Annotated in this window: 39 protein-coding genes and 1 other RNA gene; 20 read left to right on the top strand and 20 right to left on the bottom strand. The window is 33.4% G+C overall.

What is annotated here, in order from left to right:
* Positions 1–335, top strand: a 335-nt coding sequence (locus Z053_RS29370; protein WP_035096901.1) for an outer membrane beta-barrel protein, incomplete at its 5' end; no start/stop codon positions are given.
* A 50-nt stretch (positions 336–385) separates the two neighbouring features.
* Here the strand turns inward: Z053_RS29370 and Z053_RS0125910 are convergent.
* Positions 386–1,000, bottom strand: coding sequence for a DUF1684 domain-containing protein (locus tag Z053_RS0125910; RefSeq protein WP_081748342.1), 615 nt, complete (start codon positions 998–1,000; stop codon positions 386–388).
* 134 nt (positions 1,001–1,134) lie between these two features.
* Here Z053_RS0125910 and Z053_RS0125905 point away from each other — a divergent pair, with 134 nt between their 5' ends.
* Together Z053_RS0125905 and Z053_RS0125900 are read left to right on the top strand one after the other, a co-directional pair.
* Positions 1,135–2,349 (top strand): MFS transporter, encoded by a 1,215-nt coding sequence (locus Z053_RS0125905; RefSeq protein ID WP_025667866.1) that lies wholly within the window; start codon positions 1,135–1,137, stop codon positions 2,347–2,349.
* 25 nt (positions 2,350–2,374) lie between these two features.
* Positions 2,375–3,130: a DJ-1/PfpI family protein gene (locus tag Z053_RS0125900; protein WP_035096899.1), complete on the top strand. Its 756-nt coding sequence runs from the start codon at positions 2,375–2,377 to the stop codon at positions 3,128–3,130.
* Between the two features lie 299 nt (positions 3,131–3,429).
* Here the strand turns inward: Z053_RS0125900 and Z053_RS0125895 are convergent, their stop codons facing one another.
* The 3 genes from Z053_RS0125895 to Z053_RS0125885 form a co-directional block, all read right to left on the bottom strand.
* Positions 3,430–4,851: a hypothetical protein gene (locus Z053_RS0125895; RefSeq protein ID WP_152538400.1), complete on the bottom strand. Its 1,422-nt coding sequence runs from the start codon at positions 4,849–4,851 to the stop codon at positions 3,430–3,432.
* A gap of 55 nt (positions 4,852–4,906) precedes the next feature.
* A complete protein-coding gene (gene sigZ / locus Z053_RS0125890; RefSeq protein ID WP_025667863.1) occupies positions 4,907–5,440 on the bottom strand; it encodes an RNA polymerase sigma factor SigZ in 534 nt (177 codons plus the stop codon).
* Between the two features lie 391 nt (positions 5,441–5,831).
* Positions 5,832–6,296, bottom strand: a complete 465-nt coding sequence (locus Z053_RS0125885) for an Lrp/AsnC family transcriptional regulator (RefSeq protein ID WP_025667862.1) — start codon at positions 6,294–6,296, stop codon at positions 5,832–5,834.
* A 250-nt stretch (positions 6,297–6,546) separates the two neighbouring features.
* On the opposite strand from Z053_RS0125885, the gene Z053_RS0125880 reads away from it, so the two are divergent.
* Positions 6,547–6,930 carry a hypothetical protein gene (locus Z053_RS0125880; RefSeq protein ID WP_025667861.1) on the top strand — a complete coding sequence of 128 codons (384 nt, stop codon included), beginning with the start codon at positions 6,547–6,549 and terminating at the stop codon, positions 6,928–6,930.
* Between the two features lie 41 nt (positions 6,931–6,971).
* Here Z053_RS0125880 and Z053_RS0125875 read toward each other — a convergent pair whose 3' ends face one another.
* The 3 genes from Z053_RS0125875 to Z053_RS0125865 all read right to left on the bottom strand — a co-directional run bounded on the left by Z053_RS0125875 (position 6,972) and on the right by Z053_RS0125865 (position 13,364).
* On the bottom strand, positions 6,972–8,519 hold the full coding sequence (locus Z053_RS0125875) for an alanine/glycine:cation symporter family protein (RefSeq protein ID WP_035096897.1): 1,548 nt from the start codon (positions 8,517–8,519) through the stop codon (positions 6,972–6,974).
* Between the two features lie 93 nt (positions 8,520–8,612).
* Complete coding sequence (locus Z053_RS0125870; RefSeq protein WP_025667859.1) at positions 8,613–9,731, bottom strand: hypothetical protein; 1,119 nt, start codon at positions 9,729–9,731, stop codon at positions 8,613–8,615.
* Positions 9,732–9,929: 198 nt separating this feature from the next.
* Positions 9,930–13,364, bottom strand: coding sequence for a methylmalonyl-CoA mutase family protein (locus Z053_RS0125865; protein ID WP_025667858.1), 3,435 nt, complete (start codon positions 13,362–13,364; stop codon positions 9,930–9,932).
* Positions 13,365–13,647: 283 nt separating this feature from the next.
* On the opposite strand from Z053_RS0125865, the gene purU reads away from it, so the two are divergent.
* Positions 13,648–14,502: a formyltetrahydrofolate deformylase gene (gene purU, locus Z053_RS0125860; protein WP_025667857.1), complete on the top strand. Its 855-nt coding sequence runs from the start codon at positions 13,648–13,650 to the stop codon at positions 14,500–14,502.
* Positions 14,503–14,569: 67 nt separating this feature from the next.
* Here the strand turns inward: purU and Z053_RS31690 are convergent, their stop codons facing one another.
* Positions 14,570–16,033 (bottom strand): ankyrin repeat domain-containing protein, encoded by a 1,464-nt coding sequence (locus Z053_RS31690; RefSeq protein WP_025667856.1) that lies wholly within the window; start codon positions 16,031–16,033, stop codon positions 14,570–14,572.
* 192 nt (positions 16,034–16,225) lie between these two features.
* The gene (locus Z053_RS0125850) at positions 16,226–17,182 is read right to left on the bottom strand and encodes an MBL fold metallo-hydrolase (protein ID WP_025667855.1); all 957 of its coding nucleotides are present in this window, start codon (positions 17,180–17,182) and stop codon (positions 16,226–16,228) included.
* Between the two features lie 129 nt (positions 17,183–17,311).
* On the opposite strand from Z053_RS0125850, the gene Z053_RS0125845 reads away from it, so the two are divergent.
* Complete coding sequence (locus tag Z053_RS0125845) at positions 17,312–18,025, top strand: DUF4197 domain-containing protein (protein ID WP_025667854.1); 714 nt, start codon at positions 17,312–17,314, stop codon at positions 18,023–18,025.
* A gap of 138 nt (positions 18,026–18,163) precedes the next feature.
* A complete protein-coding gene (locus Z053_RS32230; protein ID WP_152538399.1) occupies positions 18,164–18,340 on the top strand; it encodes a Lacal_2735 family protein in 177 nt (58 codons plus the stop codon).
* A gap of 118 nt (positions 18,341–18,458) precedes the next feature.
* Here Z053_RS32230 and Z053_RS0125835 read toward each other — a convergent pair whose 3' ends face one another.
* The 3 genes from Z053_RS0125835 to Z053_RS0125825 all read right to left on the bottom strand — a co-directional run bounded on the left by Z053_RS0125835 (position 18,459) and on the right by Z053_RS0125825 (position 21,604).
* Positions 18,459–19,244 (bottom strand): ABC transporter substrate-binding protein, encoded by a 786-nt coding sequence (locus tag Z053_RS0125835; protein ID WP_025667853.1) that lies wholly within the window; start codon positions 19,242–19,244, stop codon positions 18,459–18,461.
* Between the two features lie 310 nt (positions 19,245–19,554).
* Positions 19,555–20,367, bottom strand: coding sequence for an orotidine-5'-phosphate decarboxylase (gene pyrF / locus Z053_RS0125830; protein WP_025667851.1), 813 nt, complete (start codon positions 20,365–20,367; stop codon positions 19,555–19,557).
* A 28-nt stretch (positions 20,368–20,395) separates the two neighbouring features.
* On the bottom strand, positions 20,396–21,604 hold the full coding sequence (locus Z053_RS0125825) for an NAD(P)-dependent oxidoreductase (protein WP_025667850.1): 1,209 nt from the start codon (positions 21,602–21,604) through the stop codon (positions 20,396–20,398).
* Positions 21,605–21,753: 149 nt separating this feature from the next.
* On the opposite strand from Z053_RS0125825, the gene ssrA reads away from it, so the two are divergent.
* Positions 21,754–22,153, top strand: a transfer-messenger RNA (tmRNA) gene (gene ssrA, locus Z053_RS30910).
* Between the two features lie 478 nt (positions 22,154–22,631).
* Here ssrA and Z053_RS0125820 read toward each other — a convergent pair.
* Positions 22,632–22,952, bottom strand: coding sequence for a hypothetical protein (locus Z053_RS0125820; RefSeq protein ID WP_025667849.1), 321 nt, complete (start codon positions 22,950–22,952; stop codon positions 22,632–22,634).
* A gap of 561 nt (positions 22,953–23,513) precedes the next feature.
* Between Z053_RS0125820 and Z053_RS0125810 the strand changes: the two genes are divergently transcribed.
* The 10 genes from Z053_RS0125810 (at position 23,514) to Z053_RS30535 (ending at position 34,451) form a co-directional block, all read left to right on the top strand.
* Positions 23,514–24,404 (top strand): hypothetical protein, encoded by an 891-nt coding sequence (locus Z053_RS0125810; RefSeq protein ID WP_025667848.1) that lies wholly within the window; start codon positions 23,514–23,516, stop codon positions 24,402–24,404.
* A 12-nt stretch (positions 24,405–24,416) separates the two neighbouring features.
* A complete protein-coding gene (locus Z053_RS0125805; protein WP_025667847.1) occupies positions 24,417–25,160 on the top strand; it encodes a hypothetical protein in 744 nt (247 codons plus the stop codon).
* Positions 25,161–25,535: 375 nt separating this feature from the next.
* Positions 25,536–26,978, top strand: coding sequence for a glycosyltransferase (locus Z053_RS0125800; protein WP_025667846.1), 1,443 nt, complete (start codon positions 25,536–25,538; stop codon positions 26,976–26,978).
* 303 nt (positions 26,979–27,281) lie between these two features.
* Positions 27,282–29,534, top strand: coding sequence for a S9 family peptidase (locus tag Z053_RS0125795; RefSeq protein WP_025667845.1), 2,253 nt, complete (start codon positions 27,282–27,284; stop codon positions 29,532–29,534).
* Between the two features lie 153 nt (positions 29,535–29,687).
* Positions 29,688–30,317, top strand: a complete 630-nt coding sequence (locus tag Z053_RS0125790) for a Crp/Fnr family transcriptional regulator (protein ID WP_025667844.1) — start codon at positions 29,688–29,690, stop codon at positions 30,315–30,317.
* 107 nt (positions 30,318–30,424) lie between these two features.
* The gene (locus tag Z053_RS0125785; protein ID WP_025667843.1) at positions 30,425–31,258 is read left to right on the top strand and encodes an alpha/beta fold hydrolase; all 834 of its coding nucleotides are present in this window, start codon (positions 30,425–30,427) and stop codon (positions 31,256–31,258) included.
* A gap of 175 nt (positions 31,259–31,433) precedes the next feature.
* Positions 31,434–31,727, top strand: coding sequence for a putative quinol monooxygenase (locus Z053_RS0125780; RefSeq protein WP_035096894.1), 294 nt, complete (start codon positions 31,434–31,436; stop codon positions 31,725–31,727).
* 3 nt (positions 31,728–31,730) lie between these two features.
* Positions 31,731–32,642, top strand: coding sequence for a VOC family protein (locus tag Z053_RS0125775; RefSeq protein WP_025667841.1), 912 nt, complete (start codon positions 31,731–31,733; stop codon positions 32,640–32,642).
* 219 nt (positions 32,643–32,861) lie between these two features.
* Positions 32,862–33,485 carry a Crp/Fnr family transcriptional regulator gene (locus Z053_RS0125770; RefSeq protein WP_025667840.1) on the top strand — a complete coding sequence of 208 codons (624 nt, stop codon included), beginning with the start codon at positions 32,862–32,864 and terminating at the stop codon, positions 33,483–33,485.
* A 72-nt stretch (positions 33,486–33,557) separates the two neighbouring features.
* Positions 33,558–34,451 (top strand): hypothetical protein, encoded by an 894-nt coding sequence (locus Z053_RS30535; protein WP_025667839.1) that lies wholly within the window; start codon positions 33,558–33,560, stop codon positions 34,449–34,451.
* Positions 34,452–34,533: 82 nt separating this feature from the next.
* Here the strand turns inward: Z053_RS30535 and Z053_RS0125760 are convergent, their stop codons facing one another.
* Positions 34,534–35,820: a S28 family serine protease gene (locus tag Z053_RS0125760; protein WP_025667838.1), complete on the bottom strand. Its 1,287-nt coding sequence runs from the start codon at positions 35,818–35,820 to the stop codon at positions 34,534–34,536.
* A 143-nt stretch (positions 35,821–35,963) separates the two neighbouring features.
* On the opposite strand from Z053_RS0125760, the gene lhpI reads away from it, so the two are divergent.
* Together lhpI and Z053_RS0125750 are read left to right on the top strand one after the other, a co-directional pair.
* Positions 35,964–36,923 carry a bifunctional Delta(1)-pyrroline-2-carboxylate/Delta(1)-piperideine-2-carboxylate reductase gene (gene lhpI / locus Z053_RS0125755; RefSeq protein ID WP_025667837.1) on the top strand — a complete coding sequence of 320 codons (960 nt, stop codon included), beginning with the start codon at positions 35,964–35,966 and terminating at the stop codon, positions 36,921–36,923.
* Positions 36,916–37,980, top strand: a complete 1,065-nt coding sequence (locus Z053_RS0125750; RefSeq protein WP_025667835.1) for a proline racemase family protein — start codon at positions 36,916–36,918, stop codon at positions 37,978–37,980. Before lhpI ends, Z053_RS0125750 begins: the two co-directional genes overlap by 8 nt.
* 93 nt (positions 37,981–38,073) lie before the next feature.
* Here the strand turns inward: Z053_RS0125750 and Z053_RS0125745 are convergent, their stop codons facing one another.
* The 6 genes from Z053_RS0125745 to Z053_RS0125715 all read right to left on the bottom strand — a co-directional run bounded on the left by Z053_RS0125745 (position 38,074) and on the right by Z053_RS0125715 (position 48,396).
* Positions 38,074–39,294: a M24 family metallopeptidase gene (locus Z053_RS0125745; RefSeq protein WP_035096892.1), complete on the bottom strand. Its 1,221-nt coding sequence runs from the start codon at positions 39,292–39,294 to the stop codon at positions 38,074–38,076.
* A gap of 23 nt (positions 39,295–39,317) precedes the next feature.
* Positions 39,318–40,610 (bottom strand): aminopeptidase P family protein, encoded by a 1,293-nt coding sequence (locus Z053_RS0125740; RefSeq protein WP_025667833.1) that lies wholly within the window; start codon positions 40,608–40,610, stop codon positions 39,318–39,320.
* A 279-nt stretch (positions 40,611–40,889) separates the two neighbouring features.
* Positions 40,890–42,473 carry an aldehyde dehydrogenase (NADP(+)) gene (locus Z053_RS0125730; protein WP_025667832.1) on the bottom strand — a complete coding sequence of 528 codons (1,584 nt, stop codon included), beginning with the start codon at positions 42,471–42,473 and terminating at the stop codon, positions 40,890–40,892.
* Between the two features lie 83 nt (positions 42,474–42,556).
* Positions 42,557–43,486 (bottom strand): dihydrodipicolinate synthase family protein, encoded by a 930-nt coding sequence (locus tag Z053_RS0125725; protein WP_025667831.1) that lies wholly within the window; start codon positions 43,484–43,486, stop codon positions 42,557–42,559.
* Positions 43,487–43,745: 259 nt separating this feature from the next.
* The gene (locus Z053_RS0125720; RefSeq protein ID WP_025667830.1) at positions 43,746–45,182 is read right to left on the bottom strand and encodes a SusD/RagB family nutrient-binding outer membrane lipoprotein; all 1,437 of its coding nucleotides are present in this window, start codon (positions 45,180–45,182) and stop codon (positions 43,746–43,748) included.
* Between the two features lie 4 nt (positions 45,183–45,186).
* Positions 45,187–48,396: a SusC/RagA family TonB-linked outer membrane protein gene (locus tag Z053_RS0125715; protein WP_025667828.1), complete on the bottom strand. Its 3,210-nt coding sequence runs from the start codon at positions 48,394–48,396 to the stop codon at positions 45,187–45,189.
* Positions 48,397–49,535: the final 1,139 nt, after the last annotated feature.

The raw sequence follows: 49,535 nt of genomic DNA, 5'->3' as shown, positions 1-49,535 counted from the left end.
TATCTACAGAACCACAAGAAAACGGAGATGCCTCTGGGTTTTACGGAGTAGCACTATATCCTCAATACAAAACATCTGAAAAATTCGCTATAGGAATAAGAGGAGAATATTTCTCGGTTTATAATGGCGGATTAACAGATGTAATTGGACTAGACACACAAGGTGATGGAGATGTTATTACAGCTACCCTTACAGGAAATTATACGATTGGAGAGTTAACGCTTAAACCAGAATTAAGAATCGATACTACTTCTGAAGATTTCTTTTTAGATAATGATAGAGAAGCTACAAAAAGTCTTTCTTCTTTTGTACTAGGAGCAGTATACAAATTTTAATATATCTATTTTATAAAGTAAAAGCGTTCTGAGTGATCAGAACGCTTTTTTTATTTATTCTCTGGATATTTCTTATATGCCTTAACACCAACAGGAATTTTCACATCGAGATGATTTGCTTCTGGAGGTATTGGACAAGAATACCTATCGTTATACGCACAATATGGATTATACGAAGTATTAAAATCAATAATAATATAGTCTCCTTCAGGGATTTTTAGATCTATAAAACGTCCTCCTGCATAACTTGATTCTCCATTAGTTAAGTCTGTAAAAGGGAGAAATAAATAATCTTCAAATTCTGGCTGAGTTTTTAATCCTTGATTTTGATATACTTGTAATACATACGATTTTTTCTGTAGTTTAAAATGAACCTCTCCATATTTGACATATATAGGCTCTCTCCCTGTTGTGGTTTTCATCACAAAAGGTGTTTCATATGGTGTACGAACGAATTTTGCTCGGATACAAAAAGAAGTATCAATTTCAAAAAAATCAACCGTTTTAAAACGTTCTAAATCTTTTGGGGTTAATGGTGAAGTTTCTTCAGAAGCAAAATCTTTGTTAAGTTCTTCTTGAAAAGACAATATTCTTTCTATTGCTATAGAATCCTGAGCAACTAAATTTCCAATAAAAAACACAAATAAAATTGATATCCTAAACACTTCCCCTTTGTTTTTTTGCAAAAGTACAATTTACAATTAGTTAACTAATTAATTTTAATAAAATTATGCTTAAATAATAGATAAAAAACTACTTTTATCTATTAATTGGAAGTCTAATACAAATCACAAATACATTGCTAAAACTTTTACTTCATTATTTCAACTCTTTTTCTGGGCTATCAAAAGAGGTGTGGTGGTTAGCTCTGATCACTCTAATCAATAGAGCTGGGGCAATGGTCATCCCCTTTTTATCACTATACTTAACCGATGACTTAAATTTTTCGTTACAGCAAGTAGGTTGGATTATGACCAGTTATGGATTAGGTTCTTTTTTAGGTGCCTGGTTAGGAGGCAAACTAAGTGATCAAATTGGTTACTATAAGGTTATACTTATTTCTTTGTTATTAACGGGTGTCTCATTTATAACTATTCAATATTTTACTAGTTTCTGGAGTATTTGCGTCGGTTTCTTTGTACTAATTGCAATTGCAGATATGGCTAGACCTGCTTTTTTTGTAGCATTAAGTGCCTATAGCAAACCAGAAAACAAAACCAGATCATTAACTTTTATTCGACTTGCAATTAACCTAGGCTTCTCTGCCGGCCCTGCAATTGGTGGACTAATCATAGCATCTATAGGATATTATGGTTTATTTTGGGTAGACGGGATTACTTGTATTATAGCCGGATTAGTGATGATACAAACGTTACATCCCAAAAAAGCAAAAATACAAGACAAAGAAGTTGTTGTCGAAAATCCGGTAAGCGCTCATAAGGATGGTGTTTATGTCTTGTTTTTAATAGCATTGGCTTTATTTGGATTTATATTTGTTCAGTATTTTTCTACAATTCCATTATATTATAAAGAAATACACCAACTATCAGAACAAAAAATCGGATTATTACTTGCTTTAAATGGTGCTTTGATATTTTTCTTTGAAATGCCATTAATAGCATATCTGGAAAAGACAAAATTATCTAAAATAGGGAATGTTATTGGCGGATTTGTCCTAACAGGCATAAGCTTTCTACTGTTATTAGTTACTCCGTGGGCAGGAGTTTTGGTTATCGGAATGATTATCGCCACACTTGGGGAGATGGTCGCATTTCCATTTGGAAATGCTTTTGCTCTAGACAGATCAAAAAAAGGAAAACAGGGAGCCTACATGGGATTGTATAGCATGTCTTTTTCTTTAGCTCATATTTTTGGTCATAATTCTGGGATGCAATTCATAAATAATTTTGGATTTGAAAACACCTGGGTTTTTATGGCCCTGATTGCTACTTTAGGAACATTTTTATTATATATCGTAAAACGAAAACTTAATCAGGAAAAAGTACCTGGTTAACCAATTTTTTATAAAACCTATACCAATGAAAAATTTCTTTTTTACCTTTTGTATTATACTAATTTATAGTTGTACCCAAGTACAGCAAGAGAAACAACCTGATACTATAAAAACAGAAGCAATAGAAGAGAAAAAGAGCTTTCCTAAATTAGAGCCTAATCGATATAATGTTGCTTTCCTTATTATGGATGGCACCTATAATACGGAATTTACGGCACCGTTTGATATTTTTCAACACACTCAATATCGTAAAAACATAAAACAAATGAATGTTTTTACTGTTGCAAATACAGACTACCCAATAACTACATTTGAAGGTGTAAAAATTATACCTGATTATAATTATGTAAAAGATTCTTTGCCTCAAATAGATATTTTGGTAGTTCCTAGTGCCGAGCATCATTTAGACACCGACTTAGATGATAAAGTGATGATTGATTTTGTAAAACAAGTTGATAAAACTGCTTTATTTATGACCTCGCATTGTGATGGAGCATTTGTTCTTGCTAAAGCCGGAGTTCTTGATAATGTAGTATCTACTACTTTTCCTAGTGATATAGATCAAATGCGAAGTACATTTCCTAATCTGGATATTAGAAAAGAAGTTTTATTTGTGCATGACAAAAAGTACATAACTTCTGCCGGAGGCGCCAAAAGTTTTGAAGCTGCGTTATATTTATGTGAACACTTATATGGTGAAGAAATTGCAAGGTCACTTGCAAAAGGATTAGTCATTGATTGGAACCTGAAAAAGGTACCTCATCTGGTAATCAATAAATAAAAATAATAAAAGCGACCTTATTCAGATCGCTTTCAGTATTTAGGGTAAATTACGTACTCTCTTTAGCTTCAAGATTCGGGGTCTTTAGACTAATGTCCTCACACTTAATTTATCCCTGATGTATTCCAAACTAATATTTTAAATCCGTATCGTCATACAGTTTAAAATGTTAATTCTGGACGACACATCAAGTATTTTTTACTATTGTAAATATAATGTAAAAAAATCATATACACCAAAAAAATGACGACAAAAAACATATAAATTCGATGAAATACACAAAATTTTATGATTTCAATTTATTTTGAAAAGAAGTATTTAGAATTTCCGAGGTGTTTTTTTATTAATTTATTATACTTTTCAGACATTTTTAAGGCCAATGTCCCTTCTATGGTGTACAATGCGTTTAGATCTTTATATCCGTTTTTCAACATTTGCTCTAAATAAAACAAAGCTGTTTCATTATCTTGATCCTGAGCGCTTAATGAAATCACTTTTCGATACGATTCGAAATCTTTTTTATCGACTAGTGTACTTAATATATTAAGGAATAAATTTTCCTCCAGATTTTCTTCTTCTTTAAGAAGTTGGTTTTTATAACTATCAACCAGATACTTCACATACCCTTTCATTCTATAGGCCATATAACGAGCAAGTTTTTCTTTACCCAAAATCAAGGTATCTAATTCTGACATTTGATACTTCCACCATCCTAGATTTTCAAATTCTTTTACTTCAATATCTTCTTCCATAGAAAGTAAATATACTTCTCTAAGAAAATTTTCCTTGTTCAGGTATTTTGTTTCCAGTCGTTTCTGTTGCTTATACTCTTTGGTTTTTCTAATTTCTTTCTGTTTTTCTTTTAGATCGTTAGTATTAAAAAAGGTTCCATATTTGAGTCGTATACCTTTTACTTCATCAAACGCATTTAAAAACTTACCTTGATCCAGATATAATTCTACTTCTTTCATTTCTTTCTGAAATAAGTTCTTAACCCAAATAGAGTCTTTAGGCATCCTTCCTTTATTCATTGCCTGTAATGTAAAATCAGAAAGTGCTTTTTTAATCTGTTTATTGAGCAATAATCCAGAATCTTTTTCATAAACATAAACATCGGCAGGAACTGCTCTGCTTTTTAAGTACTTTTTAATATTGAAAAAATCCTGGTACTTATGATTATCAATACTTACAATACCCCGATAAGAAAAGCTCTTTTTGATCCTTATCCTCGAATCATAGAAATATGTATCCTCTATTGCAATTACTCCAAACACCTCATTAGGGTATAAAGCAGCTAGTAAACTCGCTAGTTTTGCATCTTCTTGTACTCCTGCGATATAAATTCTTCCTTTTTGAATCGGAAAAAGAGAAAAAACATGACTCATAAAATCTGATACATATTCTACTTTCTTTTGTGCTTCTTGCTCTTCTAGGAAATTACTAATCGCAACAATATACCCATGTTCTTCGGCTGCTTCTCTATATAAGTGTGCAGTTTTCCCTGTATTTCCCGAACTATCAAACCCCAGTAATAGGGGCCAACTTTTATTTAAATCAAAAGATTTGGGTAAATAAATACTAAAATGATTACCTGTCGAAGGAATAATCAAAGAATCTATAACAACTCCCTTTTTGAGTGTAAGTGTATTTTGCCCATAACTTATTAAACTTAGGCAAAGTATAACAAAAAAGAGGTACTTTTTGGTAAACAATATTGACACAACGCAATGATTTTATAACTAAATGACACAAAAAATATACCACTTAATAGCGTTTTTATCTACATATTTTACAATTTTCTTTCTCTTTGGTCTCTCCTACTAATTTTCCTTTGTCATCAAGTTTATAATCACAACAATCCATATACCCTTGTATGATCATTTTTCGGGCACGTTGTATTTGTGATTTAACGGTCGATAAGGGGATCCCTAATTGCTCTGCAATTTGTTTTTGCTTAAAACCTTTTACATCAGAAAGAAGTAATGGTTTTCGGTATTTTTCTGGCAGCCTGTTTATTAACTCTGGGAGACAATCTTTTTCAGAATGGTCAGTAGTCTCTTCATATATTTGTTCTTTTACAAAATCTGTAGTCTGTTTATTTTCTTTTAAATAATCATATACTGTATTTCTTGCAATTGTAAACAACCAGGATTTGATTTTAGAATGATCTCTAAGTTTATTTTTATTACTGTGTACTTTTATAAAAGTCTCTTGTATCAAATCATCTACAATTTGATCATTTTTCACTTTACTTTTTATAAATAGTCTAATGTTTTCATGATAGGTTTTCCAAAGATTCGAAGTTTCCATAAATCAAAACAGAAATACCCCTATTTCTACTAAAAACAGAAATAGGGAAGTTATTGTTAACAGCTACATCCTGTACATTCGCATCCTATACAGGAGCAGTTAGAACATTGCCCCTCTACGCAACTTGAACATGTACAGGTACATTCTTTATTTTTCATAACGCTATTGTTTTACTATGATTATATATCTATAGGACTAAAACAGATACAAAAAGATGCATAATTATCTCATAAATTTAATGAAATCTGATTTAGCATCATAAAAAAACGTCTGAAAGCATTCAGACGTTTTTCATCTTTTCCCTGTACTCTCTTTAGTTCCCCAAACTAATGTCCTCACACAAGATAAAGATTGCTCTTTATATACATATAATCAAATCTCATGCCATAAATTAGGCATCTAGTTCTCCAAATTCGACATGACTGGTAATTGGATTATTTTCTATAAGATTAGACAGTATAATATGTGTTTTAACTTCTCCATAAGTGATCAACCTATCTATAAATTCTTGTAAATGTATTTGATCTCTTAACACTACTTCCATAACTATATTTTCGTTACCTGTGATTCGATAACAATTCATGACTTCCTTAAATTCTGATACCTTTATCAAAAACGGTTTTAATCTTCCCATAAATGCTCGTAGTGTAATTATTGCTTTTAATTGATACCCTGTTTTGGTATATGAGACATCGGCAATATACCCTTTTAAAATCCCATAATCTTCCATCTTTTTTATCCTTTCGGCAACTGCAGGAGAACTCAAACCTACTTTTCGTCCTATTTCTGTATTAGATAGTCGTGCATTTTGTTGTAAACACTTCAAAATATCCCAGTTTATAGCATCTATTTTCATTACAATATTTTTCAGTTTTTTAGTGATTATATAAAATATGTATAAGCTCTCTTTTTCTATCGATATCTAAACTTTTATACTATATATTATATACATCTACATCTACTAATTATTAATTCGGGTATAAAAATTTCACTTTTAAGAAAAAAGCAATAAAAGTCCTTAATTACTAATGTAAATTAATCATTTAACTTTAAATAATAAAGAAAAAATACTAAAAATAACATTATTTTTGATGTAACAAATTGATATGAGATTACAGCCCCGAAATAAAAGGTTATACAAGAAGGCTCTCGAGATATTTACACTCTCTCGAAGTATTTCAAATTATCTTGTTCATGATTTAGCTCCATTACAAAATAATGGGAGTGAGCATCCTCATATTTATTTTACTGGTGACATCATAAGACAATCAGATGCACTGGCTCCCAAAATAATTAAAGCCGAAAATCAAACCTTTCAGGATGAGCGTATAAAACACGCTACTTCTCTGATACATATTACCAATAGGCTTTACAAAAATTGTGAACGTCTTGAACAATCTGAAAGTAACGGAAAAGAATTCTTAATTCTATTGCGCAAAGAGCTTAGAAAATTTAAACATCTGCAACGTTCCTGGATGATGAGTTTATAAAGTTTCCTCTTTATAGATTTTACTTTTTTCATTTTACAATATTATCTAATCCTTCTGGCAATACTCTTTTTGTAGCGTTTTAATTCGTCTTTCACTTTAGGACTTAATAAAAATAGCCCGATCATGTTGGGTACCATCATTGCAAAAATCATGGCGTCACTAAAATCTGTGACTGCATTTAGTGTAGCTGCAGCACCTACTACTGTAAAACAGCAAAAAATAGACTTATACAAGTATTCTGTACGTTTGCTTCTTCCAAAAAGATAGCTCCAGGCCTGGTATCCATAATATGACCATGAAATCATAGAAGAGAAAGCAAAAAGTAATACTGCAATCGTAAGGAGATACGGAAACCATGAAACACCACTCTCTAATGCAGATGCAGTAAGAAGAACTCCTTGTTCAAAATCAATTTCGGTACTTGTATCTACCTGCCCAGTTATAATTAACACCAAAGCAGTCATTGTACACACAACTACAGTATCGATAAAAGGCTCGAGCAATGCCACTAGTCCTTCGCTTGCAGGGAAACGTGTTTTTACCGCACTATGTGCTATTGAAGCACTACCAACTCCTGCTTCATTACTAAAAGCTCCTCGTCTAAACCCCTGAACCAATACTCCTACAAAGCCTCCCATCACTCCTTCAGGATGAAAAGCACCATCCCAAATTGCACTAAATGCAGCTGGAATAGCCGAACTATACAACACTAAAACTGTTAAGACTGCTGCAATATAAATCAATACCATAAAGGGTACAATCTTATCGGTTACACTTGCTATTTTTTTGATTCCGCCAATGATAACAACACCTACCAATATCGCCATGATAACTCCAAACACCCAACCTTGCCCATGCAACATTGAGTTATCCGAAATTATCACATGGTCAAACAATTTAAAGGCCTGATTTACCTGAAACATGTTACCACCACCAAACGATCCTCCTATACACATAATAGCAAAAATTATAGATAGTACCTTACCAAATTTGGCGTAGCCTTTTTCTCCTAACCCTTTAGTTAAATAATACATAGGACCTCCAAAAATTTTCCCTTCACTATCTACCTCCCGGTATTTAACTCCCAGGGTACATTCTACGAATTTTGAAGACATCCCTAACACCCCAATAATAATCATCCAGAGTGTTGCCCCGGCACCACCAATAGACAAGGCAATTGCAACACCAGCAATATTACCCAACCCAACTGTAGCCGAAACAGCTGTAGTTAATGCCTGAAAATGGCTAACTTCTCCTTTTACATCATCATCCTTATTTTTTTCTTCCATCGAAATGCTTTCAGTAGATAACTCATCTGTCTCTTCCTGATTCAAATTCTCTAAAGCATCGTATTTTCCTCGAACTACTTGTATTGCGGTATAAAAACTTCTTACATTAATAAATTTAAAATATAATGTAAAATATCCAGCTCCTAATAGCAATACTACAACTACCCAAGGAATCCCTACAGTGTCTGTAATAGGGATTTCGGCTAGAATTGCATCGACAAACCAACTGGTAGCATCACCAAAAACACGATTGATATTTTCATCTAAATTTTGTTCTGAAATAATACAAGGAAATAACATGGTAAAATTTTTAAAGCAAATTGCTCTAAAAACTGAAACCATAAAAGGTTAAGTAGTATTCAAAATTTACGACCAGAATGGTTAAGCATACGGTTACGTATCATCTTTTAGTGAAGTATACTGAAGAAAACTATTAGCTTTTGCAAAAGCAATCAATTGTTCTTTACCTCCCGCCCCACTTATGCTAAGCATCTTTTTTATTTGATGAATATGAGTCTGGAACCCATCTGTACTAATGTGCATTTCCTGAGCAATCTCGGTATAAGATTTATAGTTTCCATAATAGGCCAGATACCCTAAAACTTCTTTTTGTCTATCAGAAAGTTCTATTTTTGAAGTTGCTTTTATCGTTTTCAGGTTAGTTTTTAATGTTTTGATCGTATCTAAATGGCTCTCATTTGCTATTTGTAATTGTTCATTTTCTTTTTCAAGTTTTGCTTTTTGAATTTTTAGTTTTTGAGCCAGACTTTGCTGTTGTTCTTTTTCTGAAAGAAATTTCCAACTATATAAAAGAATAGAAAACAGAAGAATAAAAAGAAATTTGAACGAAATAGCCGTAATACTCCCCAATACTCCCCAGAATTGCTGATCGATAAATTGCAATACTCTATCCTGAGGTATCATACGATGAGAAACAGCAATTACAATTAGTACAAATAATGCAAAAGTAGGCAAATACATAAACCTCATTTGCCTTCCTACAAAAGCTTTATTAAGCTCATACAGCAACGAAATAGCTACCAAAATAGAAATAGGAATATCGATCAACCAAATAAAATTATTACTAATCTCGGGATTGCCATAGGAAGACGCGATAAAAACAAAAGTGATCATTCCTAAAACACCACAAAAGAGCCCGATAAATTCTCGAACACTAAAGCGTTGTACCAATCGCACTACAATACCTGGTTTTTGAGGATGTTCTATTGATGGAAGGGATAATAAAATAAACAACGAGTTTGCTAAAGAAACCAGTACACCAAAATAAATCAGAATTTTATTAGTCGAAGGCCATTGCAACCCTTCAACCATAATTAAGTTAACCAATGCCCCTATGCCCCAAACAAATATTGCCAGTCCAAACCATTTAATCCCATGAATAGCTTTTTTATCGGCTCCACGAAGTTTTTCTTTGCTAAAAATACGCTGAATCACTATTGCCGAAATAAGGCACACAATTGCAGTTACTGTATATTCTATGGTACTAAACACGGATTAGATATTTACTCATGTCTAAAGATATTGAAATTTTGATCATTATTAATCTTTCTTAGATAAACCCTAAATAAATCTGGTTTTAAATTGATTTAATTATATGCTATAAACAAGTAAACCTCACAAGTCTTATAGACTTGTGAGGTTTCATTAAAAAATTCTATTCTATGCTTCGCTCTTACGAGATAAGCAACTTTACATATTTCGTCTATACTGCCCTCCTACTTCAAATAATGCTGATGTAATCTGGCCTAAAGAACATTTTTTACACACCTCCATCAAAGCTTCAAAAATATTCTGGTTACTGATTGCTTTTTGTTGTAGGTTTTTTAGTAGTTCTGTTGTAGAATCAGCATTTCCTTTATGCAATTCGTTTAGCATTCTGATCTGATATTGCTTCTCTTCTTCTGTTGCACGAATTACCTCTCCTGGTGTTACCGTTGGCGACCCTTTAGAGCTTAAAAATGTATTCACTCCAATAATCGGAAACTTTCCATTATGTTTCAATGTTTCATAATACAGGCTTTCTTCTTGTATTTTACTACGTTGATACATGGTTTCCATCGCCCCGAGCACTCCTCCTCGTTCTGTAATTCTGTCAAACTCTTCTAATACCGCTTCTTCAACAAGATCTGTTAGTTCTTCTATAATAAAAGATCCTTGAATTGGGTTCTCGTTTTTAGCAAGCCCCAGTTCTTTATTGATAATCAATTGTATTGCCATTGCTCTACGCACAGATTCTTCTGTTGGTGTGGTAATGGCTTCATCATAAGCGTTGGTATGCAATGAATTACAATTATCATAGATCGCATATAACGCCTGAAGTGTTGTACGAATATCATTAAAGTCAATTTCCTGAGCATGTAATGACCGACCCGAAGTTTGAATATGATATTTCAACATCTGGGCTCTAGAATTCGCCCCGTATTTATCTTTTAAAGCTTTTGCCCATATTTTACGTGCGACACGGCCTATAACTGCATATTCTGGATCAATACCATTAGAGAAGAAAAAGGATAGGTTAGGTCCAAACTTATTAATATCCATTCCACGACTTAGGTAATATTCTACATAAGTAAAACCATTTGCCAATGTTAATGCTAACTGCGTAATTGGATTTGCTCCCGCTTCTGCTATATGATATCCAGAAATAGATACCGAATAAAAGTTACGTACTTGTTGATCAATAAAATATTCTTGCACATCTCCCATTAAACGCAATGCAAATTCTGTAGAGAAAATACAGGTATTTTGTGCCTGGTCTTCTTTTAGTATATCTGCTTGTACTGTACCACGAACAGTGTTTAGAGTCGTAGTTTTAATTTCATCATATACATTTGCAGGTAGTACCTGATCTCCTGTAACACCAAGAAGCATTAATCCTAATCCATCATTACCTTCGGGAAGTTCGCCTTGATATTCTGGACGTTCTACACCTTTTTTGGCATATATCTTTTTGATTTTTGATGCTACTTCGTTCTCAAGATTATTTTCTTTAATATATTTCTCACAGTTCTGATCGATTGCTGCATTCATAAAGAAACCTAATAACATTGGAGCAGGACCATTAATGGTCATACTCACCGAGGTCATGGCATGTGTTAAATCAAATCCAGAGTATAATTTCTTTGCATCGTCGAGACAGCAAATCGACACTCCTGCATTACCAATTTTACCATAGATATCAGGTCTTTGATCTGGATCGTTTCCATAAAGTGTTACCGAATCAAAGGCTGTAGAAAGTCGTTTGGCGGGCATTCCTAAACTCACATAGTGAAAACGTCTATTGGTACGTTCGGGGCCACCTTCTCCAGCAAACATACGTGTTGGATCTTCTCCGGTACGCTTAAAAGGATATAAACCCGAAGCATAAGGAAACTCGCCCGGTACATTTTCTTGTAAGCACCACTTCAAGATATCTCCCCAGGCTTCATATTTTGGCAAGGCCACTTTAGGGATTTGACTATGCGACAAAGATTCTGTATGGGTTTCTATTTTAATTTCTTTATCTCTTACCTTAAAAGAATAAATAGGGTCTTTATATTTTTTAACTTTAGCAGCCCACCCGGTAATAATCTCCCAATTATAAGGATCAAGATTAAGTTTTACTCTATCAAACTCTGCCAAGAGTAATTTCAAAAATGATGCATTATCCTCACTTTTCACATTCTGAAGATTCTCTTCATCAATTCCATTCTTAGACAAAGCAATAGAATCGACATTAGCAACGCTACAGATCGTTTTATAAATACCATATAATTTTTGTGCAACTTCTACTTGAGTATTTGCAATTTTATCATATGCTCTGTTATTTTCTGAGATTTCTGATAGATATCTGGTTCTACTTGGTGGAATAACAAATATCTTTTCTGACATTTCTTTAGAAATATGAAAATCAGATTTCAATTCTGCTCCTGTTTTCTCTACAATTTTATCCATAATTTCCTTGTAGAGTGTGTTCATTCCCGGGTCATTAAACTGCGAAGCAATAGTTCCGAATACTGGTAATTCATCTTGTGGAATATCCCACAATTGATGATTACGCATATATTGCTTTTTTACATCCCGCAATGCATCCAAAGAGCCTCTTTTATCAAACTTATTGATAGCTACCAGGTCTGCAAAATCCAGCATATCTATTTTCTCTAATTGTGTTGCAGCACCAAACTCTGGTGTCATTACATATAAAGAGGTATCGCTATGTTCTAAGATTTCGGTATCAGACTGACCGATTCCCGAAGTTTCGAGAATGATAAGATCAAATTCTGCTGCTTTAAGCACTTCTATAGCTTCTGCTACATACTTAGACAATGCCAGATTAGATTGTCGTGTAGCCAGAGACCGCATGTATACTCTTGGAGAATTAATAGCATTCATTCTAATTCTATCTCCAAGTAGTGCTCCTCCTGTTTTACGTTTAGAAGGGTCTACAGAAATTAATCCAATTGTTTTTTCAGGAAAATCAATCAAAAATCGGCGAACCAACTCATCTACTAATGATGATTTACCCGCACCACCCGTACCAGTAATACCAAGGACAGGTGTTTTAGATGTTTTATTTTTTATATGAATTTGATCTAAAGTATCCTTAGCGACTTCAGGAAAATTTTCTGCAGCAGAAATAACTCTAGCAATAGAACCGATTTCTTTTTCTGCCAGATGCTCTACTTCTCCATTAAGACGATCTCCTATAGGAAAATCTGCTCTCTTTACCAGGTCATTGATCATCCCTTGCAATCCTAATTCTCTTCCATCATCAGGAGAGTATATACGAGTAATCCCATAATCCATGAGTTCTTTGATCTCTTCGGGAAGGATTACTCCACCACCTCCGCCAAATATTTTAATATGAGTTGCTCCTTTTTCTTTTAGCAAATCATACATATATTTAAAATATTCGTTATGTCCTCCTTGATAAGAAGTCATCGCTATAGCATTAGCATCTTCTTGTATGGCACAATTCACAACCTCTTCTACACTGCGATCGTGGCCTAAGTGAATGACTTCTACTCCTGTAGACTGGATAATACGTCGCATAATATTAATAGCGGCATCGTGTCCATCAAATAATGAAGCTGCGGTAACTATTCTTACTTTATTCTTGGGTGTATACGGTGTTTTTTGTTCCATTGATAATAAAAAGTGGTTTTAATGCTGCCAATTTACGAAACATGCATCAAAAAGGATTATTTTTTTAGAATTATATAATTTATTTAACCTATCCAATGCTTTCATTATTTATAGTTCAAATTTAATATTAATTATTCTAGTTTTCTAAAAATCATACATTGATCAGAGCAATACAGTATAAATCCATAAGAAAATAAGGATAATTAATAAAACTTAAGAAAAAACAATTTCTAAAATCAGTTCAATAATAGTAAGTTTATGTCCTGAGAAAACACAAGTCATAATGAAAAAAACAACCCTATTAATTAATTGCCCCGACAGAAAAGGAATTATTGCTACCGTCACCAATTTCATTCTAGCCAAAAAAGGGAATACCATATATATAGAACAGCATGTAGATCGTGAACTAAAGGAGTTCTTTATGAGATTAGAATGTGAATTTGATGAAGACGAAGAAAAACTAGCACTATTTAAAGAGTCCTTTACTACACATGTTGCAGAAAATTATAATATGCACTGGGAAATGTATAATGCCGAAAAAAAGCCTCGAATGGCTCTTTTTGTTTCTAAATATAATCATTGCCTTTATGATATCCTGGGAAGATATGCTTCTGGAGAGTTAAAAGTACACATCCCTATTATTATAAGCAACCATGAAGACCTTAAGCCTATTGCTGATGCTTTTGATATCCCATTTAAATATATCCCGGTAACAAAAGATACCAAAAAACAGGCTGAAACACAGCAAATAGAGCTTCTAAAAGAATATAAAATTGATTTTATAGTTCTGGCGAGATATATGCAAATTATTTCTTCCGATTTTATAGATCAATTTCCTTATAAAATCATAAACATACACCGTTCTTTTTTACCAGCTTTTCCTGGAACAAAACCATATCATTCTGCTTATGAAAGAGGTGTAAAAATAATTGGTGCAACAAGTCATTATGTAACTCCAGATCCAGAAGGCGGGCCTATTATCGAGCAAGAGATTGCACGTGTATCCCACATTCATAATGCAGATGATTTTATGCTTAAAGGCCGAGATCTCGAAAAAATTGTATTATCGCGAGCCATTAAACATCATCTCGAAAGAAAATTGCTAGTTTATAATAATAAAACTGTTGTTTTTTCTTAAAGTAGAAACGTTATTAAAATATACTTCTGTTTCAAAGTACAGAACAGTACAAGAAGGAGGCTGGCTTTTATAAATATTTACGCTGCTTTAACCATTTTACCATTTTAGGATTGATCTTATGCCTTGGTAATTTTCTAAGCGGTTTGATCTTTGCTCTGTTCTCTATAAGAAGGATGACCATCTCTGTATGATTATGTAATACAGCGATACATAGTGGCGTTTCTGTATATAATCCAGTGTGGGTTCCATGTTCAATCGGCACCTTATGTTCTAGTAATACTTTTGCTGCTTCCAGAGTATTTTCTTGTGCCGCTATCATTAAAGGTGTTTTATGAAAGTAATTTGGAGTATTAGGGTTCGCCCCATGATCTAATAACAATTTTATAACAGTTGCATTATTTTCCTTAACCGCAGATATAAGTGGTGTTTCACCTAAACCAAACACCTCTGTGTTCTGAAGATTGATGTCTGCACCAGCATCAAGAAGTATATGTATTAACCTGGCATTATTTTTAATGACTGCCATATTTAGCGCAGAAAAACCTAACTCAGAAGTTGTATTTACATCTATCCCTATTTGTAGTAAATGCTTTACTAACGGAATATCTTCTTGAGCACAAGCCTCTACCAAAGATACTGTCTCCAGCTTCTCAATATCCTCTATCTTGAATTCTTTAGTACTTTCGGTTTTTTCCTGTCGTTTCTCTTCTAAAAAGTTTTCCTGAGAATCAATAGGTGTTTTATACACCTCTTGTGAGATCTCAATTTCTTTTACAGAATTCGAAATAGAATCTGTTACACCATTCGCTTTAAGATACTTTATACTTTGCTTGAAATATTTCGCTATAGTCTTATTTAGAAATTTAATATAGTCTGTAGATTCTTCTCGTTTTATAGCTAAGTATGCCATTGCATACGCAATAATTTGCTCTGGCAAATATCCCTGTTTGCTCATTTTCCAGTTGCTTCCTATTCCTATTTGTTGTGAAGAAAAATTAAATTTTGAGTTTCCAATAAAAATTCCAAAACCACATACAATGGCCAAAAGATCTGTGAGATACTCATCATTATCCTTGATCCATTGTTCTCCTAAAAGCAGTTGATGCGATAATTCGTGAGCTATTGTAGCAATTAAAGCCTCTAAGTTGTTTAGTTGATCGGTGGCTATAAAAATCGTAGTAACATCATTTAAATTTTGATACATTCCTGCTGCGCCTTCCCATCTACCATTGATATCAGCTGGTGTAGTAAGAATTCTACCATCTTCCATTTTTACGGCTCCATCATTAAATAGTTTCAATTGAATGTTTATATCTTCTATACCCATTAGTTGCATGATCTGATTCAATAAAAACTTTGCATCTGGCAGAGTACCTTCAAACTTTCTATTAAAACAGGGGTGAGTTGGCAATATGGTTTCTATTTTCAACCCTCGTTCTGCTAAATTTTCTTCAAGAAATGTAATACTTTCTTCTACCCATTTTTTATCCTCTAGAGTAATGGGTAATTTCAAGTTATTTTTCCAAAACATATATAGTTTTTCACTTTATAAATTATCTATAAAGATAAGACGATACTAAGTAGCAGTATCCCCCCATTTTCAGTGATTTTATGTTTCAAATTTAACATAAGCATTTACTGCCTCTATATCTAGAAAGAATCTCGATCAATGCAGTTCTAATAGAGTAAAAGCAATTCTTAACAATAACAATACTGTAGTTTTTTATAGCGGAAAAACATCTTTGGTATTTGCAAAATGATACCCTTGTTCTTCTAAAGCTGTTCTTCCTTCGTAATTTTTTTGAAGTGCAGGATTCGAATGATTAAAATGAATAAATATTATTTTTGATTTCACTTCTTTTAGTTCACTTTTAAATAAAGCAATGGTTTCTTCGATAAAAGGATGTGGCACCTCTGACATTGGCCTTGGAATTTCTCCGTTTTTAAAGAAAGTGGCATCAATAAAAGCATAATCCACTTGTTTAACCTGATCAACAATATTTTTCTCCCAAAGAGACCACTTATTAATATCTGGAATAAATAATGCTTTTTTATTATTTCCGATGATTTTATACCCTACCGTTTCAGAATATTCATCCCTATGAGGCACCAAAAAAGGAATAACTTGTATCGCGCTTGTTAAGGTTAGTGTAGAATCTGCTTGCATAGATTTAATAGCTATATTCTGCAAAGAGACTAATTGTGACCAAGGGCCGTTAGTTTCTAAAAAAGATTGCATTCTTGGCATTGCATACACAGGTATTTTATTTGCTCCCATGGCTTCTCTGCCAAAATGCATCAATCCTGTATAGTGTCCTATATGGGCATGTGTTAAAAATACTCCATCAATAATAGCATCATTTTGTAGATGTTCATTATCTAGGACCGCTAATTGTTCTGGCATATCTGGTGTTGCCTCGAACATAAATTTTTTATGGTTTTTCTTATCAATCACCCCCAATGCAGTAACCAATTCTTTATCTGCCAGGCCTTTTTGAACAGCTATATATTCGTTTGTATTGTTAATATGAGGAAACCCTCCGTCCTGCGCAATTCCTAATACAGTTATGTATTGATCAAATTCATTTTGTAGAACAGATTGGCTTTTTATCGATACTTTTTCATTTTTACATGAAATAATTAGAGTAGATAGTATTAAAAAAATTAAATTTGGTTTCATCTGGCTACATTTATTAATTTTTAAAGATCAGGTAAAATTCGCAATACGTAATTATGATTCAATATCAATTTTATCTTACTGGCGTATTTAATATAGTTATAATCACAATCTCAAATCTAATAAGAAATCATGAAACAAATTTTTAGTATACTCGCTATCTTTTTATTATCAAGTTGTGCAGAGTTACAACAAGTTGTAAATAACCTTCCGCAGACTACCGGAGGTTTTGGGTTGAGCAATATTGACATCTCTAATGGGTTAAGAGAAGCTTTAGATAATGGCATAGATAAGCAAGTCACAAAACTTACCCAAAAAGATGGTTTTTATAGAAATCAACTTGTTAAGATTCTTCTTCCGCAAGAATTACAAAAAGTGGATAAAACATTAAGAGACATAGGATTAGGCAAACTCGCAGACGAAGGATTAAAAGCAATTAATCGTGCTGCAGAAGATGCTGTAAAAGAAGCAACACCTATATTTGTAGGTGCTGTAAAACAAATAACGTTTAATGATGCCAAACAAATACTGTTAGGTAATAACAGAGCAGCTACTCAATATCTTGAGAATAAGACTCGTAGTCAACTATATCAAAAGTTTAATCCCGTAATCAATAAATCGTTTTCTAAAGTAGGTGCAGACAAAATTTGGTCTAATATCATCACAAAATACAATGCTATACCTCTTACAAACAATGTTAACCCAGATCTCACCGATTATGTAACTGGTGAAGCTCTTAAAGGAGTGTATGCAATGATTGCTGTAGAAGAGCAAGAAATCCGAACTAAGCTTAGTTCGAGAACAACAGACTTATTGCGACGGGTATTTGCCTTGCAAGATCGATAAAAGCCTAAGCAAGTCTCTTAATTATTGATTAAGAGACTTGCTTATATTTATCACAATTTTAGACTACCTTAACTGATTCTTAAGAAACCTCCCTTTTATTATCCAGTATCTTTGCATTATTAATGTAAGAGAAGAAAAATGTTTGCCTGGTTAAAGAACAAAACTGAATTGCAAAAACTGCAGCACACCTACTGTAAATTAATGAAAAGCGCTTATAAATTAGCACTTACAGATAAAAACAAAAGTGATCAGCTTCATCAAAAAGCTGATAAAATTTTAATTCAAATAAAAGAAATTGAAGGGCAATCTTCCTGATGAATATTTGACACTCCTAAGACCGTTTAGTACTGTTTTTTAAACATAAAGTATGGGCTAATTTCATACCAATACACTTCATGCATGGTATAGAAATAGTTGTCATGTACAAAATTTTCTATACTTCATGAAGTGTTCTAAAATATGTAAAAGCTTCTGCAAGTCGAGACCCATACCATGAGAAATATTCTCCATCAACCAAAATAATCTTTGCAGTGGTTGTATTTTTCAATTCATCGATATGCTTTTTTGAAAAAGGATATGGCTCTGAGGATAACATGATCAAGTCTAAATCTTGTATTGTTCTAAGTTCCTCTTTTGGGATTTCTGGATAACGATCTTTATCGCCAAAAACATTTACAAAACCATTTACTTTTAGCAGATGATCTACAAATGTGTTTTTACCGGTTACCATCCAGGGGTCTTTCCATATAAAATAGGCTACTCGTTTTTGAGGCATCCCAGATACAAAATTATCAAAAGATTCTTTTTCTAACCTTATTTTAGATATCAGTGTATTTGCTTCCTCTTTTTTGTCAAAAATATCCCCATATTGCTTAATCATTTCCAAAGCTTCTGATATAGAAAAAATATCTGAGACATGTACCGGATATTCTTTTTCAAGATATTCTACTATTTCTCTTGTGTTTTCTTCCTTATTACAAAGAATGATATCAGGATTTAGCTTTTTAATTTTTTCGTAATTGACTTTCTTAGTACCTCCTACAATAGCTTTTTGACTTCTTATCGTTTTTGGGTGAACGCAAAATTTGGTAACCCCTACAATATGATCTGATACTCCTAACGAAACTAATAACTCGGTTTGTGAAGGTACTAAAGAAACAATACGCTTTGGAGATTTTAGAAATTCGATTTTCCTACCTAATTGATCTGTACATATCATATCCCTGGTCGTGTTACATTTTATGAATTCTTAAAAATTATAAAAAAAATCATAAATACTTAATAATTAGATACTTAAAAATAGGATTTTAGAAATTATCTCCTTATATTAGAAGATATTAATATTAAAATTTTGGGGCTATGAGTTCAATATTACTAAATGTTATCATTTATGGTATAATGGCATTTTTCGTTATTTTTATTGCATACGGACTTTACGGGTATGCAAAACATGTTTTTAACGCCAATAGACGTTAATTCTATCCTTTTGGAAAGGAACAAGAGTATACGCTATTCTTGTTCCTTTTTTATTATTTCAGGATATTTTCCATTTGTTTTTGAAGTTCAAGTGCTTTTTCTGCTGCCGCTTTGGCATAATCAATTCCATCTGAAGCATATATAATGCCTCTAGAAGAGTTGATTAACAGTCCTACTTGATCATTCAATCCGTATGTACATACTTCTTGTAAATTTCCACCTTGTGCGCCTACACCGGGAACCAAAAGAAAACTATCTGGTATAATTTTTCTAATTTCCCCAATAAATTCCGCTTTGGTTGCACCAACCACATACATTAAGTTTTCAGAGTTTTTATATGATTTAGAAACTTCTAACACCTGCTTGTACAGCTCTTTTCCCTCTACATTTTTTGTCTGAAAATCAAAAGCGCCCTGGTTAGATGTCAATGCCAGTAAAATCGTATGTTTATTCTCGAAAGCTAAAAAAGGTTCTACAGAATCTTTACCCATATAAGGGGCTACGGTTACAGAATCAAATTCTAAGTCTTCAAAAAAAGCTTTGGCATACATTGTACTTGTGTTACCAATATCTCCTCGTTTGGCATCTGCAATCGTAAAAACCTCGGGATAATTTGTATTTAGATAGATAATTGTTTTTTCGAGAGATTTCCACCCTTTGATACCGTATGCTTCATAAAAAGCAGTATTAGGCTTATAGGCAACGGCAAGATGGTGCGTGGCGTCTATAATAGCTTTATTAAACTCAAAAATAGGATCTTCTTCATTTAATAGGTGCTTAGGGATTTTATTTAAATCCACATCTAATCCTATACATAAAAATGATTGTTTTGCATGTATTTGAGCAACCAGTTCCTGAGTTGTCATATTAATTGTATTGATCTATTGATTAACATTATTCTTTACCTTCTACATAGTCCTGAAGATAACTATATCTTTCAGTCAGCTTTCCATCTTTGGTCATTCTTGCTCTTTCGAGAATACCATCTTTATCATCATTAAAAAATGCAGGGATTACATGTTCTAAAAACATGTCTCCAAATCCTGTACTGGCATCTTTGGGTAATTCGCATGGCAAATTATCAACAGCCATAACCCCGATTGCATTTGGATCTGTAGCATCGGTTTCAGTTTCGGTTTGTGGATTATAGCCATATATCGGATCTGCAATTGTAGAAGATCTAATTGTAGAGGCAACCGGCCCATCGATATCACATGAAATATCTGCTACCAATTTGATATTAAAACCTTCGGATTTTGCATCTTCCCTGGTAAAAATATAAGGTGCTCCGTCTCCAAAGAAGTGACCTGCAATATACATATCACTCACTTCTGCAAATCGCATAAAATCTCCTTCATACTCTTGTGGGTTGCTATAAAAATCCCCCTTGTCTATGATACGCCCATCTTTGCGCTTATTATAATCCAACACATCAATTTGAACATAAACAGGTTCATCAAACGTAGCATTCAGGTATTCGTCTACAGCAACTTCTCTGATATGCATAGCGTCGATAATCTCTTTGGCTCCACCTCCTACTTTTCCGTTTCCGGTAAGTACAATCTTTATATTGGGTAACTTAATTTTCGATAATTCAGACTCTAATGCTTTTTGATCGTTAAGTGTTTCGGCTTTAGGTAAAGTAAAAGTATCAAACTTAAGTCCCCAGGCTCTAAATCCATTATACGCACCAACAATCCCAGCGTATTTTCCAAATCCTATTAACCTAAAACCATTCTGACCCACAATGACTTCGTGATCATATAGCTCTATATTCTTTTCGAGAATTGCCTTTAGTAAATCCCTGTTATACGATTGTTTTTTGATCGTATGCGAAAAGAAAAAATATTTTTTGTTGGGTAATAAAGCAGCAACAGGCACTTCTTTTACACCAAGCAGTACATCACAATCTGACAGGTCATCAGAAACGGCAAAACCTGCTTTTTCATACTCAGAGTCATCAAAAACTCTAACATGAGAAGGTTCAACAATAAAAGAAGCTTGAGGAAATTTGGTCACTACTGATTTTAGGCCATCTGGCGAAAAAACAACACGACGATCTGGCGGGTTTTTTCGCTCTTTAATGACACCGAACTTAGTCATATGAATTGGTATAAATTTTGTACTAAAAAACGAGGGTAAAGATATGATAATTATGATTATATTTGCTGCCCGAAAGTATTTTTGGTCAAATTGAGAGCATATTTTGTTTTCTAAAGAAATATAATGATCAAATTTCGGAAAATACTACTGGGGTCGACTGGTTTTGACAGCGAGATTAATAAGGTAGTAAGCACGTCGAGCGCTGGGATATAGCTCGTAAATATCATATTTCACTTTTTTAAACGGCGAGAATAACTACGCCCTAGCTGCATAATCTGAATTTATAGTAGGATAATGCCTCGGTTCACAAGGTGAACAAGCAGGATACCTCTCAAGAGCCTTGGTTTACGGCGATTGATCATGAGGTATCGTAAAAGTAAACCTAGAAATTATAGGATCTTGATATAATTTCGAAACTTAATTGAGAATAAGCGATAGGTTGGCGGTTTTTGGTCTTTCTTATCGACGAAAATTAAACAAAAACTAAACGTGTAGAAAGCTATTGTATTACTTGTTTGGACGAGGGTTCGAATCCCTCCGACTCCACTACAAACCTGCCAAACGGCAGGTTTTTGTGTATCCGGGAGATTCGCCCAATGCGCCAGCTGGCTCTTTCGCTGCAAATGTCCTCAGGACATTTACTAATCGCTACAGCCCTCTCCGACTCCACTACAAACCTGCCAAACGGCAGGTTTTTGTGTATCCGGGGGATTCGCCCAATGCGCCAGCTGGCTCTTTCGCTGCAAATGTCCTCAGGACATTTACTAATCGCTACAGCCCTCTCCGACTCCACTACAAACCTGCCAAACGGCAGGTTTTTGTGTATCCGGGGGATTCGCCCAATGCGCCAGCTGGCTCTTTCGCTGCAAATGTCTTCGAGACATTTACTGATCACTACAGCCCTCTCCGACTTCATAGAAACACGTAAAACCTCCTTTTTTAAAGAGGTTTCTTTTTTCACGGGAAAGTAAATAGGAAAGTAGTTATTGTTTCATTGTTATTTTTTTAATTCGAACAGATATATTTTCTACTTATCCATTAGTATAATATCATTATTTAAACTAGACCAGTACTCTAAGGAATGAATAGATGAAGTTGAATTCAGGTTTTTAATTTTAAATACCTTTTTTAATCGATACTCTACTCCGTTTAGTATCATTTCCTTTTCATTACTTTTTTCATTTTCAAAATGAGTCATCTGCATTACAATGTATTTTTCTTTCTCTATATGTAAGAACGATAAATCACCTTCTCTATAAAATTTAGATACATTTACTTGCGTCTTTTGCTCTTGGCTATAACCACATAAGGATATTAGAAGAATTAATACTTTAATTAGGTTTCTCATTTGTTTATTGAACTTTAATTTTTTAATTTTTTTCTATGAATTTCTACTCAATCATGAAAATATAAAAAATCCCATAATTTCGATTCATTTATTATAGTTTTATTCTATCCCTTCTCATTTTTTTGTAATACCTGCGTTTCTTCCTCATAAAGTGCAATCTCAAAACCTCTCTTAATTAAATCATTAATCACTTATGGTTTTACTTCTTGCAGATACAGTATAGATCCATCAATTCTAACTTGTGAATTTTTATCAAAATCTCGAATTACTTTTATTATTTTTTCATTTTTTTCTTTCATTTTTGGTTTTAGATATTAGTCTTTTTACTCATCTATTCTCTATTCGTAACTTGTATCAAATGGAGTGTCTAAAGAACATCTGGAAGGCATTATTTTTAAAGACTCATCGAAACTCTAGAAATATATCTATATGAAATAAAGTACTCTGGGAGTTTATCTGCTAATTTTAAAAGTAAAAATTCAACGGTTTTAGCGTATCCTAATTACAACATATGTTAGTAACTTTAATTGTCATAAAAACGAAAAGAAAAATTAAAATATTATGGGGTTAATAGACTTGTATCCAGATAATAAGAATAGGGCTAGAAGATTGGATCAATTGTCTAGCGATATAGGAGTGTTTTTAGTAGATTTAACTTTGATAGCAGATAGTATACAAGATTCTTTAGATGAGTTTCATGGGAAGGCTAGAGATATGCTTTTAGATTTGAATATTGATCCATCTGACCCTAGACTAAAACCTAAAATAATAAAATTAGGTGATGGCGTTGTTCTTGAAGTAATAGAATATTTAGCCGAATTTTTCGCTTTTTTGGCTGTCCAAAACTTTGTAAGTACTGCACTTTTAGTAAGAATGGCAAAAAATCTAGATAGAATTCCTATAAAAGGAGGTGGAGAAATAATAGGAGGAACAATTATAAAAAGAGTTGGGAAAGATATCGAATACCAGGGAGCTCAAAACTTGGAAAGAGTAGCTATCAAAAAACTAAGGTTTCCAAAATGGATTAGATTCAAAGCTTTTGCTGGAGGAGCGGCTGCAGCTCTTGTAATTACTGTTGCAATCGAGTTAATCGTTGATTCTATTCAAGGCGCAATAGTAAGAGATAAATTACAAAAAGGTATTCGAGGTCTTTATGGTCCAAGAGCAAGGGTTAAAATGGCATTATTGGCAAATCAAAAACTGAAAGAACTCATTGATAAAGGGATAGGAGATCTAGATATGATGAGAAAGCTTGGTTATTCAGAAGAACAACTAGATAAGTTTTTGGATCTGAAATCAAAGGAAATTTCGGATATTGTTGAAAAAACAGGAGTACAAGAATTAGCCAAGGAAGCTGTCCGTATTTTAGAGCAATTGGATGGAAACCGAAATTCATTTAGGGATGACGATAAAATGGATAAAAAAAATTGCTCAAACGTCGTCTGTTGGTAAAAAAACAATTCTATGTCTATATTTAATAGCATTTGGAAAGGTATTGAAACTTCATTTGATGTAATTACTGGTAATGAAGACATTCTTTACCCAGATAACAAAAACCGAAAAAAGCGAGCATCCGAATTATTTAATGATGTAAAACACTTCCAACAAGAAATCGTTTTATTAAAAAAAAATATTGAGCAAAAACTAAACTCTATCGGATTAAAGTATAAAGATAGTTTCAATTTAGAAAGATTTAATTTTAAATTATGGGAAGTAGAAAGTGTTGACAAATTGAGGAGGGTTTTAGAATTGTCTAATATTCAAGATGCTTTGATGATTTCTGGCTTATTATCATTATCGGATGAGAATGAACAAAAAAGAGTAATTGATACAATTGATTTGCCCTTTGATATGAAAATGATTACTATTAAAGGCATTCCCATTCTATTCTATGGAGGTGTTATTGGAGGATCAATAGCAGGAGCAACAGCTAGAAGTAAACTTAGAGAATATATAAAGCATATTCAACCTGTTAGAAATGTCATGTTTTATTATAAAATGCTTTTAGAAGAGTTAAGTAAAAATTTATCTAAATTAGGATCCAAAGAATTTCTTATTTCTATATACAACAAAGATCTAGTAGAAGAAAAATTCGAACAAAAAATAGGAGAAATAAAAGAAGGTTTATTGAAAATAACAAAAAATGATGCCTTAGTAAAACTAAAGAATCGTGACAAATTGAGAGGAAGCTGGTTAAACGAAGATTGAAATTAATCTATTTATTTTTTTCTCGCTTGTTCAATTTCTCATAATTTCCAAATTAGTTTGCTTTTCGTTTTACGGTAGTCTATCCTAATTTATTTAATAACAAATTTAACTTTTCAATATCGATCCTCCGTATATTTTTTTCAGTTTTATCGGTTACTCCCCAGAACTTATATAAGCAGGATTGAGTATCTTTTTTGCTAATAAAAGCATCCGTATCACATTTAATTTATACAAAAATGATGTATAAATACACACAAGTGTGTAAAATCTCTACACCTAATAAATTAGAGTGATCGCCTAAACACTTGTTATTCAAATCATATTCAAAATGGCATCAATGTTGTTTTTTCTCACGAGTAATTTAAGGAAACATTCATGAAGCAATCAACATCTTGCGAATCTTTGGAAACATCAATATCTATAAATAAATCCCCTAATTCTCTAGAAAAATTTATTTCAAAAGTATCATCACCCCTCATTCTAATAGCAACATTTCTACTAATATTTGGCGGTGCATCTTTATTTTATTTCTTACAACCTTATTTTGAAAAAGTGTATTTAGAAAGAATGAACACCATCTGGGGGACACCCTTAATGATCACTGGTATCACGCTACTTACTCTTAAAATTAGCTTTTTAATTTATATACTGTTTTTATATCTACGCTATAAGATCATTAAACCAGTATCACATGAAGAATTACCTTCTTGCACGGTCATCGTACCTGCTTACAATGAAGGAGAATTGGTTTATAAAACCTTACTTAGTCTTGCCGAAAGTGATTACCCGAAAGAAAAATTACAGTTGATTTCTATTGACGACGGAAGCCAGGATAATACCTGGCAATGGATGCAAAAAGCTAAAGAAGTATTAGGCGATCGTGTTTCGATTTACCAACAACCTAAAAACAAAGGAAAAAGACACGCATTATACCGTGGATTTAATTTAGCCACAGGAGAAGTATTTATAACTGTTGATAGTGATTCTATAGTTAAAAAAGATACGTTGCGCCTTATGGTCAGTCCTTTTGTTGTAAATAAAGAATGTGGGGCTGTGGCAGGAAATGTACGTGTATTAAACAGAGAAAAAGCTGTAATTCCACGTATGCTAAATGTGAGTTTTGCCTTTAGTTTCGAATTTATCCGTTCTGCACAAAGTAGATTAGGTTCTGTATTATGTACACCAGGTGCTTTATCTGCTTATCGTAGAGAAGCAGTCTTCAATTGTCTTCAAGACTGGATTAATCAAACATTTATGGGGGAAGTTTCAAAAATTGGTGAAGATCGTGCAATGACTAATATGATTTTGAAACAAGGTTATAAAGTATTTTTTCAGCGTGAGGCATACGTTTATACCAACACTCCAGAGCGCTACAAAAACCTATCAAAAATGTTTATTCGTTGGGAGAGAAGTAACATTCGTGAAAATATTGCAATGAGTAAATTTGCCTTTACAAATTTTAGAAAAGGATCTAAAATTGGTACCCGAGTACTACTCTTAAACCAATGGTTAAAAATGATAGCTGCCTATCCAGCTACGTTGTTAATGTTATTTTTTATATGTACATATCCACTATTATTCCTTAGTTCTACATTGGTGAGTATACTGGTTTTTTCGAGTATACAAGCTTTATTTTATGCCAAAAAGCATACTATCTCAGAATCTTTTTGGGCTTATCCATATAGTGTTTTTTATGCCTTTACGTTATTTTGGATTACTCCTTATGCAATAGCCACTGCTGGCAGAAGTGGCTGGTTGACCCGAGACTTAAACGATGAGGAATTAAAGAAACAACAGGTCGTTGCTGTATCATCTTAATCTATTATAGGATAGGATATCGAATTCTTAATAAAACCAAACTTCTAAAAAAAGTGAAATAACACTCTATAATGATCCTTCTAAGTTGAATTGAAGTAAATCTTTAAAAGGGTTTTTATATGCTGAAATAAAATTGAACTAAGAGATAAAGTATTATTTTCTCCGATTTTTCAATAAAATAACCTCAAAAAAGATAATATAGTATCATGTTTAGTTAACTTATAGTGCAAAATCCATACGATATCACTATATCTTTGAGAAATCACCAAATTGAACATTTCTTTAAAATTAAACTTCTGATTAATGATACATTGTAATACGATCAAAAAGATCTGCTGCATATTCTTTGTTATACTAAATGTAAGCATCTTATCTGCACAACAATCAAAACTTTCACTAGAACAAATCTTTAGTAGCAGAGACTTTTCTTCAGAACGATCAAAAGCTTTAAAATGGTTCGAAGGAGGAGATTCATATACTACCTTGGTAGCTTCTTCAGAAAACAAAGGGTATTATGATATTATTAAAACAGATACTAAAACAGGAGAACAAAGTATCTTAATTCCTGCAAAGTGGATGATTCCCGAAGGAAAAGACACTCCGCTTCGTATAGAAAATTATACCTGGTCTACCGATAAAAGTAAAGTCTTATTCTTTACCAACTCTTCTAGAGTATGGAGGTATAACACCAAAGGGGATTATTGGGTATTACACTTAAAAACAAAAAAACTAACCAAACTGGGAGGAGCAAAAGCAAAATCATCTTCGCTTATGTTTGCCAAGTTCTCTCCAGATGGAAATAAGGTAGGATATGTAAGAGAACATAATATTTATGTCGAATCACTTACCGATGGAAATATCACTGCATTAACAACAGACGGAACAGATAAAATCATTAACGGAACCTTTGATTGGGCATATGAAGAAGAATTCTCTTGTAGAGATGGTTTTAGATGGAGTCCCGATGGCCGCAAAATTGCATACTGGAGGATCGATGCCAGTAAGATAAAGAATTTCCTGATGATCAATACTACAGATTCTATCTATTCGTATACGATACCAGTACAGTATCCTAAAGCAGGAGAAAAGCCGTCTGAAGCAAAAGTTGGAGTCGTTAATACATCGGGAGGAGCTACAACCTGGATGAAATTACCAGGAGATGCCAGTAATCAATATGTCCCTCGGATGATTTGGAAACCAGATTCTAAATCATTACTTCTGCAACACCTCAACAGGGCACAAAATCATAATAAAGTAACACTTTGCAATGCTCTGGATGGGAATACTCAGGTAATTTATGAAGATAAAGAAACTGCTTGGTTAGAAGCGGTAGATGATTTTAAATATCTAGAGGATGCCAGTACATTTACCTGGGTAAGTGAAAAAAGTGGCTGGAAAGCGCTTTACCTTATTAAAGATGGTAATGAAACTCAGGTATCACCTACCGATTCAGATATGATTAATATTGAATTAATCGACGAAAAAAATGGATGGTTGTACTATATGGCAAGTCCAGAAAATGCTACACAAAGGTACTTGTATAGAACCAAACTTAATAAAAAGGGAAAAGCAGAAAGACTATCACCCAAAGATCAACCAGGAACGCATCGATATCGTATTGCTCCAAACGGAAAATTTGCTCAACATACTTATTCTAAATCTGGCCTTCCCCCTACTACCGATATTATTTCTTTACCCGATCACAAAGTGATTAAAACTTTGGTCTCTAACCAAAAGCTAAAAAAACAAATAGCGGCTATAGATCGCAATCCACAAGAATTTTTTAAAATTTCTTTAGACGATGGCACATCACTAGATGCATATATGATCAAGCCTCTAGGATTTGATCCATCAAAAAAGTATCCTGTGTTATTTCATGTATATGGTGAACCCTGGTCCCAAACCGTATTAGATTCCTGGGGCGGAAGTAACTATTTATGGCATACCATGCTATCCCAGCAAGGGTATATTATAATGAGTATCGATAATCGCGGGACTCCCGGACCTAAAGGAAGAGAATGGCGAAAATGTGTGTATGGTCAAATTGGTGTTCTTTCTTCTTCAGACCAGGCGCAAGGAACAAAAAAGAGTATCGAGATGTTTGATTTTATAGACCCGGATCGCATTGGTATCTGGGGATGGAGCGGTGGTGGTTCTATGACCCTTAATGCTTTATTTAGGTATCCCGAAATCTATAAAATGGGAATGGCAGTAGCCCCAGTATCTGATCAAAGATTATATGATAACATCTACCAGGAGCGATACTCGGGAATACCGCAAATCATGCCCGAAAGTTATGAAAAAGGCTCTCCTGTTAATTTTGCCAAAAACCTTAAAGGAGATTTATTACTGATTCACGGAACAGGAGATGATAATGTTCATTATCAAAGTATAGAAGTATTGGCTAATGCGCTTATTCGTCATAATAAAATATTCTCTATGGTATCATATCCTAACCGATCTCATGGTATATACGAAGGAGAAAACACCTCTAGACACTTACGTGAAACATTAACCCATTACCTTAAAACAAATTTACCAAGCAGAGGAAAATAAGGTTTTAATATTCGATTTACATACTAAAGCTTATTCATAGCGATACTAACAATGCATAAGGAGTCTTTCAAAAACAGATGTACTGTAAGTTATACGTCACTTGTATATATTTGCAATAATTAAAGTAGTACTAACTATTTTTTACTCATAAAAATGACCGAGTTCGAACAGTTATTTAAAGGCTTGAATATTGTAGAAGAAAAACTGCAAGAACATATTCTTAAAGAAGGAGTACTACAAACAGTACCAAAGGACACCTTTATTGTAGAGCAGGATAAATATATCAAGTGGTTAGCTATTGTAATTTCGGGAAAAGTAAGAGTATGGCAGGAAAATGAAGATCGCCAAATTTTACTGTATTATGTAAACCCAATCCAGACCTGTGTATTGTCGTTGTCTGCTACGTTTAGGGATTGTAAAAGCCTTGTGCATGCCAAAACAGAAATAGAAACTACACTTATTAAAATTCCGGTGCGATTTGTATCCGAATGGAGTTTTATGTTTAAATCTTGGAACACCTTTACCACGAATTCTTTCATTATAAGTTATGAAGATTTACTGCTTTCTTACAAAGACCTGGCCTTTAAAAAAATAAATGAAAGATTAATAGATTACTTAAGATCCGAAGCTAATAGAAATAATTCCTCAATCATAGAGATTTCACACCAACAATTAGCCAAAGAAGTAGGTACTACTAGAGAAGTAGTTTCAAAAATCTTAAAGCAATATGAATTGGATCATATTGTACAACTACACTTCAAGAAAATAGAACTTCTTTCCTAGCATCTTCAGAAAAAAATAAAATGTATTAGGCCACTTGTATCAAAAGGTACAAGTTTAAGGCTGTTTCCACATATACATTTGTGCCATAAGTAATACGCTAAAAATTTATGAAACGAAAATTAAAATTAGTTGCTGTTTTCCTAATCGGAATAGTAACATTTAGCAATGGTGCAAACAACAATGTAAACACAAAAAAAGGTAACATCATGGAAACAAAAAAAGAAACGTATGTATTAGTACACTCTGCCTGGCTAGGTGCCTGGCAATGGGAAAATGTAGCTTCAAAATTAAGAAATGAAGGACATATTGTAATTACCCCAGATCTTCCCGGGCACGGAAATGATAAAACACCTCCTGCCACAATTACAATGACAGATTATGTAAAAGCAATTACAGATATTCTCGACAAGCAAGAGCAACCCGTACTATTAGTTGGACATAGTTTTAATGGTATTACAGTGAGCAGGGTTGCAGAAATACGACCCAATAAAGTAAAAAGTATTGTCTATCTTACCGCATTTTTATTACCTAAAGGAGGCTCTTTTTTTAGTGCAGCTCAGGGAGTAGAAGGCTCGGTAGCGGTAGATAATTTCTACCTGTCTGAAGATAAAACTTATGCTTTGGTAGATGAGAACGAAATTCAAAATGCCTTTGCTCATGATATCCCTAAAAAAGCTTTTGATGGAGCCAAACCCTATATTGTTCCAGAACCATCTGCCCCTCTAATGTATGAGTTAGAAGTTACAGACAGTAACTTTGGGCGAATCCCAAAGTACTATATAGAATGTACAGAAGATAGGGCTATACCTATCGAAGTACAAAGAGCAATGTATAAAGGAAAGGTAAAAAAAGTATTCACATTACATTCTAGCCATACTCCAAATTTCTCTCAACCAGAACACCTGGCCAATATCCTTTTAAAAATTAAAGACGAAGAATAAAAGTAGAAAGCGCAAATCGTAAAGGTTTGCGCTTTTTGTACATCCAGTATGAATCCTATAATTTGATAAGAATTAAAAATGATTACTGTTTTTTTATTCTGTGTGCCAAAAGTCACAAGCATCACTTCTTAATTCGATGTTATTTTACAGATCTAAAAAACATAAAAAATAAATAATGAGCACTATTGTAAAATTTGAATTAACGGGTAAAAGTAATTCTGAAGAAAAAATAAAAGAATTCTTTCAACAAATATTACCAGATACAAGAAAATATGAAGGTTGCTTAGGAGCACAATTATCCCAGTTTTTCGAAGATAAAAACAGTATCTTATTAATTGAAAACTGGGAATCGCAAAGCCATTTTCAAAACTATCTAAATTGGAGAAAAGAAACAGGTGATTTTGATACTTTAACAACCATGCTGGCAGAAGCTCCATCTATCAAGATTTTTGAATCTCTAAATGCCTAACTAATGAAATTATCCAGCTTACTATTAAGTATTAAAAATGAAGAGGAAACCCTCGCCTATTATATATCTCATCTCGGAATGAAACTAGAGAACAGTATTCATACCGAACATGAGTCCCGATATATACTTAGATTTCCAAACCATAAAAACCCTGCCTCTTTAGAATTACGGAAATATAAAGAAAAAGTAAATCTTGATGAAGTTTATGAACATTCTCCTGAAGATAATTATTGGAAATACAGCTTATTTGTAGATGATATTCAATCTGTTTATACAGTTATCGAGGACAAATATTTATCGGGTAAACCATATCAATTTGGAGATATAGGGTATTTACTTCATACAAAAGATCCTAATATGTATCAAATTGAATACATACAAAAACATTTCAAGCAAAATACGGTGCCAACACTTAAGATAGATACTTTTCCTTTAAAAGAAATCCCAGTTTTTGGACTCATAACACTTAGAACAAAAGACCCCATCAAAAGCATTAAGTTCTATGAAACTTTTTCCGATTTGAAATTTAAAATACGAATGTACGTAGACAGAGGAAATGGAACAGGGTTTACATTATATTTTTTGGGCCCCGATCATTTAGATCCACCAAATATTAGTGATCCCGATGCTATTGAGAACAGAGAATGGATGTATCAACAAAAAGAAACCTTCATAGAACTACAATATTATTGGAATACCGAGTACCCATCTAATTTTAGTTTTAATGATCAAACAAATAACAAACTGGGATTTAAAGGAATTGTTTTCGAAACAAAAGATCTTGATAAAAAACAAACCCAATTACATCAATCCGGTTTTTCTGTTAAAAAATCCTTTGATGACATTGATCAAAGGGCAGTATTAAAAATCGAAAGCCCTGATAAACATCCCATTTTTATTAAATCTGTTTTATAAGAAATAGGAAATTAATTTTTATAATATCATTGTCAAAATTAGAAAACCGTCAAAAGTAAATTTTGATGGTTTTCTTTATTCACTATTTGCCTGTATTTTTTTGTTACTTTTATTGTAATGTCGCCATTATTTTAATTGAATTTTGAAAGAGTAACATTGAAATTATCAATACTATAAACTTTGAAAGGCTACTCTTAAAAACGAAAACACCCTTGGATTATGTTAGATCATGTATTTCAAAAATTACATATATCAGAAGAAGAACTCAAAAAAGAACTTCGGGAAAAAACTTCTATTTCGAAGCATCAAAAAGGTGAGTTTCTAATAAAGGAAAATAAATATATCAAAGTTCTGAAAATTGTAATCAGCGGAAAAGTTAGAGTGTATCAGGAAAACGAAGAGCGGGAAATCCTTATTTACTATTTGGGAGATATGGAAACGTGTACCCTCTCTTTGTCTGCTTGTTTTGAAGATTGTAAAAGTACCGTTAATGCTATTGTTGAAGAAGAATCAATAGTATTAAATATCCCTGTAAGATTTGTAAAAGATTGGTGTTTTACTTATAAATCCTGGAATCGATTTACCATAAATACATTTCGAGATAGCTACAATGTACTAATTAATAATTACTCAAAACTTGCTTTTAAACCTCTTAGAGAACGTTTACTCGAATATTTAATGATAGAATCTGACAATGCTGTTTTACAAAGATCTCATCAACAACTAGCTAGAGAGTTAGCTACTACGAGAGAAGTAATTTCGAGGCTTTTAAAAAAATTAGAAACAGAGGGAATCGTTACATTAGGAAAACAAGAAATTAGAATTCTAAAAAAAAATACCTAGTGTGATAAAAGTCACAAGTATGACATGTCTTCTACTGCTTTCTTTGTACTTAGAATTTAAAAAAACATACAAATGAAAGTAGTAAACACAATAGTATTATGTTTGATCCTAATAGTTTCTATTGCCTGGGTCCAACATAAGCCAGAAGAGAAAAAAGAAACCATAAAACAATCTTATGCAGAACATTCTCCTACCGCACATCACGAAATAGCATTAGAAGTACTTAATGCCAGTAAAGAATGGATAACAGCATTTAATGAAGGAAAAAGTGACATCTGTATTGAAGGCTATGATGCAAAAGCTGTGATGAGTGCCCAACCTTTTGGTATAAAAAAAGGCGTTCGGGAAATAACAGATTTTTGGCAACCTTTTATGCAATCAGGAGCAACAAATTTAATCTATACAAATCTAAGTATAGAAGTCGTTAATACTTCAACTGCATTATTATCTGCAAATTGGAGTATGAATGTCGGAAGAGGCATTATTTTTCAAGAAAAGTGGGAGAAAAAAAATGGTAAGTGGGTACTCACTTATGATGATTTTGAAGTATTAGAACAATTTAAAATACCTACAGAAAATAAAACAAATCCTATTGCAAGTCATCAAATGCTAGAAGCTGTGATCAAAACATCTATAAAAATCATTAAAGGGTTTAACACACAAAATACAGAAGCATTTACAAATGTGTATCTTAAGAATGCCACAATGAATGCCATTCCTATGGCCAAATTATTACATGGCAAACCTAAGATTACTCAGTTTTGGCAAAAATTAATTACCTCTGGTGCAAAAAACATAACCTATCACAACCCCACATTTGGTGTAGTTTCTCCAAATGGAGTTAATATCTCTTCAGATTGGTCTATGAATATCGGGGAAGGAAAAATTTACCAGGAGAAATGGGTAAAAAAAGATGATGCATGGATGCTAAGCTATGACGAATTTCAAGTTTTAAAAATGTATTAATTCACCATCTGTTATTATTCTTAAGCCTGTAGTATCAGCTACAGGCTTAAGAATAATAGCAAAAACATAGTTTAATCATCTTTTACAACCATGCTTGTAATTTATCATAGATTTTTCTCTGATCGTCTTGTGAGAAGTTTTTAATCCTCGTGCTATGACTTCCTTTGGGCAATACCATTTTTAAGGCATTTACATGAGGTTTTGGAGTAGGTGAACACGCTCCCCAAGGGTCATATTCTCCATAAATGTAAATGATATGATCTCCTTCATTCTCTACATAATCCCTAACCTTTTTAATATAATCCTGATCATATACCATAAGAACATTTTTTGGAGCAAATCTCATATTAGTTGGTTGTTTTACCACTTTAATTAAATCCTGTACGGGAGTACTATCAAATCCGTAATATCCGAGTTCTACCATATGTTGATAATAAGAAGGTAACAGGTTGTGATATGTTTTATCACTATAGAAGCTAATTCCTACTACTTTATTAAGGTAGACAAACAAAGTGGCAGCATCGGCATGTCCATTAGGTATTTCATCACACTTCCCTCCCCACTGCCAGAAAGAAAAAGGAAATTCTAGTACTGCATATTCTAGAGCTTCTTCTGGTGATACTTTTGTAAAACTCATTTTCTTTTTTCTCGAATGCTGATCAATTTGATTCAAAAGAGCCTCTCTTTGAGTTAACAATAACCGTTGAAAATTAGTAATCTTAGTTCTGCACTCTTTGGTGCCAACAGTAGCGATATGCTCTTGTGTTCTTGGGTCTTCTCGAGTATTAATCAAAGGAGCTACATAAGAAACTGCAGCATCCATATCTTTTGGATACTTTGATTTATAAATCAATACAGTCTCCCCTCCTTTACTTATTCCTGTAGAAATCCATTTGTTGGTATATATATTTTTAAGTTTGGTAACCAGAAGATGATAATCCTGAATAGCCTGATCATTGGTCAGGTACTTCCATGGAATTGGATTTGGTCTTGATTTCCCATAAAATCTGTATTCTACCATAACCTGATTTGCCTTCAACAGGGTACTCAACTCATATGTTCGATGTTTTGCAGAATACCCTTCGGTAACTAATACTGTTGGCTGCGAATAATCAGAATGAGATACATATACATAATGATCAAAAGTTCCTGCATTTGGATTATTGTGATCTAGTGGCTGCTTCAATATCAATCGGTACGATTCTGTAAAATGATCATTTACCTGTATTGCACTTATATCTGCTGTAGGGAACAAATTTCTTAATTTTTGCTCAAAAGATATCTCGGCAGTAGGTGGTAACGTGCTTTTACAAGAAAAAAGGGAAAGATTAATAAGAAGTAGTAATAATATATACTTAGTTCGATTCATAAAATAAATAGTTTTTAATATTTTAAAGATAGCTTAAAAGGGTGTCGATTTAATGATACTATATTACCTAAGAATGGTATCATTTTAATAAGATTTGAGTTAGTATGCCATTACGAATTGGGATTTGTTTACATTTATAACCTATGGATACAATTGTTCAAATCAATACCGATTTTATTGAAAACAACACGAATTTTAATGAGCTAATTGCTGAATTAAGAAACAAATTTGCATCAAATTCTATACTGGTACCTATGCGTCATCATCATGATTTTCCAAACCCTGTGGTTCAGGAAGATTCTACGCTATTGTTAATGCCCGCCTGGAATCCTGGTAAAGAAGCAGGAGTAAAAATCGTAACGGTAAGTCCCAAAAATGGGCAGTTTGATTTACCTTCGATCCAGGGTACATATTTGTATATGGATGCCATCAAAGGTACTATCAAAGCAATAATGGAAGCAAAAAGTTTGACCGTAAAACGAACTGCTTCAGCCTCTGCCCTGGCATCATCATATTTATCTAAACCTGATGCTTCTTCCTTATTAATGATCGGTACAGGTGCACTCTCTACTAATCTAATTAAAGCGCATGCCAATGTAAGACCTATCAAAACGGTCTATATCTGGGGAAGGAATCATGAAAAAGCTAAAAAAATCTCAGCTGAATTAGAAGGAGAAAGTTTTGATATCTATGCTATACCTACAATCGAAGAAAAAATTTCTGAAGTAGATATTATATCCTGTGCAACATTATCTAAAACTCCTTTGGTATTGGGTGATTATTTAAAAGCCGGACAGCATATAGATTTAGTTGGAGCCTACAAAAAGGATATGCGCGAAGCCGATAATGAAAGTATAAAAAAAGCCACTGTTTTTGTAGACACTTTTCAGGGAGGCCTTAAAGAAAGTGGAGACATTGTTATTCCTCTCAAAGAAGGTGTTCTAAAAGAAGAAGATATCAAAGCTGACTTATTCGAACTCTGCTCTGAAACTAAACAAGGAAGAACCAGTGATCATGAAATAACTATTTTTAAATCTGTAGGGCATGCTCTCGAAGATTTAGCAGCAGCTACTTATTATTATAATCAATATACGCATGAGTAAAACATATCAAAACATTCTAAAAAATACTGATTTCAACCCCAAAAAAGATTGGTTACAAATCAAAACCATCGATATGCATACAGGAGGAGAACCCCTTCGGGTGATTGTCGATGGTTTTCCCGAACTAAAAGGAAATTCGGTATTAGAATACAGGAGATATTGTAAGGAGCATTATGATCATTTACGTACTTCACTTATGTTTGAACCTCGTGGTCATGCCGATATGTATGGATGTATCTTACTCCCTCCTAATGATGATGATGGAGATTTTGGCATTTTGTTTATACACAACGAAGGATATAGCACCATGTGCGGTCATGCTATTATTGCCATTTCTACATTGGCTGTAGAAATGAACTGGATCGATTACCAGGAAGGAGACAATATCATAAAAATTGATGCTCCCTGTGGTCGAATCATTTCTTATGCACAAGTAAAAAACGGAAAAGTAACAGGAGTTCGTTTTCATTGTGTCCCCAGTTTTGTAGTTGGATTGGATAGAAAGGTAAAAGTAGATGGTATAGGCGAGGTTATCTATGATTTAGCCTACGGAGGTGCTTTTTATGCGTATGTAGATATGGCTAAAAACAATTTTGATTTTGATTTAACTTCAAATTCATATAGAAAATTGATTGCTAAAGGAATGGATATAAAACATGCTGTAATAGAGCAAGATTCTAATATTTTACATCCTTATGAAGAAGATCTTAGTTTTTTATATGGTACCATTTTTATTGGAAATTCTTCTAAGGAAAATATTGACAGTAGAAACGTATGTATTTTTGCTGAAGGAGAAGTAGATAGGTGTCCTACCGGATCGGGAGTTTCTGGTAGAATGGCAATACACAAAATGAGAAACGAAATACAGTATGGTGATACGATGTCTATAGAAAGTATTACCGATTCTGTATTTAAAGGTTCTGTTATTTCTGAAGAAGAATATGGTCCTTATAAAGCAGTAATACCACAAGTTGAAGGAACGGCACACATTACAGGAATGCACACTTTTATGATCGATCCTGATGATCCAATGAAAAATGGGTTTATTTTTAGATAACAAACAAAGCTATCCTAAAGCATTATTGATAATCCTATAGGATAGCCCTTTAATACTTAGTATTTAGATTTTTTAGTATAGTTCTATCTTTGGTTATAGAGATAATCCAAAAGGATCATCAATAGAGTGCGCTGGTTGTGTAAACCATTTTGGTCCTTCTTCGGTCATATAGATATGATCTTCTAATCTAATTCCAAACTCATTGGGCACACATATCATAGGTTCATTACTAAAACACATTCCTGATGCAAGAATTGCATCTTCATGTCTTGCTATATACGGCCATTCGTGGATATCTAGTCCGATTCCGTGACCGGTACGGTGCGGTAACCCCGGTAATTTATAATCAGGCCCCAGTCCTTTGGCCTCTAGCATTTTTCTTGAAGCATTATCTATTACAGAACATGGTTTTCCTAATTGAGCAGCTGCAAATGCAGAAAGCTGAGTTTCTTTCTCAAGATTCCATATTTTACGTTGTAGCTCACTAATCTCACCATATACATATGTTCGGGTAATATCTGAAATATAATCATGCAGGACACATCCAGTATCAACCAATACTATTTCGTTTTCTTCTAAATCTTTTGGTGTTTTTACGCCATGAGGGAAAGAAGAATCTACACCAAACAATACGATACAAAAATATGATCCTGAAGGAACACCATATCGTTTATGAGCTTCATTAATAAAATCGGTGACTTCTTTGGCACTAATTCCTGGTTTCAATATTCTTGCTGCGGCTTTTTGTACTTCCATCGTAATATCCATTGCAGTTTGCATGATGGCAATTTCTGCTTCAGATTTTATCATTCGACACCCAGCAGTGATTGGTTTGGCATTAATTAGATGATAAGTAGATTTTTCTTTTAGAATTCCATCAATAATAAAAAAAGGAGTTGCTTCATCCATAGCTACATCCTTACCTCTTATATTTTTCTTGTTTAGAATATCCACAAATAAGGTATATGGACTTTCATGTTCTTCCCAGCAATGAACAGGTCCTTTTATTAACATGAAATCCAAAATAGTACCTTCTTCAAACCGAGGGCCTATATAATGTACTTCGCCATCAGGAAATAGCAATGCTCCCACCATTCGTTCACTTGGGTTCCATCGCATTCCTGTAAAGTAAAATAAATTTGTTCCTGCATGTAGATATATTGCGGGAATCTCTTGCTTTTTCATGAGATCGCAAGCTTTATCTATTCTGGCTTGAAATTCTTCTTTTTGAATGGGTTTAGCAAGGTGAGCTTTTGGCTGTATTGCATTTAATTCTTTTTCGATGGTAGAACCGCCTATTCCTAATGCATTCATAATTTATAATTTTGTAATTAACACTACGCTGTCATCAACTTTTCAATTTCTTCAATTTCGATAGGCATAGCTTGTGTGAGATTTGTATTTCCAGTTTCTGTAATGAGATAATCATTCTCCAGGCGACAACCTATTCCTTCTTCGGGGATATAGATCCCCGGCTCGCAAGTAAGTACCATTCCTGGTTCTAAAGCCCTAGAATACAAACCTACATCGTGAACATCTAACCCTAGATGATGCGCTGTACCATGCATGAAATACTTTTTATACAAAGGTTGATCCGGGTTTTGAGCCGCAACTTCAGAAGCATCGAGAACTCCAATTTTGATCAGTTGTTCTTCGACTAAACCGGCCATTTGTTTTTCATAATCTGCAGGGATCACTCCCGGCTTAAGTAGTTTACTACCTTCCTTTAAACAATGTAATACTGCTGTATACACTTCTTTTTGTCGGTCTGAAAATTTACCATTTACAGGAATACAACGTGTGGTATCACTATTATAATTACCATAGCAAACCCCAAAATCCAAAAGTATCATATCGCCATCCTGGCAAGTATTATCATTGGTATTATAGTGTAATGCACAAGCATTTTTTCCTGAAGCTACAATAGGCTTAAAAGCATGTCTTGTCCCTCCTTTTTTAAGGAGTGCATACGTTAATTCTGCTTCTAATTCGTACTCTTTACAGTCTGGTTTTACTGTTTTGAGTACCCTATAAAAACCTTCGATACTAATATCTGCAGCTTTTTGTATCTGCGCAATTTCTTCATTTGATTTAACAGGACGTAAAGCTCTTGTAATTTTGGCGGCTCGATGATACTGGTGCAAAGGGTATTTTTCTTTACACCAGTTAATCATTCGATCCTGTTGTGTTTGTTTGTTATATGTAATTCGCTTTATGTGTTCGTTATGTCCTAAATAAAAACCATCTGCTTCGAAGGCCATTACTTGCAATATTTTTTCAAAATCATGTACCCATTCTATTCGTTGGATTCCTGAAATCTGACCAGCTTCTTCTTTGGTTAATTTCTCACCATCCCAGATTTTGATATGCTCACTCGTTTCTTTTATGAACAAAATCTCCCTGTTTTCGGGTTTATAAGCATCTGGATATAATACCAGTAATGTTTCTTCCTGGTCTATTCCTGATAAATAAAATAAATCATTGTTTTGGGCAAACCCCATAACATCATCTGCATTGGTATGCTTGATATCATTAGAAGTGAGAATAGTAATCGTATTCTCCAAAGTTCTGGAAGTAAAATTATTTCGGTTCTGTATAAAAACGGTATTTGGTAAACTCTTGTAGCGCATATTAGAAATTCTATCAGAATAAAATGATTAATAGTTGTTTTCCTGTTGCACCTCTTCTTGTTTTGTTAGTAAAGGTACAGCCGTTAATTTATAAGTTGTTTTATTTATTTCATTCTTTTTTCTGTTTTTTTTGTAAACAAAATTCATTTCTATACTCTATTCTTTTATACGTTTAGACCAAAAGGATATGGTAAAAAAAACCACACCCTTTTGATTATAAACTTAACAATACCAACATTTAAACAGATTGTTATTAGAATATTATTCTAGAATCAAAACTTACATTTTCTCATTAGAATGAGTTCCATCTACGGTTCTGATGATTTCATCAGGATTTTCATTTTTAAGTGCATTTGGGAGCAATTCGTTTGGCCAATCCTGATAGCTAAACGGTCTTACCCATCGCTTTATCGCATTTGTTCCTACGGCAGAGAATCTAGAATCAGACGATGCTGGATATGGTCCTCCATGTGTCATAGATGGACAAACTTCTACTCCTGTGGGTACCCCATTAAAAATGATACGTCCAACTCTATCCTGAAGCGCATTAACGATATCACCTAAGTTTTGATACTCTGATTTTTCTGCCAGGATCGTTCCTGTTAATTGTCCTTCAAGATTATTAATAATTTCAACAAGTTCTGCTTCGTCTTTGCATCTAACTACTAATGAAAAAGGGCCAAAGACTTCCTGATGCATTTTTGGATTGGTTAAAAAATCAGCTCCAGAAACAGCAGAAATTTGGGTAGGAGCAAAATTAGGTTCTACTTCTTCGGTTAAAGAAGCTACTACTTCTACGCCTGATTGAGAAGATATGGTCGTTCTATTTTCTACATAATCTCTTTTTATATTAGGATGTAACATACACTGGGGAGCTATCGCAGTACTTTTTTCTGCCAGGTCCTTGATAAAGTTTCTGGTATTATCACCATCTATTGTTAGGATTAGCCCAGGATTTGTACAGAACTGACCTGTACCAACTGTAATAGAATTAGCATATGTAGTTGCAATTTCGTCTGCTCTTTTGGCAATTGCTTCGGGTGTAATAATTACAGGGTTAATACTTCCCATTTCTGCAAAAACAGGAATTGGTTCTTCTCTGTTAGCTGCCAGATTAAATAAGGCTCTTCCTCCCGAGATACTTCCTGTAAAACCAACAGCTTTTACCTTTGAATGTTTTACCAGGGCAGCTCCTACTACTCTCCCACTTCCGGTAATATTTGAAAAAACGCCATTTGGCATTCCTGTTTTTTTGGCTGCTTTGATGATAGCAGATGACACCAGTTCTCCTGTTCCGGAGTGCATAGCATGAGATTTAACGATTACCGGGCATCCTGAAGCTAGTGCGCTAGCTGTATCTCCTCCTGCAGTAGAAAATGCCAAAGGAAAATTACTCGCTGCAAATACTACTACAGGTCCTAACGGAATATTAGTTTTTCTAATATCTGGTTTAGGTGCAGGTGTTCTGTTGGTATCTGCCAAATCGATTGTATTTTCTCGCCACTCTTCATTAGAAACTAATTCTGCAAAAGAACGCAATTGGAAAACTGTTCGACCTCTTTCTCCTATTGCTCTTCCTTCTGGCAGTCCGGTTTCTGAAGTATATGCCTGAATCAACTCATCATCTAAAGCCAAAATCTCATCTGCAATAGCATGTAAGAATTCTGCTCTTTTAGCTCCTGTAACATTTCTATATTCTTTAAAAGCCTGATGTGCTAATTCTGTAGCTTCATCTACTTCTTCTAAAGTAGCCTCATAAAATTCGTATTCGTTCTCAATATTTAGTTTTGGATTGAATGTTTTACGAGAAACGGATCCTGTTGCCGATAATCTATTTCCTATATAATTTTTTCCGGTTATCATATATATTGGTTAATGGTTTTAGTGTAAAATGAATTAATAATAAAATTGATTAAAGTAAAAACAAGATATTTGGGGCAAAAAATCTAACTCACTACAGCATTTAGTTCTTTATACTCTGGTAAAGCAGGTCTTGTTTTTAATCCATTTTCAATAATGCTAAGAACGTTTTTTCGTTCTTCACCAATAAGTGGTAATCTTGGCGCACGTACATTTTCGGTACCGATTCCGGTAGCTACTTCTGCTAGCTTAATATTTTGTACTAGTTTTGCATTAATATCTAATTCTAACAAAGGCAAAAACCATCTATATATCTCAAGTGCTTCTTTAATTCGTCCTGCTTTTTGTAATTCGTAAATAGCAACGGTTTCTGCAGGAAAAGCATCTACAAGTCCGGCAACCCAACCATCTGCTCCCATTAAAAGACTCTCTAAGGCCAAAGTATCAACACCAGAAAGAATTTTTAGGCGATTACCAAATCTATTTTTGATTCTTGTAATATTAGATATATCTCTTGTAGATTCTTTTACAGCTTGTATATTATCCATTTCTAATAACTCTTCAAACATATCCAGAGTTACTTCAATTTTATAATCTACAGGATTATTATACACCATAATTGGTAGCTCTGTACTTTTAGCTACTTCTTTAAAATATACTACTGTTTCGCGATCTCCAGCTTTGTAACGCATTGGGGGTAGCATCATTAATCCCTGAGCTCCGTCTTCTTTAGCTTTTGCAGCTGCATCAATTGCATTTTTGGTCGTTTGCTCTGCAATGTTCATGATTACAGGAACTCTGCCATTAACAATGTCAACCGTCTTTTTTACCAAAATTCTTTTTTCCGTATCACTTAAGGTACTAGCCTCTCCCAGAGTTCCTCCCAGAATAATTCCGTGAACTCCAGCTTCTAGTTGGGCATTGATATTGACTTCAAACATATCAAGGTCTAAAGTATCCTCATTAGTGAATTTAGTTGTTACTGCTGGCATTACGCCTTTCCAATTTATAGCCATAATTGTGGTTTAATATTTCGGGTCAAATATACCATGAATTTAAGGTGTAAAGTACCTAGAAATTATCCATGTATAATACTAAATTAACTTATGCAATGTTAAATATTGATTTTTTTGATTAATATCCATTCAGGTAGTAGAAAAAGGAAACGGTACTTTACTATTGTTTTATAAACAAAATTCCCTCTTAATTGATCAGATTAGACTGTCTATTAAGAGGGAAAGGACTATCACAAATTAAAAATGAGTTCTATATCTCTTAATTCACATCCCAGAATATTTTGGTACTTAATTCATCTCCTCCAATATTTGAAGCAGCGTTTGTCACATTTGTACCATTAGTGTTATATTCTCTAATAGGGTATTTTATTCTTCTCGGGACAGGATTACCTTCTGAGCTATCATTTAAATTAGGAAAACCTAATCTTCTATAACTCGACCATCCTTCGAAACCTCTATTATAAAAAGCGATCCACTGTTGAGTTCCTATTTTTTGTCTATAGTTTCCAGTTGCAGTTGTATAAGCTACATCTGCTTGCCCTAGATAGGTTGTTGCATCACCAGATGAACCTCCCCAATATGTAATAGATGCTGTAATAGCATTATTATAATGATTTTCTGCATCTGCCGGAGATCCAACCAAAGAACGTTCTGCAGCTTCTGCCAATAAAAATTCTACTTCTGCATAATCAAGTAACAACCCTTCTAAATCAGGTTGATGAAAAGCAGTACCAATGTGGGTAAAATCATCAAATGTATTAAGGTTTCCTAGTATTCCTCCTACATAAGGAGTTAGGTTGTTATCAAAATAAGCAGATTGTCTTGGATCATTAATCGGTTGCATAATATCTACTATTGCTTCTGCAACAACATAATCTTCTCTACCACTATTTACAAGAGTTTCCCATATTGGATTTGTATTAGGTGTTGTCGATTCGTAGCTCAATGAAGCATTATCGTTATTAGATGTAAATACTCCAGAGTTAACTGCTTCTGTTGCTAGTGTTCCTGCTTGATTAGAATCTACATCGGCAATCCTAAGTGCTAAACGTAACTTTAAGGAATTTGCAAATTTCGCCCATTTAGAGACATCTCCTTGATACATCAAATCTGAATCACCAAATGATTGTCCGGAAGCATTAAGGTTGCTAATAGCAGTATTTAGCTGATTTATAATATTAGTATAAATATTCTGATCATTATCATAAACTGGGTTTAAGATATTTTCATCTAAAGACAGGGCTTCAGAGTAAGGAACATCTCCAAAAAGATCTACCAAGACATGAAAGGTATATGCTTTCAAAATTTCGATAATTGCTAATCTATTTTGCTTATCTATTTCAGTAAAACCGAATATTTCTTCTTCGGGAATTAATCGAGCCGCTTCGTTAAGGTCACTTAGAACATCTCTATAAAGTGTATTCCAATAATTTTGTGGAAAACTCTTAAGATCTTGAAAATTAGTTTCTGGACCTATAAAACCTGTACCCGCCCAATATTGCGCATAAAATTTCAAATGATTATCAAAAATACTTTGAGTCACCATTTGGTCAACCAAATTTCGTTGTCCATTAGTAAATAATGTTGACGAAGGAACGTCAGAAATCTGTTTATCGCTCACATTAAGATCATCTACCTTACAGGAAAAGATCATAAACAAGCTGAATAGTATGGTTAAAATTTTACTATTTTTCATTTTTTTAGAATTTTACTTTTAGGTTAAAACCATATTCTTTAGATGTGGGATATGCAGAAGATTGAAACCCTTGTAAGTTACCTGCACTTAATCCTGCTTCTGGATCAGAATATGGGATGTTTTTGTCAATAATCCATAAGTTTCTACCAATTAGAGAAACCACTACATCATTAACAGGTAGGTTATCTAATAATTTTGATGGTAGTGAATAAGAGAATATCACTTCTCTTAATTTTACAAAAGAAGCATCATAAACATCTTGTTCATCTGTTGATCTGTAATAAATAAATGGGCTATCAAAACTATTTACCGGAGTTCTCACTGTATTAGGAGTCCCATCTTCTCTAACACCAGGAGCAATTATCCCTCCTCCATCGGCAACAGCATCTCTTATAGGATTACCTAAATCATTAAGTCCTGCAGTTTCAGGAAATATTCCGGTAGCATATCCATATGTATGATCAAGAGAATAGATATCCCCTCCTTTTTGCATATCAATTAAGAAACTAAGCGAAGCGTTTTTATATCTGAACGTATTGTTGATTCCTCCATTCCAATCTGGAATTATGTTACCAATCACTCCATTTTCTTCGTTAGTCACGTAGTATCCGTTTTCATCAACAACTCGCTGGCCATTAAGATATTTAAAACTAGATCCTCTAATCGTACCATAAGGTTCTCCTACAGTGGCATTAATAGAAACATCTTCTTGTAATGTTCCTGATAAACTTAAATTATCAATTCCATCCAATAATGAAACTACTTCACTTTTATAGGTACTCCAGTTTACATTGATATTCCATTCAAAGTTTTCGGTTTTAATTGGAGTTCCAAAAAGACTAACCTCATATCCTTTATTCTCTATTTCACCAGCATTTACAATTTTTGAATTAAATCCTGTAGAAGTAGATATATCTAATGGAAGAATTTGATCTTTACTATTTGTTTGATATGCTGTTATATCAAATCCAAATCTATTTTTAAAAAACTTCATTTCTAATCCTGCTTCATAACTTATAACGGTTTCATGCTTAAGTGTAGGATTGTTTTTATTATTTGGTAATGAGAAAAGCGATTGTCCTGCAAAACCATTAACAAAAGTATATACATCGTCTACAAGAAGTACTCCAGCACTATTACCCACTTCGGCATAGTTCAACCTCAATTTTCCGAAATTTAACCAATCACTTGTAAAGAGGTTAGAAAAAAGAAAACTAGTAGAAATTGATGGGTAATTAAATTGTCTTTTACCATCTGGTAATGTTGATGATCGATCTATCCTGTAGGTTGCATCTAAGAATAATATATCATCATAACCAAATGATGCACTAGCATAATACCCGTTAACCCCCATACTAGATTTTCTTTCTATAGGTGGTGCAATTGGGTTTACCGAATTGGATAAAGAGTAAAATCCAAAAGTATTAAGTCCTCCATTGGTTTCTGCAAAAATAGAACTTCTATTCGTTCTAGTAAGGTTCATTCCTAGTAGTCCTTTAAAATTAAGCTTTTCAGTAATATCAAAATTAAAGTTCCCTATCATGTCGTAGTTCATTTCTCTAAAAAACCCATTAAATCTGTTATACTCAGATGGATTAAAACTAGAAACGTTTACTCTTTCTTCTCTTATTTCATCAAACCTATCCATAGTCACTCTTGCCAAAACATCAAACCAATCATTCACTTTATATGTTAAAGCTACATTTCCAAAGACACGATCTCTGCCATCAGTTTGATAATTTTCGTATAATGTCCAATATGGATTATCCCAATATTGTGGTCTTGGCGCATAAGGATCGTCACCTGTACGTGCCGATGATCGTATATTCCAAGTAGCATTTCTTCTTAATCTAAAATACGCATCTCTCTGCTCTCTTAAGTCAACATTTGTTTGGTACCATTGTCGCAATCCAGGCAAAACACTATTTTCGTCATATCCTGTTGCAAATCTACCTCGCCCACTATTTTTGGTATACGTAACCTTTGCTCTGGCTGTGACTTTATCTGTCAACTTATAACTTCCGCCAAAATCTACTGTTTGTCTTTTAATTAAACTGTTGGGTAAAATCCCTGTTTGTTCTACATTGGTAAATCCTAACCTAAAATCTCCTTTGTCTGAAGCACCATCAACACTAATATTGGTTGATTGTAATAAACCTGTCTGAAAAATAGAAGTAGGGTCATTTTTTGCTGCTACCCAAGGCGTAGGAGTACGATAATTAGGATTTTCTGGAAAAAAAGCTCCCCATTGATATACTGAGAGATTAGGATCAAATCTTGGTCCCCAAGAAGCATCGCCTCCTGTATCTACAACATTATCTAAAATACCATCTCCATCTACATCTTCCTGTACAAAAGAAGCTCCATAACCTCCTCCGTATTCTTTTTGGTATCTCGCAAATGTCTTAGGATCAAATTTACTAAATGTAGTGTTTGAATTAATTGTTATTCCTAACCCTTTGTTTTTAGTTCCTTTTTTTGTCGTGATTATAATTACTCCGTTTCCTGCTCTAGATCCATATAAGGCAGAAGCAGCAGCTCCTTTTAAAACGTTTATGGTTTCTATATCATCTGGATTTATATCTGACGCAGCATTACCATAATCATATCCTCCTCTACCAGCTGTCGAGTTTCTAGAATTGTTAATTCTATTACTAATAGGAGTACCATCAATTACAAATAAAGGTTGATTATTACCGGTTAAAGAAGAATATCCCCTGATAATTACATTTGTTGACCCTCCGAAATTATTATTTCTGGAAACAGTAACTCCAGCAAGTTTACCAGACAATGAATTCACAAAGTTTACACCTTTAGCTTTGCTAATATCTTCTGATTCTATCTGTTGAGTTGCATATCCCAAAGATTTTTTAGACCTACTTATACCAAGAGCTGTTACTACAATTTCATCTAGTGAAGTAGCATCTTGATACATAATCATATTGATTGTAGCCTCATTTCCTACCAGTTTTTCTTCTGTTTTAAAACCCAGATAAGAAAAAATAAGTGTTTGACCTGCTTCTACCTGTAAAGAGTAATTACCATCAAAATCAGACAATGCGCCAATTGATGTTCCCTTGACTAGAATATTTACTCCAGGAAGAGGAATCCCAGAATCCTCTGTTATTTTACCGGATACTGTTTTTTCTTGTGCAAAACTTATTGTACAAAAAATCAGCATGAGTATAACCGAAAGATTAATTTTTGTGTTCATTAGTTTGTTTTATTAAATTTTAAAATTACTTGACGGATCTTCTGGCGTTTTCCCAAGTGCCTGATCCATAATTTTGTAGAAAGGTTTAAGGCTTAGAAATACAGTTATAATTAACTTTTAAAATATTATTTCTACCTGCCTTTTCTTAGTAACCTCCTTTATAATGTCTTAGAAAGAAGGATATGGGATTTTAGTTTTGTTTACGATTTTTGTAAAGTTTAGCTTCCAAGCTCTTATCGAAAAAAGCCTTGAGAACTGATTTGTGTCTACTTTTTTTTCCATATTATTTTAAGATTGATTATTTCGAAGCGAAATATATCTTAGAGTTATGGTATTACCATCATTTGGATTAATAAAGTATTATATATGGATATTTTAGTACTAATCTTTACATATTTTTCTTTGATTTTAACAAACTAATGAAGATTATACAATCACTAAAAACCCTAAAATTAGATGCAGATTCTTATGGATAGTACAAGAAGAAAATACTGTTCTAAATAAAATAAACGAATACGTTTCTGAAGAATGTTCTGCCATATTTAGGAGATAACAGATACTATATCATAACATATTATACGCATAGTATAATCAAGTGTTTATCTTTTATTTTGTTAAAAAACAACCCCGATTTACTTCTTGCATAAAGTAGCATGATGCAATTTTTAGATTGGCCAAAATTGTCTAAAAAAAACACCAATCCAAAAGCTATATGTATCGATAATCCTAAGAAAGTACTTTTATATTCTATACTTATCCTATAGAGATGTTATTTTTTTGGCATAAAAAACACTTCACAAAATGAACATATCTTCTTCTAAAAAGAAAAAAGACTAAAAAAAACTAAAAAAGAATAAAAATCACTGAAATTAAGCGTGAAAAATGAAAACATACCTCAATACTGTAATTTTATTGCAACTAACATTTATTAGTTTTTATAAAAAAAATACTAATAAAAAAACACAAACTTCACAATGAAAAATTACAAAAAACACATGCTTTGGATAGGCATGTTATCAACAATGGTATTTGTATTCAAAATGAGTGCACAATCTCTACATCAAACTGCAAATAATGAAAATAATACCTTTTCTTCTCAAAGTAAGCAAGCCTGTATTTGGGGGAATGATTTTCTTACT

This window comes from Aquimarina megaterium XH134 (assembly GCF_000520975.1).
Taxonomy (GTDB): Bacteria; Bacteroidota; Bacteroidia; order Flavobacteriales; family Flavobacteriaceae; genus Aquimarina; species Aquimarina megaterium.
The sequence above is the reverse complement of the archived record's forward strand: the minus strand, read 5'-3'. Positions and strand labels throughout refer to the sequence as shown.

Excerpts from the sequence above, each read along its gene's own strand:
- Z053_RS0125900 (WP_035096899.1), top strand. The coding sequence starts at position 2,375 with ATGAAAAATTTCTTTTTTACCTTTTGTATTATACTAATTTATAGTTGT.
- sigZ (WP_025667863.1), bottom strand. The coding sequence starts at position 5,440 with ATGGAAACTTCGAATCTTTGGAAAACCTATCATGAAAACATTAGACTA.
- Z053_RS0125885 (WP_025667862.1), bottom strand. The coding sequence starts at position 6,296 with ATGAAAATAGATGCTATAAACTGGGATATTTTGAAGTGTTTACAACAA.
- Z053_RS0125880 (WP_025667861.1), top strand. The coding sequence starts at position 6,547 with ATGAGATTACAGCCCCGAAATAAAAGGTTATACAAGAAGGCTCTCGAG.
- Z053_RS0125875 (WP_035096897.1), bottom strand. The coding sequence starts at position 8,519 with ATGTTATTTCCTTGTATTATTTCAGAACAAAATTTAGATGAAAATATC.
- Z053_RS0125865 (WP_025667858.1), bottom strand. The coding sequence starts at position 13,364 with ATGGAACAAAAAACACCGTATACACCCAAGAATAAAGTAAGAATAGTT.
- purU (WP_025667857.1), top strand. The coding sequence starts at position 13,648 with ATGAAAAAAACAACCCTATTAATTAATTGCCCCGACAGAAAAGGAATT.
- Z053_RS31690 (WP_025667856.1), bottom strand. The coding sequence starts at position 16,033 with ATGTTTTGGAAAAATAACTTGAAATTACCCATTACTCTAGAGGATAAA.
- Z053_RS0125850 (WP_025667855.1), bottom strand. The coding sequence starts at position 17,182 with ATGAAACCAAATTTAATTTTTTTAATACTATCTACTCTAATTATTTCA.
- Z053_RS0125845 (WP_025667854.1), top strand. The coding sequence starts at position 17,312 with ATGAAACAAATTTTTAGTATACTCGCTATCTTTTTATTATCAAGTTGT.
- Z053_RS32230 (WP_152538399.1), top strand. The coding sequence starts at position 18,164 with ATGTTTGCCTGGTTAAAGAACAAAACTGAATTGCAAAAACTGCAGCAC.
- Z053_RS0125835 (WP_025667853.1), bottom strand. The coding sequence starts at position 19,244 with ATGATATGTACAGATCAATTAGGTAGGAAAATCGAATTTCTAAAATCT.
- pyrF (WP_025667851.1), bottom strand. The coding sequence starts at position 20,367 with ATGACAACTCAGGAACTGGTTGCTCAAATACATGCAAAACAATCATTT.
- Z053_RS0125825 (WP_025667850.1), bottom strand. The coding sequence starts at position 21,604 with ATGACTAAGTTCGGTGTCATTAAAGAGCGAAAAAACCCGCCAGATCGT.
- Z053_RS0125820 (WP_025667849.1), bottom strand. The coding sequence starts at position 22,952 with ATGAGAAACCTAATTAAAGTATTAATTCTTCTAATATCCTTATGTGGT.
- Z053_RS0125810 (WP_025667848.1), top strand. The coding sequence starts at position 23,514 with ATGGGGTTAATAGACTTGTATCCAGATAATAAGAATAGGGCTAGAAGA.
- Z053_RS0125805 (WP_025667847.1), top strand. The coding sequence starts at position 24,417 with ATGTCTATATTTAATAGCATTTGGAAAGGTATTGAAACTTCATTTGAT.
- Z053_RS0125800 (WP_025667846.1), top strand. The coding sequence starts at position 25,536 with ATGAAGCAATCAACATCTTGCGAATCTTTGGAAACATCAATATCTATA.
- Z053_RS0125795 (WP_025667845.1), top strand. The coding sequence starts at position 27,282 with ATGATACATTGTAATACGATCAAAAAGATCTGCTGCATATTCTTTGTT.
- Z053_RS0125790 (WP_025667844.1), top strand. The coding sequence starts at position 29,688 with ATGACCGAGTTCGAACAGTTATTTAAAGGCTTGAATATTGTAGAAGAA.
- Z053_RS0125785 (WP_025667843.1), top strand. The coding sequence starts at position 30,425 with ATGAAACGAAAATTAAAATTAGTTGCTGTTTTCCTAATCGGAATAGTA.
- Z053_RS0125780 (WP_035096894.1), top strand. The coding sequence starts at position 31,434 with ATGAGCACTATTGTAAAATTTGAATTAACGGGTAAAAGTAATTCTGAA.
- Z053_RS0125775 (WP_025667841.1), top strand. The coding sequence starts at position 31,731 with ATGAAATTATCCAGCTTACTATTAAGTATTAAAAATGAAGAGGAAACC.
- Z053_RS0125770 (WP_025667840.1), top strand. The coding sequence starts at position 32,862 with ATGTTAGATCATGTATTTCAAAAATTACATATATCAGAAGAAGAACTC.
- Z053_RS30535 (WP_025667839.1), top strand. The coding sequence starts at position 33,558 with ATGAAAGTAGTAAACACAATAGTATTATGTTTGATCCTAATAGTTTCT.
- Z053_RS0125760 (WP_025667838.1), bottom strand. The coding sequence starts at position 35,820 with ATGAATCGAACTAAGTATATATTATTACTACTTCTTATTAATCTTTCC.
- lhpI (WP_025667837.1), top strand. The coding sequence starts at position 35,964 with ATGGATACAATTGTTCAAATCAATACCGATTTTATTGAAAACAACACG.
- Z053_RS0125750 (WP_025667835.1), top strand. The coding sequence starts at position 36,916 with ATGAGTAAAACATATCAAAACATTCTAAAAAATACTGATTTCAACCCC.
- Z053_RS0125745 (WP_035096892.1), bottom strand. The coding sequence starts at position 39,294 with ATGAATGCATTAGGAATAGGCGGTTCTACCATCGAAAAAGAATTAAAT.
- Z053_RS0125740 (WP_025667833.1), bottom strand. The coding sequence starts at position 40,610 with ATGCGCTACAAGAGTTTACCAAATACCGTTTTTATACAGAACCGAAAT.
- Z053_RS0125730 (WP_025667832.1), bottom strand. The coding sequence starts at position 42,473 with ATGATAACCGGAAAAAATTATATAGGAAATAGATTATCGGCAACAGGA.
- Z053_RS0125725 (WP_025667831.1), bottom strand. The coding sequence starts at position 43,486 with ATGGCTATAAATTGGAAAGGCGTAATGCCAGCAGTAACAACTAAATTC.
- Z053_RS0125720 (WP_025667830.1), bottom strand. The coding sequence starts at position 45,182 with ATGAAAAATAGTAAAATTTTAACCATACTATTCAGCTTGTTTATGATC.
- Z053_RS0125715 (WP_025667828.1), bottom strand. The coding sequence starts at position 48,396 with ATGAACACAAAAATTAATCTTTCGGTTATACTCATGCTGATTTTTTGT.